Here is a 55578-nt window from a genome sequence, read left to right on the forward strand (position 1 = left end):
TCCGGTGGAGGGTGGTCTCGGGAGGGAAGAGGAGACCCTGTTCGACGAGGCCCTACCACGAGAGCGTGTAGGACCGGTCCGGGTTTCCCCCTTCGCCCCGGCGCTCGATGCCCGCGAAACCGCCCGTGCGCCGTACTTGGATACGCATGGGTCCTATCTGTAGTACGGAACTACAGCGTTCGCACCCCGACCTGTTCCCAGGCCTTCTGCACGGCCTGGAGTTCGCCGCCCGCGCCGTACCGTTCCCGTGCCGCCTTGACCGTCAGGGTGGCGAAGTCGGCGAACTGCGCCTCCTGTTCCAGCGCGCCGCCGGTGAGCACGTCGTACCAGATCTGGCCGGCCTTCTCCCACGCCTGGCCGCCAATGGCCGTGGCGACCAGGTAGAAGGCGTGGTTGGGGATGCCGGAGTTGATGTGCACCCCGCCGTTGTCGCTGCCGGTGTGGACGTAGTGCTCCATCGTCGCCGGCTGCGGGTCCTTGCCCAGGTTCGGGTCGTCGTACGCCGTGCCGGGGGCCTTCATCGAGCGCAGCGCCGTGCCGTGGACGCGCGGGGCGAGCAGCCCGGCGCCGATCAGCCAGTCGGCCTCGGTGGCGGTCTGACCGAGCGTGTACTGCTTGATCAGCGAGCCGAAGACGTCCGAGACGGACTCGTTGAGCGCGCCGCTCTGGCCGAAGTAGGCCAGGTTGGCGGTGTGCTGGGTGACGCCGTGGGTCAGTTCGTGGCCGATGACGTCGACCGGGATGGTGAAGTCGAGGAAGACCTCGTTGTCGCCGTCGCCGAACACCATCTGCTCGCCGTTCCAGAAGGCGTTGTCGTAGTTCTCGCCGAAGTGGACCGTGGCGTCCAGGGGCATCCCGTCGCCGTCGATGGAGTGGCGGCCGTACGCCTTCAGGTACAGCTCGAAGGTGGCGCCGAGGCCCGCGTAGGCGCGGTTGACCGTGGCGTCCGAGCCCGGGTCCGAGCCCTCCGCGCGGACCTTCCTGCCGGGCAGGTCCTGGGTGTGGTGGGCGTCGTAGATCGTGCGGTGCGGCTGGTCGGCCGCCGCGCCGGCGGGTGCGGCGACGGAGGGCGCGCCGATCACCGTGGTCAGGCGGCGCTTGGTGCGCTGGTAGGCGTCGTGCTCCAGGGACCGGCGGGCCGGGCCGGAGAGCGCCGGGTCCTCGGCTCGGGCGAGCTGGTCGAGGACGTGCGGCGGCACGATCGTGCAGAAGACGGGCTCAAAGCCCCCGTTGGTCGTCATGCCCCGCACCATCGCACTCAGTGATGTCGCTGTCACTAGCTGCCACCATGATTGGTGAAATACCGGGACACGAAGCGCCACGCTCCGTGACGGTGTGGTAGGGCGATGTGGCGCTGCGCACTTTTTGTCCCTTTTGCGGCCACGGTCCCGCATACTGATACGCGTCCCCCGAGTCCGGGGCGGCTCGGCTAGGCTGCGGAGCATCATGCGTTTCGGGCTGCTTCTTCTTAGCTGCCGCGGCGAGGGCCTGTAGTCGAGGCCGACCCCCTCCCCGCGGAGCTTGGCGTTGCGTCGTCGGCCGTCCACTCGGACATCCGGACACCCCTCAAGGAGCCCACGCAATCATGGCCAACCGCCAGCAGCCCAGTTCCATGCCGATCCACAAGTACGGCCGCTACGAGCAGGTGGACATCCCGGACCGCACCTGGCCCGACCGGCGGACCACCGTCGCCCCGCGCTGGCTCTCCACCGACCTGCGCGACGGCAACCAGGCCCTGATCGACCCGATGTCGCCCGAGCGCAAGCGCCGGATGTTCGACCAGCTGGTCAAGATGGGCTACAAGGAGATCGAGGTCGGCTTCCCCGCCTCCGGCCAGACCGACTTCGACTTCGTGCGCTCGATCATCGAGGAAGAGGGCGCGATCCCGGACGACGTCACGATCTCCGTACTGACCCAGGCCCGTGAGGACCTGATCGAGCGGACCGTGGAGTCCCTGAAGGGCGCCAAGCGGGCCACCGTCCACCTGTACAACGCGACCGCCCCGGTCTTCCGCCGGGTCGTCTTCCGCGGCTCCAAGGACGACATCAAGCAGATCGCCGTCGACGGCACCCGCCTGGTGATGGAGTACGCCGAGAAGCTGCTGGGCCCCGAGACCGAGTTCGGCTACCAGTACTCGCCGGAGATCTTCACCGACACCGAGCTGGACTTCGCGCTGGAGGTCTGCGAGGCGGTCATGGACGTCTGGCAGCCCGGACCGGGGCGCGAGATCATCCTCAACCTGCCCGCCACCGTGGAGCGTTCGACCCCGTCCACGCACGCGGACCGCTTCGAGTGGATGCACCGCAACCTGACCCGCCGCGAGTACGTCTGCCTGTCCGTCCACCCGCACAACGACCGCGGTACGGCCGTGGCGGCGGCCGAACTGGCCGTGATGGCCGGCGCCGACCGCGTCGAGGGCTGCCTGTTCGGACAGGGCGAGCGCACCGGCAACGTCGACCTGGTCACCCTGGGCATGAACCTGTTCTCGCAGGGCGTCGACCCGCAGATCGACTTCTCCGACATCGACGAGATCCGTCGTACGTGGGAGTACTGCAACCAGATGGAGGTCCACCCGCGCCACCCGTACGTGGGCGACCTGGTCTACACGTCCTTCTCCGGCTCCCACCAGGACGCCATCAAGAAGGGCTTCGACGCCATGGAGGCCGACGCCAGGGCCAAGGGCGTCACCGTCGACGACATCGAGTGGGCGGTGCCGTACCTGCCGATCGACCCGAAGGACGTCGGCCGCTCCTACGAGGCCGTCATCCGCGTCAACTCGCAGTCCGGCAAGGGCGGTATCTCCTACGTCCTGAAGAACGACCACAAGCTGGACCTGCCGCGCCGGATGCAGATCGAGTTCTCGAAGCTCATCCAGGCGAAGACCGACGCCGAGGGCGGCGAGATCACGCCGAACGAGATCTGGGTGGTCTTCCAGGACGAGTACCTGCCGAATCCGGACAATCCCTGGGGCCGCATCCAGGTCCGGACGGGCCAGTCGACCACGGACACCGACGGCGTCGACACCCTGACGGTCGAGGCGACCGTGGACGGCGAGGACACGGTCCTGACCGGCTCCGGCAACGGTCCGATCTCGGCCTTCTTCGACGCCCTGCAGTCCATCGGCATCGACGTGCGCCTGCTGGACTACCAGGAGCACACGATGAGCGAGGGCGCCTCCGCGCAGGCCGCCTCCTACATCGAATGCGCGATCGACGGCAAGGTCTTGTGGGGCATCGGCATCGACGCGAACACGACGCGTGCGTCGCTGAAGGCGGTCGTCTCGGCCGTCAACCGCGCGGCCCGCTGACCACTCCTGACCGGGAGTTTCGGCGCCCCGACCGCTGTATACGGCGGTCGGGGCGCCGTCGATTGTCGGCCATCGTGTTGCCCAGGTCACGGACAGGTCTCTTCCGGGGTACTGACTCAGCGTCCGTGATGTGGCTAACATCACGCCAGCGCGGCGATGTTGCCGTGCGGTTACGGAGGTGCGACGTGCTGCCAGTACGGGGACGAGACGGCCAGGCCCTGCGCTTCCTGGGCACCCGCACCGCGTGGACACCGATCGGGGACGGCGAGTTCTTCTGCCCCGGCTGCGGAGGCGACCGCAACTACCAGCGGCTCACCGGGCGCCGCCGGCTCACCCTGCTGGGGCTGCCGCTGCTCCCGCGCGGCACGGCCGGACCGGTCGTGGAGTGCGCCGCCTGCCGCCACCACTACGGCACCGACGTCCTCGACCACCCCACCACCCGCCGCTTCTCGGCGATGCTCCGCGACGCCGTGCACACCGCCGCCCTCGCCGTGCTCGCCGCGGGCGGCACCTCCTCCCGCACGGCCCTGGAGACGGCCGCGGGCGCCGTGCGCGCGGCCGGCTTCGACGGCTGCACCGAGGACCAGCTGGCCGCCCTGGTGGACGCCCTGGCGGCCGACACCGGCCGGGTCCTCGGCGGGCCGGGCGGCACGAGCCTGACCATAGAGCTGCACGAGGCCCTGGACCCGCTCGCCCCCCACCTCGCCCCGGCCGGTCGCGAGTCCCTGCTCCTCCAGGCCGCCCGCATCGCCCTCGCCGACGGCCCCTACACCCCCGCCGAACGCGACGCCCTCACGACCGTGGGCGCGGCCCTGACCATCTGCGCCGACGACGTGGCCCGCCTCCTGGCCGCCGCCCGCACACCGTCCTGACCCGACCGCGGCCGGCCTGGGGCCTGTCCGGCGGATCGGCCGACCGGGCGGTTCCGGCGGGCCGCCCGGCGACCGTCGCGGGTGACCTTCCGCGGCTGTCCTACCGCGCGTTCCGGGAGCCGTCCGGGGTGCGCGCGACGCCGAGACCGCCCATATGAGTGATCCTCAGGACGAATCAGGACCGATGGTTCCGGGGACCATGGGTGGGTGACACCGAAGAGCCGCACCCTGCTCACCGCCCTCGCGCTGCTCACCTCGCTCGCCGCCCGCCCTCCCGCCCACGCCGCCTCCGGCTGCGCGTCCTCAAAGCCGTACGTGTCGGGGAAGGGCGGCTACCACACCTACCGCATCCCGGCCGCGGTCAGGACCTGGGACGGCGCGGTCCTGGCCTTCGCCGAGGGACGGCACGACAGCGCGGGCGACAGCGGGGACATCGACGTCGTGCTGCGCCGCTCCACCGACGGCGGCTGCACCTGGGGCCCCCTGAAGGTGGTGGCCGCGGGCCACGGGGACACCCGGGGCAACCCGGCACCGGTCGTGGACCCCCGCACCGGCGCCGTCATCCTCGTGACCTGCGGCAACAGCGGTTCGGTGACGGAGCGGCAGATCATGCGGGGCGAGGTCCCGGACGAGCGGGGCCGCCGGGTGTTCGTGCAGCGCAGCAGGGACGACGGCCGCCACTTCACCGCCCCGGTGGACATCACCGCGCAGGTGAGGCGGCCCGGCTGGCGCTGGTACGCCACCGGACCCGGCCACGCGGTGGCCCTCACCCGGGGCCCGCACCCCGGCCGCCTGCTGGTCCCGGCCAACCACTCCGCCGCCCCGCCCGCGGGCTCCTCCGACACCGGCCAGGAGGCGAGGTACTACGGCGGTCACGCCCTCTACAGCGACGACGGCGGCCGCACCTGGCACCTGGGATTCGTGGACGCCGCCTACGACGGCGTGACCAACGCCAACGAGACCAGCGCCACCCAACTCCCCGACGGCCGCCTCTACTTCAGCGCCCGCGACCAGGGCGGCAGCGCGCCCGGCAACCGCCTCGACAGCTACTCCTCCGACGGCGGCGGCACCCTCGACCGTCCCTACGCCACCCAGCCCACGCTGGACGACGTCCCCGTGGTCCAGGGCAGCGTCCTCCAACTCCACGGCACCAGCGCCCCGCTGGTGTTCTCGGCGCCCTCCGTGCCCACCGCCCGCCGCGCCCTGGCCCTCTGGGCGAGCAGGGACGCCGGCCGCACCTTCACCCGGCTGCTCACCCTCTCCGACCGGCCGGCCGCCTACTCCGACCTCGTCCAGCTGGGCCACGGCACGGTCGGCGTCCTGTACGAGACGGGGACCATCCACGCCTACGACACCCTGGAGTTCCGCAGAGTGCCCCTCCCTTAGAGCAGCCCGGCCGCCGCCAGGAACTTCCCCACCCTCTCCACCTCCTCGCCGGACAACGGCACCTGCGGCTCGGCCGTCACCGCACAGTCGATGACCCCCCGCAGGTGCAGCGCGGCCTTGAACGCGCCCAGCGCCGCCGAACTGCCGCCCATCCGCGCCGGGTCCCCGGCCGAGACCATCCCGAACAGCGCGCACAGCCGCTCCTGCTCGGCCCGCGCCCCGTCCCAGTCGCCGGCCCGGCACATCCGGTACAGCCGGACGTACCCGTGCGGGTCGACGTTGGCCAGCCCCGGCACGGCCCCGTCGGCGCCCAGCGCCAGCGCGGAGTCCACGATCAGCTCCGAGCCGGTCAGCACGCTGAACCCGGTCGTGGCCCGGGAGCCGGTGACGACCTCACGGAACGCGCCCAGGTCCCCGCTGGAGTCCTTGATCCCGGCCAGCACCCCGTCGGCGGCAAGACCCAGCACCAGGTCGGCGGGCAGCTTGGTGTGCACGGCGGCGGGAATGTCGTAGGCGATGACCGGCACCTCGGAGGCGGCGGCGATCCGGCGGTAGTGGTGGACGATCTCGGAGCGGTGGGTGCGGGCGTAGAACGGGGCGGTCACGACGACGGCCTGCGCGCCGGCCGCCGTCACCGCCCTGACGTGGTCCAGGACGCGCGGGGTGGTCATGTCGATGGCGCCCGCGAGGACGGGCAGCCGTCCGCCCACATGGCCGGACACCGCCTCGACGACCTGCCGGCGCTGCCGGTCGGTCAGGAACGCGGCCTCGGACGTGGACCCCAGCAGGAACAGCCCGTGCACCCCGCCGTCCATCAGATGGTCGACCAGCCTGAGCAGCGAGGGGACGTCCACCTCGCGCCGCGGTGTCAGGGGCGTGCAGACGGGCGGGACGACACCGGTGAGCGGGGCGGGGAACGTCATTCAGGGCTCCTGGCGTGCTAGGTCGCGGGTCGGCTGGTCCTCCTCCACAGGATGGTGGCAGCGGTAGCGGTGCCCGGGCCGTGACGCGGCCGAGAAATCCGGCATCGCCTCGGCGCACAGCCCGTCCGCCTTCCAGCAGCGGGTGCGGAACGGGCAGCCGCTCGGGGGCCGGGTCGCCGAGGGCACCGGACCGGTCAGCGGGATCGGGTCGATCGGGTCCAGCAGGCCGGGCGTGGCCGAGAACAGGGCGCGCGTGTACGGGTGCCGGGCGGCGTCGGTGACCCGGTCGGCCGGGGTCTCCTCCACGATCCGGCCCAGGTACATGGTGACCACCCGGTCGCTCATCCGCCGTACCGTCTGGATGTCGTGCGAGACGAACACCAGGGCCAGACCGAGGCGTTCCCTCAGGTCCAGCAGGAGGTTCAGGATCTGCGCGCGCACCGACACGTCCAGCGCGCTGGTCGGCTCGTCGGCGACGACCAGCGCCGGGTCGAGGGCCAGCGCCCGGGCGATGGCGACGCGCTGCCGCTGGCCGCCGGAGAGCTGGCCGGGCAGGGCGTCGGCCAGCGCCCCGGGGAGGCCGACGAGTGCCATCAACTCCCTGACGCGTTCCTCCCGTTCGGCCCGGCTGCCGCGGTCGTGGACGTCCAGCGGGTCGCGCAGGATCCGGCGTACCGTCAGCCGCCGGTTCAGCGCGGTCGACGGGTCCTGGAAGACCATGCCGACACCCGCCCCGACGGCGGCCCGGCGCTCGGCGGGCGGCATCGTCCACAGGTCACGGGCCTGGAACGCCACCGTCCCCGAGGCCGGCCGCTGGACGCCCACCAGCACCCGCGCCAGGGTCGACTTCCCGCACCCGGACTCGCCGACCACGCCCACCGTCTCCCCGGCGGCCACGGTGAGGTCGGCACCGGTCAGGGCGTACACCCGGTCGCGCCGCAGCAGCCCGCCGCCGCGGGCCCGGTGCACCACATGGACGTCCCGCACCGCGACGACGGCGTTCACCGCACCACCTCGTTCTCCACCGGTACCGCCGGGTGATGGCAGGCGGCCGCGTGGCCGGCCGTACCGGCGAGGTGCGGCGCGCTCGTGTGGCACACCTCGGTCGCCAGCGGGCAGCGGTCGGCGAAGCGGCAGCCCGCCGGGAAGTCGGCCGGGGCCGGCACGACCCCCTTGATCTGCGTCATCCGTTCCTCGGCCGACTCCAGCGACAGCACGCTGCCGAGCAGGCCGCGCGTGTAGTGGTGGGCCGGTGCCGCCACCAGGTCGGCGGTCACCCCGCTCTCCACGATCTGACCGCCGTACATCACCACCACCCGGTCGGTGACGTCGGCGACCAGCGCCAGATCGTGCGAGACCAGGAGCAGTGCGAAGCCGAGCTCCCCGCGCAGCCGCAGCAGCAGCTCCATCACCTGGGCCTGCACGGTGACGTCCAGGGCGGTCGTCGGCTCGTCGGCGACGATCAGCCGGGGTTCGCGGGACAGGGCCATGGCGATGAGCACGCGCTGGCGCTGCCCGCCGGACAGTTCGTGCGGATAGCTGCGCAGGGTGCGGTCGGGGTCCAGGCCGACCAGCTCCATGAGTTCGCGCGGACTGCGCCGGCCGCCGCGCCGCACGAGCTGCTTCAGCTGGGCGCGGACGGTCATCGCCGGGTTCAGCGCGGACAGGGCGTCCTGGTGGACCATCGCCATCTCGTGCCCGAGCAGCCGCCGCCGTACCCGCATCGGCTCGGTGAGCAGGTCCCGCTGCCAAAACCGCACCTGGCCGCCGACGCGCGCGCCCCTCGGCTGCAGCCCCATGACCGTGAGCGCGGTGAGCGACTTCCCGCAGCCCGACTCGCCCACCAGGCCGAGCACCTCACCCGGGTACACCTCGAAGCTGACCCCGGCCACGACGTCCACGCCCCGGTGCCGGTCCGGGAAGCCGATGGTGAGGTTCTCCACCGCGAGCACCGGCTGCCCGCCGCGGTCGGGCAGCGGCCGGGCGCGGGCCCGCAGCCGCCGGGCGGCCTCCGCCAGCCCGGGCAGCTCCAGCACCTGACCGCTGCCGGGCTCCGGCGCCTGCAGCCGGTCCTTCGGTGCCTCCACCTCCCTGGGCGCCGGTGCCGCCCAGGCGTCGGACACACCCTCGGAGAGGATGTTCAGCGACAGCACGGTCAGCAGGATCAGCAGCCCGGGAAAGACGGTCGCCCACCAGCCGCCGGTCAGCACCATGTTCCTGCCGTCGGCGATGACACTGCCCCAGGACGGGTCCGGTGGCCGCACTCCGGCGCCGATGAAGGACAGCGACGCCTCGAACACGATCGCCTCGGCCACCTGGACCGTGCAGAAGACGAGCACGGGGGCGGCGCAGTTCACGGCCACGTGCCGCAGCACGATGTGCGGGGTACGGGCGCCGATCACCCGTTCCGCCGTGACGTAGTCCTCGCCGTACTGGTCGAGGACGTTGGCCCGGACGACCCGGGCGACGGGCGGTGTGAACAGGAAGGCGAGGGCACAGATCAGCACGCCGATCCCGCCGCCGAACACGGCGACCAGCACGGCCGCGAGCGCGATCCCCGGGAACGCCATCACCACGTCCAGGCAGCGCATCAGCGTCTCGTCGACCGCCTTGCGGGAGGTGGCGGCCAGCGCTCCGACGACGGCGCCCACGAGCAGGGCGAGCCCGGTCGCGCCCAGCCCGATCGCCAGCGACCAGCGGGCCCCGTACATCAGCCGGCTCAGGACGTCCCGGCCGAGGCTGTCCTGTCCCAGCCAGTGCGCGGCGGACGGATGCCCGCTGCCGCCGACCGGGTCCTGCTGGTCGAGCGGATCGTCCGGGGCGAGGAGGGGGGCGAGTACGGCGACGAGGCAGACGAGGGCCAGAAAACAGACGGCGGCCTTCGACGACAGCGGCAGCCGGCGCAGGCCGCGCAGCCGGACGCCGGGCCGCAGGAGCCGCTGGGTGAGGCTCGCACGCGTGACCATCAGGCCGCCCTCAGTCGTGGGTTGACGAGCAGGTGGAGGATGTCGATGACGAGGTTGACGACGACGAACCCGGTGGCGGTGGTGAGCACGACGCCCTGCACCACCGCCGGGTCGCCGTTCTGCACGGCGTCGATCATCAGCTTGCCCATGCCGGGCAGCGAGAAGATCGTCTCGATGACGACCGCGCCGCCGAGGAGGTAGCCGACCCGCAGCCCGAGCACCGTCAGCGGATTGACCAGGGCGTTCCTGAGGACGTTCCGGCCGACCACGACCCGGGGCGGCAGCCCGTTGCCGATCGCGGTGCGTACGTAGTCCTTGTCCAGCTCCTCCACCACTGAGGTCCGCACGATCCGGGTGAGCTGGGCGGCCACCGGCAGGGAGAGGGCGAACGCGGGCAGCGCCATGGTCCGCAGCCAGCCGGTGAGGGAGTCGGCCGGGTTGATGTAGCCGCCGGTCGGGAACCAGCCGCGGTCCACCGCCAGGTACTGGATCATCAGCAGCGCCAGCCAGAAGCCGGGCGCCGCCACCCCGACCAGTGACAGGACCCGGATGACCTGGTCCGGCACCCGGTCCCGGTGGACGGCCGCCGTGACCCCGCCGGCCAGCGCCAGCACCACCGCGATCGCGAGGCCGAGGAACGTCAGCTGGAGGGTGAGCGGCAGCGCGGTGGTGACCTGGTCGACGACCGGAGCCCGGGTCAGGGCGCTGGTGCCGAGGTCGCCGTGGAGGAGGTCGCCGACGAAGTGGACGTAGCGCACGGGGAGCGGATCCAGCAGGCCGTTGCGCTCCCGGAAGTCGTGCAGCTGCCGCGGGGTCGGGTTCGCCCCCTGGAAGAACGCGGACGCCGGGTCGACGTCCGAGAACCGCATGACCAGGAACACGAACAGCACGATCCCGAGCAGCAGCGGCACGAGCAGTGCGATGCGGCGGAGCAGGATCCGCACGACGGCCGTCATGCCGTCAGATCCACTTGGCCTGGAGCAGGTTGATCCCCGGGTACGGCTGTGCCCTTATGCCGCTGAGGTCGCGTGGGTCCCAGGCCGTCATCAGTTCGTTGTGGACCACCGGGTACAGCACGGCCTGCTCGGCGACGACGTCGATGTAGTCCTGGATCATCGTCTTCTTCTTCGCCGGGTCCGGCTCCCGGGTCGCTCGGTCCATGGCCGTGAAGAGCTGCCTGGCGACGGGGTTGTCGGCCCAGCGGGTGTACCCCATCCACAGGTTCTGCGGCCCGTGGTTGTAGTGCATGATCAGGTCGGCGTCGAGCCCGAACTGGTTGGGGTTCGAGGCGGCGGCGACCACCTGGTAGTCCTGCTTCTGGTCCATCTTCGTGAAGACGGCGGTGGTCTCCTGCGGCGCGAGGGTGGTCTCCACGCCGATCGCGTCCCACGAGGACTTGATGGTCGGCAGACAGTCCACGATCCAGCTGACGTCGACCGCGAGGACGTCGACCTTCAGCCGGGTGACCCCGGCTGCCTTGAGGAGCGCTTTCGCCCGGCCGGGGTCGTGGTCGTAGACGGTCCTGGCCCGCCGGTAGCCCGGGTTGCCCTCGTTGAGGAAGGACGACGCGGGCTTCCCGTGCCCCTTCAAGGCCACCTGCACCATCTTCTCGGTGTCGATGGCGTAGTGGAGGGCCTGCCGCACCCGGACGTCGTCGAATGGCTTGTGCCGGGTGTTGAACATCAGGAAGAGGTTGTTCATCCCGGCGCCGCCCGCGACCTTCAGGCCGCCCTGCTCCAGCCGGGAGATGTTGGCGTACGGGATGTTGTCCGCGATCTGCGCCCCCGCGCCGGTCCCGGAGATCTTCGCGACGCGGGAGGCGGCGTCCACGATGGTCAGCCAGTTCATGCGCCTGAATGCGGGCGGGCGGGGGCCGTTGTAGGCACCGAAGGCCTCGAAGGTGGTGTTCGACTTCGGGTGGTGCGCGGTCTGCCGGTACGGCCCCGAGCCGACGGCCAGCCCCTTGACGGCGTCGTCCCAGGCACCGGGCGCGGAGAAGACGTGCTTCGGCATGATCTTGGCCAGGGTGAGCCGGGACAGGCCGTCGGGGAAGGGGAACCTGAGGGCGAGCTCGACCGTGTGCGGGTCGACCTTCCGCACGCCCTTCAGCCAGCTCTCGAAGAAGCCCTTGGCGAGGGTGGGGGTGCGGGGGTCGAGGATCCGGTCGAAGACGAACACGACGTCGTCGGCGGTGACGGGCCTGCCGTCGTGGAAGGTGGCGCCGGAGCGGAGCGTGAAGCGCCACGTGGTGGCGTTCGCGTCCTTCGGGACCTCGGTGGCGAGCGCCGGATACGGCACCCGGCTGATCGGGTCGGTGTCCAGCAGCCCCTCGTAGATGTGGTTGTTGGCGGCCATCGCGAACGCCGACGCCGTCTGGGTCGGGTCCCAGCTGCCGTCGTTGCCGTAGCCGATCACGGCGGTCAGGGTCCGGTCTTTGCCGCTCCCGCCGCTCCCGGTGTCGTTCGTGGACTCCGGGCCGGCGGAGCAGCCGGCCAGCGCGGGCGGCAGGACGGCGGTCAGGCCGAGCGCGCCGAGGCCCTTCAGAAAGGTCCGCCGATACGGGGCCGGCATGCCGCGGGTCACGTCGTCACGCACGGGTCCTCCAGCGAGGTCGGGGAAGGGGAGGAGAGGAGGTACGACGTCCTATGTCCGGTTGGTCAGCGACCATAGGAGGGCCCCAAGGGGTGGTCAAGAGCACGCACACGAATGGCGTAGCCACCACAGGTCGCACCAATGGCGGCCGGGGGAGAGGTCCGGTTCCGGTACGCCCGGATTCGCCGAGTGGCACGGCACACATCATCGACGAGGAACTGACCCGCGCGCTGCCCGCGCCGGCTCCCGCACCCCCGCCGCGGCGGCCCGCTCGGCCAAGTGGACGGTGTGCCTCAGGATTCCAGGGCGCCGATGAACTCCGTCCACGCGGACGCCCCGATCACGAGCACCGCACCACCCGGCACCTTGCTGTCCCGGACGGGCACGACACCGGGGACTCCGTCGGCGACCTCGACGCAGTCGCCGCCCTCGCCGTTGCTGTACGTGCTCTTGCGCCAGCGGGCGGCGCCGGGGAAGTCGTACGCTACCTCGACGCAGTCGCCGCCGTTGCCGTCGCTGTGGCTGCTCTTGCGCCAGTGCGCGTTGCTCAGGTCGTACTCGCGCATCGTGTGAAGTCCTCCGCCGTCGACTCGATCAGGGCCCGGGACGCCTCCGGCGACAGCGCGGCGGCCCTGAGCAGATCGTATGACGCGCCCGCACGCTTCACCACAGCCGGATTGTCCAGCAGGGTTCCCGAATACACGGCTTCTGTATAGGCCGTTGGCGGAGCCTCCTCGAACTCCATGAGCTTCAGCATCCCGTTCATGAGCGAGTAGGGCCCGGCTGCGTACGGCAGCACCTGCACCAGCGCCGTCCGTCCCCGCGCGAGCGCTGAGACGTGTTCCAGTTGCTCCGCCATGACGGCAGGGCCGCCGACCGGAATACGCAGTACGTTCTCGTGCAGAACCACCCAGTACACGGGGCGTGTTGCGTCCTTGAGGATGTGCTGGCGCTCCAGTCGGCCCTGCACCTTGTCCTCGATGTACACGTCTGACGCGAACGGGTTCATCGCCAGAGTGACCGCTCGCGCGTACCCCGCTGTCTGCAACAGGCCCGGCACCAGCGCGGGCGCGAACTCACAGATCCGCGTAGCCACCCGCTCCAGCTCCACGACCTCCGCGAAGTACTCCGCGTACCGCCGGTCGTCGATCAGCTTCCGGCACAGCCGCTCGAAAATACCGTCGGTTTGCAGGACCTCGTCGATCCGCTGGGCGATATCCAGCTGAGGTTTTCGAATGGCCTGCTCGAACTGTCCGATGTAAGCGCCGGAGACGAAGACGCGTGCCGCCAGCTCCACCTGGGTGAATCCGGCGTCTTCCCGGCGCCTTTTCAGCTCCGTGCCGAAGAACTCCCATACCGCCTGCCGCGAACCGCTGGCCATGGCCAACCCCCTTGGTCTGCCTCGTGCTTGTAGGGCGCAGACTCCTGGCGAGTGTAGTGGCGGAGAGTCACTCTGGGTGTGCGAAGCGTGAAACTGCAAAAGGAAGGGGAGCACGGTGAGGGCGCGACGGACCACACACTCGGCTTTGTGTGTCGAAGAGGCGGAGGACACCTTGGAGGAATTGCGGTCGGCTTTCGGGAAGGCCGGGATCGTGCTGCCGTCACTCGGCCTGGACCCGGTGAGTCTCGCGCGGGAGGCGCCCTGTCCGCTGGTCGAACTGGGCCGGTGTTCCGTGGACACCGCACGGCGGCTCGCGGCCGTCCTGACGGGGATGGCGCGGTGAAGCCGCCCGTCGGTAGCCACGTGATGGACACCCGTACCGGCAGGGTCGGCATCGTCATGGGGCACGAGGGGCCGTACGTGCAGTTGAGACCGTACGGCGGCGGGCGGGAGTGGGACGCGGAGCCGGGCGCGCTGCGCACCGCCACCCCCGCCGAGCGGCTGAGCGCGGCGACCGCGCACGCCAACGCCCGGAGCCGCGGCGAGCTGCTCTAGCCATCTCCCCAGATATCAGGACATGCGTGGTGGGCACGCCCTACATTGAGCCGGGCCGCTCGGGGGAGCGGCCGGGGGTATGCGGAGGGGGCTCACGCATGGAGATACGAGTCAGGGTCGCGCGCGTCCGTCCGTCCGGCGACGGCGTGACCGGTGAGCGGAGTGACACCGAGGGGTGGACGGAGTCGTTCGCCGAAGGAGGAGGTCGACGCCCGCATCGAGGAGGAGCGCCCGCGATGGCGGATCTGCGCGGGCGCCACCCGGAGTGGTTCAGAATGGTCTCATGAGTCTGTTCCGCGACGACGGCATCGTGCTGCGCACCCAGAAGCTGGGTGAGGCGGACCGGATCATCACGCTGCTCACGCGCGGTCACGGGCGGGTGCGGGCCGTGGCCCGGGGCGTGCGGCGGACCAAGTCGAAGTTCGGGGCCCGGCTGGAGCCCTTCTCGCACGTCGACGTGCAGTTCTTCGCGCGGGGGAGCGAACTGGTCGGGCGCGGGCTCCCGCTGTGCACACAGAGCGAGACCATCGCGCCGTACGGCGGCGGGATCGTGACCGACTACGCCCGGTACACCGCCGGGACGGCCATGCTGGAGACGGCCGAGCGGTTCACCGACCACGAGGGGGAGCCGGCGGTGCAGCAGTACCTGCTGCTGGTCGGCGCACTGCGGACGCTGGCACGCGGGGAGCACGCGCCCCACCTCGTCCTCGACGCCTTCCTGCTGCGCTCCCTCGCCGTCAACGGATACGCCCCGAGCTTCGGCGACTGCGCGAAGTGCGGGATGCCCGGGCCGAACCGGTTCTTCTCGGTGGCCTCCGGCGGGTCCGTCTGCGCCGACTGCCGGGTGCCCGGGAGTGTCGTACCGTCGCCGCAGACCCTGGTGCTGCTCGGGGCGCTGCTTACGGGAGACTGGGAGACGGCGGACGCGTGCGAGGCCCGGTACGTCCGCGAGGGCAGCGGGCTCGTGTCCGCCTACCTGCACTGGCATCTGGAGCGCGGGCTGCGTTCGCTCAGGTACGTCGAGAAGTAAGAGGGAGACGAGAAGCACATGGTCGTACGCGGGATCCTGGGGCGCCAGCGGCGCGAGTACAAGGCGCCGGAGCCGCATCCGTCCGGTGCGCGTGCGCCCAAGCTCCCGGGTGAGCTGGTGCCGAACCACGTGGCGATCGTCATGGACGGCAACGGCCGGTGGGCCAAGGAGCGGGGCCTGCCGCGCACGGAGGGGCACAAGGTGGGGGCCGAGCGGGTGCTCGACGTCCTCCAGGGGTCCATCGAGATCGGTGTGCGCAACATCTCCCTGTACGCCTTCTCCACCGAGAACTGGAAGCGGTCGCCCGACGAGGTCCGCTTCCTGATGAACTTCAACCGGGACTTCATCCGCAAGACCCGCGACCAGCTCGACGGGCTCGGCATCCGGGTGCGCTGGGTGGGGCGCATGCCCAGGCTGTGGAAGTCGGTCGCCAAGGAGCTGCAGGTCGCCCAGGAGCAGACCAAGGACAACGACCTGCTCACGCTGTACTTCTGCATGAACTACGGCGGCCGGGCCGAGCTCGCCGACGCGGCGAAGGCGCTGGCCGAGGACGTGAAGGCGGGACGGCTGGACCCGGCGAAGGTCAGCGAGAAGACCATCCAGAAGTACCTGTACTACCCGGACATGCCGGACGTGGACCTGTTCCTGCGTCCGAGCGGCGAGCAGCGCACCTCCAACTACCTGCTCTGGCAGAGCGCGTACGCCGAGATGGTCTTCCAGGACGTGCTGTGGCCCGACTTCGACCGCCGTGACCTGTGGCGGGCCTGCATGGAATTCGCCTCCCGGGACCGGCGGTTCGGCGGGGCCGTCCCGAACGAGGAACTCCTGGTCATGGAGGCCGCCATGAAGGGTGATTCCACCTCGTAGCAACCGCCGGTTCATCCGGGCCGCCGAGGATGCGGGACTCATGAGACGTCTCATCCCTGCCCTCGCCCTCGGCGCCCTGCTGCTCACCGCGCTGCCCGCGCACGCCGCCGACGGCCCCGCGCACCGCGAGAGTTACGGCACCAAGGCCCCCTACGAGCCCGAGCAGAGCGCGCACACCTATGAGCGGCCCCCGGCCGGGTACACGGCCGTCTTCACCGAGAACGTCTCCCGGCACGGCTCGCGTGCGGCGACCGGCAGCGAGGACGGCGACCTGATCCTCCCGCTCTGGGACAAGGCGCAGGAACAGGAGCAACTCACCGACGGAGGTGAGGAGTTCGGCCCAGTCGTGCGGGCCCTCTTGGCCGCCATGGACAAGGTCGGGTACGGCAACCTCAGCGGGCGCGGGCGGCAGGAGATGCGGGACACGGCGACGCGCACGGAGCACCGCCTGCCCACCCTGTTCGCGCGGATCGCCGACGAGGGCGAGAAGATCGACGTGGTCAGCTCCGGGCAGGGGCGGGCCGTGGACAGCGCGGGCGAGTACACGGGCGCGCTCGCCGCGGCCGACCCGGCGCTGGCGCCGCTGATCGGCGGGACCCGCACCGACAAGGACCTGCTGTACTTCCACAAGGCGGCGGGCGGTGCGGCCTACCGCGACTACATCGCGCACGACCAGCGGCTCAGGGACACCCTGAACTCGATCACCGGCCAGCCCAGGACGCACGAGGCCGCGCGCGGTGTCCTGCGGCGGATCTTCAAGGAGCCGTTCGTCGAGCAGATCACCGACCAGGTCGGCGCCGCGCAGGCCGTCTACGACCTGTACGCCATCGCGCCGGCGATGATCCAGGAGAGCCCCGGCGGCGAGGGCTGGGGCATGGACCGCTTCGTCTCCCGCTCGGACGCGGCCTGGTTCGGCTACCTCTCCGACGCCGAGGACTTCTACGAGAAGGGCCCCGGCTTCCTCGACAGCGACATCACCTACAAGATGGCCGGCGTCCTCCTCGACGACTTCTTCCGGCAGGCCGAGGCCAAGCGGGCCGGCACCAGCGATCTCGGCGCCGAGCTGCGCTTCACCCACGCCGAGGAGATCATTCCGCTGGCCGCGCTCATGGGGCTGCCGGGCAGCACGAAGCCGGCGGCGCCGGGCGAGCCGTACACCTACGCCGGCAACCCCTGGCGGGGCGCCTCCGTCGCTCCCCTCGGCGCGAACATCCAGTGGGACGTCTTCCAGAAGGGCGACCGGTACCTGGTCCGCATGCTCTACAACGAGAAGGAGACGGCGTTCAGGGCGGGTTGCCGCCCGATCGCCGAAGGCAGCGCGTTCTACGACCTGGACGAACTGGAGCGCTGCTTCGGACGGGCCTGACCACGGCGCCGGCCGGCTTCTGTACGATCCCGCCTCATGGTCATGGACATGGAGAAGGGGCGGGATCCTGTGCAGGACGTCGTGGAACTGAGATACAGACCGGAGGTCGAGGACTTCACCTCGGCGCTACGGGCACGCTCGCGGGTGAGCCGGACCGGATGGATCCAGCGGTGGCTGCCCTTCGTGCTGGGCTTCGGTGTCCTCGTGGAGGTCGTGCCGCTCGTCACCGGGTCCGGCCACGTCTCGCCCGGCATGCTGACGACGATGGCCGTGACCCTCACGCTGTTGCTGCTCATGCCGTGGCTGCAGGCCCGCACGGTCAAGCGGCTCGCCGAACGGCAGGGGGAGTTCCGGGTGACGGTGTCGGACGCCGGTGTCACGGTGATCAACGACAACGTCACGGCGTCCGTCCGCTGGGCCGCGCAGCCCCGTTACCGGGAGACCTCGCGGGTGTTCGTCCTCCTCAGCGACGACAGGTACGCGACGGGATTCACCACGCTCCCCAAGCGGGGACTCGCCGACCCGGCCGACGCGGACCGCCTGCGCAGCCTCCTGGACCGGCACCTCACCCGCGTCTAGGCCTACGGTGCCGACCCCTGCGCACAGTCGGCACAGGTGCCGAAGATCTCCACCGTGTGCGCCACGTTCACATACCCGTGCTCCGCCGCGATCGCCTCGGCCCACTTCTCCACGGCCGGGCCCTCCACCTCCACCGCCTTGCCGCAGGCGCGGCAGACCAGGTGGTGGTGGTGCTCCCCGGAGGCGCAGCGCCGGTAGACGGACTCGCCGTCGGACGTGCGCAGGACGTCGACCTCGCCGGCGTCGGCGAGGGACTGCAGGGTGCGGTACACCGTCGTGAGCCCGACCGAGTCGCCCTTGTGCTTGAGCATGTCGTGCAGTTCCTGCGCGCTGCGGAACTCCTCGACCTCGTCCAGGGCCGCCGCCACGGCTGCACGCTGGCGGGTCGCGCGGCCCTTCACGGGCGGTCCAGCGGTCGTCACCGTTGTCTCCTCACGTCTCGCTACTGCCCGGGCGGCCATTGTGCCAGCCCGGACTGTCAGCGGTCAGACGCCGACCTCGTCCCCGGCGCCTCTCGTGGCCGGAATCGTGCACTCCGCCGGATCCCCGGCGGGGCGCGCGGCGGCCGCCGCGCGGGCGCGTCGGCGGGCCAGCGGGGTGGCCAGGGCGGTGAGCGCGACGAACGCGGCGATGGTCAGCAGGACGATCGTCGCGCCCGGCGGGACGTCCTGGTAGTACGAGGTGATCGTGCCGCTGATCGCCACGCCGACGCCGATGGCGACGGCGATCGCGAAGGTCACCGCGAAGCTGCGGCTGAGCTGCTGTGCGGCGGCGACCGGCACCACCATGAGCGCGGACACCAGGATCAGGCCGACCACCCGCATGGCGACGGTGACCGTGACGGCCGCGGTGATCGCGGTGAGCAGGTTCAGGGCGCGCACCGGCAGCCCGGTGACCCGCGCGAACTCCTCGTCCTGGCTGACCGCGAACAGCTGGCGGCGCAGCCCGAGGGTGACCGCGACGACGAACGCGGCGAGCACGGTGATCGCGGTGACGTCCGACGGGGAGACGGTCGACAACGAGCCGAACAGGTACGAGGTCAGGTTGGCGTTGGAACCGCCCGGCGCGAGGTTGACGAACATCACACCGCCGGCCATGCCGCCGTAGAAGAGCATCGCGAGGGCGATGTCGCCGCGTGTCCTGCCGTACCAGCGGATCAGCTCCATCAGGACCGAGCCGAGCGCGGAGACGGCCGTGGCCATCCACACCGGTGAGGCGTGCAGCAGGAAGCCGAGGCCGACGCCGGTCATCGCCACGTGCCCGATGCCGTCGCCCATCAGGGGCTGGCGGCGCTGGACGAGGTAGATGCCGATCGCGGGCGCGGTGATGCCGACCAGGACGGCCGCGATGAGCGCCCGCTGCATGAAGGCGTAGTTCAGGAAGTCCATCAGCTCAGCAGTCCCGTGCGGATCGGTTCGGCGCCCGCGGGTGCGTGCGGGTGTACGTGGTCGTGACCGGGCAGGGCGTGCTGGCCGAGCGCCCGCGGCGGCGGGCCGTCGTGCAGCACGCAGCCGTCGCGCAGGACGACCGCCCGGTCGATCAGTGGCTCCAGCGGCCCGAGTTCGTGCAGGACCAGCAGCACCGTCGTACCGGCGGACACCTGCTCGCGCAGGGTCCGGGCGAGTACCTCCTGGCTGGCCAGGTCCACGCCCGCCATCGGCTCGTCCATGATCAGCAGTTCCGGCTCGGCGACGAGCGCGCGGGCGATCAGCACCCGCTGGTGCTGGCCGCCCGAGAGGGCGTCGACCGAGTCCCGGGCGCGGTCCGCCATGCCGACCAGTTCCAGGGCCCGGCGCACGGCCTGCCGGTCGGCCCTGCGGAAGAAGCCGAAGCGGGTGCGGGAGAGCCGCCCGGACGACACGATCTCGGTCACCGTCGCGGGGACCCCGCCCGCGGCCGTCGTCCGCTGCGGTACGTAGCCCACGCGCGCCCAGTCGCCGAAGGAGCGGCGCGGGGTGCCGAACAGCTCGACCGTGCCGCCGCTGACCGGCACCTGGCCGGTGATCGTGCGGATCGCCGTGGACTTGCCGGAGCCGTTGGCGCCGAGCAGCGCGACGACCTCGCCGCGGCCGACGGTGAGGTCGATGCCGCGCAGCACGGGACGCGCGCCGAGTTCGGCGGTGACCCCGCGCAGGGCTATGACGGGCTCGCTGGTCATGTCGTCCCCTGTCATTTCGTGCCGAGCGCCTGCTGCAGCGCCTTGAGGTTGGCCTGCTGGACGGAGAAGTAGTCCCTGCCGCGGGACTTGCCGGTGACGATGCCCTCGATCGGGTCCAGGACGTCCGTCCGCAGGCCGGCGTCGTGCGCGATGGTCTTCGCGGTCTTGTCACTGACGAGGGTCTCGTAGAAGACGGTGGAGACGCCGTCGGCCCTGGCCATCTTCTCCAGGTCCCGCACGCGGGCGGCGCTGGGCTCCGACGCGGGGTCGAGGCCGCTGACGGCCTCCTCGGTCAGGCCGTAGCGCTCGGCGAGGTAGCCGAAGGCGGCGTGGGTGGTGACGAAGACCCTGGTCCTGGTGTGCGCCAGGCCGTCCCTGAACTGCCGGTCCAGGCCGTCGAGCTGCTTGACGAGGGCCGCGGTGTTCTTCGCGTAGTCGGCCGCGTGCTTCGGGTCGGCCTTCTCGAAGGCCTTGCCGACACCCTCGGCGACCTGGGCGTAGCGCACCGGGTCGAGCCAGATGTGCGGGTCCTTGCCCGTCGACTCGTCGTTCTTGTGGGTGTCGTGCGCGGCCGCGTGCCCGCCGACCTCGTTGCCGTGGTCCTCCAGCGAGGTCAGGGAGGCCGCGTCGATCTTCGTCTTGACCGGGGACTGGGCCACCGCGTCGTCGACGGAGGGCTGGAGGTTCTTCAGGTACAGGACCGCGTCGGAGTCCTGGAGCCCAGCGATCTGCTGGGGGCTGATCTCCAGGTCGTGCGGTTCCTGGCCGGGGGTGGTCAGACTGGTGACGTGGACGTGGTCCCCGCCGATCCGCTCGGCGAGGAAGGCCATCGGGTAGAACGACGCGACGACGTCGAACCTGCCCGTGCCGGCCGCGGCCGCCGTGTCGCCGGAGCAGCCGGTGAGGGTGCCGAGACCGAGGACGGTCACGGCGGTGGCCGCGGCGGCGGGTATGAGGCGTCGTCGTACGTTCATGACAGTCATTTTCAACGAATGTGGAAACCGTTGTCAACAAGCTCCCGCCGGGGCCGCTGGCAGGGGGCCGATTTGGCCGTGGGGGAGCCTGCGCCGGTAACCTGAATCATTCGCTGGAAGCATCTCGCTTCAACGCCCGTCGTCGTAATGAAGAGAGCACCGTGGCCGCCGACAAGATCGACACCATCGTCAGCCTGAGCAAGCGCCGTGGCTTCGTTTTCCCGTGCAGTGAGATCTACGGCGGACAGCGTGCCGCCTGGGACTACGGACCGCTGGGTGTCGAGCTCAAGGAGAACATCAAGCGCCAGTGGTGGCGCTACATGGTGACGTCGCGCGAGGACGTGGTCGGTATCGACTCGTCCGTCATCCTGGCCTCCGAGGTCTGGGTCGCGTCCGGCCACGTCGCCACCTTCACGGACCCGCTGACCGAGTGCACCGCGTGCCACAAGCGGTTCCGCGCCGACCACCTCGAAGAGGCCTACGAGGAGAAGAAGGGCCACGCCCCGGCGAACGGCCTGGCCGACATCAACTGCCCGAACTGCGGCAACAAGGGCCAGTTCACCGAGCCCAAGCAGTTCTCCGGCCTGCTGTCGACGCACCTCGGCCCGACCCAGGACTCCGGCTCGGTCGCGTACCTCCGCCCCGAGACCGCCCAGGGCATCTTCACCAACTTCGCCCAGGTGCAGACCACCTCGCGCCGCAAGCCGCCGTTCGGCATCGCGCAGATGGGCAAGTCCTTCCGCAACGAGATCACGCCCGGCAACTTCATCTTCCGCACCCGTGAGTTCGAGCAGATGGAGATGGAGTTCTTCGTCAAGCCGGGCGAGGACGAGAAGTGGCAGGAGTACTGGATGCAGCAGCGCTGGAACTGGTACACCGGCCTGGGCCTGCGCGAGGAGAACATGCGCTGGTACGAGCACCCGAAGGAGAAGCTCTCCCACTACTCCAAGCGCACCGCCGACATCGAGTACCGCTTCCAGTTCGGCGGCAGCGAGTGGGGCGAGCTGGAGGGTGTCGCCAACCGCACCGACTACGACCTCGGCGCCCACTCCAAGGCCTCCGGCCAGGACCTCTCCTACTTCGACCAGGAGGCCGGCGAGCGCTGGACGCCGTACGTCATCGAGCCGGCGGCGGGTGTCGGCCGCACCATGCTGGCCTTCCTGCTCGACGCCTACGTCGAGGACGAGGCGCCGAACGCCAAGGGCAAGATGGAGAAGCGCACGGTGCTGCGGCTCGACCACCGGCTCGCCCCGGTGAAGGTCGCCGTCCTCCCGCTGTCCCGCAACCCCGAGCTGTCCCCGAAGGCCAAGGGGCTGGCCCAGGCGCTGCGCCAGAACTGGAACATCGAGTTCGACGACGCCGGTGCGATCGGCCGCCGTTACCGCCGCCAGGACGAGATCGGCACGCCGTACTGCGTGACCGTCGACTTCGACACGCTCGAGGACAACGCGGTCACGGTTCGTGAGCGGGACTCGATGAAGCAGGAGCGCGTGTCGCTGGACCAGATCGAGGGTTACCTCGCCCAGCGCCTCATCGGCGCCTAGTCACATCCCGGGGAGCCGGGCGGGCCGATCTCATCTCGGCCCGCCCGGCTTTCGCATGTCAGCGCCCCTGAAGCGCCTTGACGTTGTCGCCGAAGGTCCAGTTCCTCGCGCCGTCCCAGTTGACCGACCAGGTCATCAGGCCCTTCAGCGAGGTGCCGTAGTGCTTCCAGGCCTGGGAGACGAGGGACGGTGACAGGTAGCCGCCGCCCGCGCCGGACTGGGCGGGCAGGCCCGGGACCTGCTTGTCGTAGGGCACCCTGATCGTCGTGCCCTGGACCACCAGGCCCTTGTTCAGGCAGTCGGTCTGGGCGGTGAAGCCGGCGACCGTGCCGGCCTCGTAGGAGTCGCCGGAGCAGCCGTACATGCTGCCGTTGTAGTACTGCATGTTCAGCCACCACAGCCGGCCGTTGTCGGCGTACTTCTTGATGATCGGCAGGTACGCGCCCCAGATCGAGCCGTAGGTGATGCTGCCGCCGGTCACGTACGCCGTCTCGGGGGCCATCGTCAGGCCGAAGCCCGCCGGCATCCGGTCGAGGACGCCGTCGATGATGCGGATCAAGTTGGCCTGGGACGTGGACAGCTGGCCGATGTTGCCGCTGTTCGTCAGGCCCGTCTCGATGTCGATGTCGATGCCGTCGAAGTTGTACTTCCTCAGGATCGGCACGATCGTCGCCACGAAGCGGTCCGCGACCGCCGACGAGCTCAGGTCGATGCCGGCCGCCGCGCCGCCGATGGAGAGCAGGATCGTCCGGCCCGACGCCTTCGCCGCGCACATCTCCGCGGGCGTCGCCACCTTCACGCCCGTGTCCATGCCGTCCTCCCACAGCGCCGTGCCGTCGGAGCGGATGACCGGGAAGGCCGCGTTGATCACGTTGTAGCCGTGTGCGGGGATGCGGGAGTCGGTGATCGGGGTCCAGCCGAAGGGCGGGTGGACGCCGTTCGCGGAGCCGTCCCAGTTCTCCCAGTAGCCCTGGAGCACCTTGCCGGCCGGCCGGGACTTCACCGCACAGGTGTCGGCGGCGGAGGCGGTGGTGGCGGCCGGGAACTGGGTGAGACAGGCGGTCGCGAGCGCGGCGGCGAACAGGGACAGCGTGCGGCGGAGCATGCGGGCCTCCCGGTGGGGGTGCGGTGAGGTGTCGTAGGCGTGAGGTGTCGTAGGCATGACAGTGAGGTGGTCCAGACCTCTCGTCAATAGGTCTGGACCAAACTGACATCTATGGAATGACAGATATTGAAATCTGTCATCTGTCATGGCAAGGTGGGGGCATGACGATGCGAACCCGAACCCTCGGAACCACCGGCCCCCGGACCTCCGCCCTCGGCCTCGGCTGCATGGGCATGTCCGCGCTGTACGGCGACGCCGACCGCGCGGAGTCCGTCGCGACCGTCCACGCCGCCCTGGAGGCGGGCGTCACCCTGCTGGACACCGGCGACTTCTACGCCATGGGGCACAACGAGATGCTGATCGGCGAGGCCCTGCGCACCGCCCCGGCCGCCCGCCGCGAGCAGGCGCTGGTCAGCGTGAAGTTCGGCGCCCTGCGCGACCCGGAGGGCAACTGGACCGGCTACGACGGCCGCCCGGCCGCCGTGAAGAACTTCGCCGCCTACTCCCTGCAGCGCCTCGGCGTCGACCACATCGACGTCTACCGGATCGCCCGCCTCGACCCGGACGTGCCGATCGAGGAGACCGTCGGCGCGATCGCCGAACTGATCGAGAAGGGGTACGTCCGGCACGTCGGCCTGAGCGAGGTCGGCGCCGAGACCGTCCGGCGGGCCGCCGCCACCGCCCCCGTCGCCGACCTCCAGATCGAGTACTCGCTGATCAGCCGCGGCATCGAGCGGGACATCCTGCCCACCACCCGCGAGCTGGGCATCGGCATCACCGCGTACGGCGTACTCTCCCGCGGACTGATCTCCGGCCACTTCTCCCGCGACCGGCAGCTGGCCGCGAACGACTTCCGCGCCCACTCACCCCGCTTCCAGGGCGAGAACCTCCAGCACAACCTGAACCTCGTCGAGGCCCTGCGCAAGATCGCCGAGCAGAAGGACGTCACCGTCGCGCAGATCGCCATCGCCTGGGTGCTCGCCCGCGGCGAGGACATCGTGCCCCTCGTCGGCGCCCGCACCCGCGAGCGGCTGGACGAGTCGCTGGGCGCGCTGGACGTGACGCTGGACGCGGCCGACCTGGCGGCGATCGAGGAGGCCGTACCGGCGGACGCGGCGGCCGGCGACCGCTACCCGACCCCGCAGATGGCACACCTCGACAGTGAGCGCTGACCACGGCGACAGGTACGGTCTGAGGCATGGCACCGCCCACTGAGACCCTGACCGCCGAGCGCATCCTCGAAGCGACCGAGGAGGTGCTGCGCCGCCACGGCCCGGCCAAGGCCACCGTGGTCGACGTGGCCCGCGCGCTCGGCGTCAGCCACGGCAGTGTGTACCGGCACTTCCGCACCAAGGCGGCCCTGCGCGAGGCGGTCACCAAGCGGTGGCTGGACCGGACATCGGAGAAACTGGCCGGCATCGTCGCCGCCGGCGAAAGCCCCGAGCAGCGGCTGCGGGCCTGGCTCGCGGCCCTGTTCGAGGCCAAGCGGCACAAGGCGGGAGACGACCCCGAACTCTTCGCCACCTACACGGTGCTGACCGACGAGAACGGCACGGCGGTCGGCGAGCACATCGCCGACCTGACCGGCCAGTTGACCCGGATCATCGCGGACGGGGCCGGGTCGGGCGCCTTCACGGTGCCCGACCCGGCCGCCGCGGCCCGGGCCGTCTTCCAGGCCACCGGCCGTTTCCACGACCCCTGTCACGCCCGGGAATGGACCGCTGCCGGCGTCGACGAGGAGTTCACGGCCGTCGTGGACCTGCTGGTACGGGGGCTCAGCTCACCTTCACGGTGACGGTGGGCGAGTGGACCTTTCCGGACATCGTCGCGCTGGCGACGCGCAGTTTCTCCGTGCCCTTCGTGTTGAGCTTGGCGAAGAGGGCGTACGAACTGCCGGTCTTGACCTTGGCGGTCGCCTGCAGCGGGACCCACTTGCCGGACTTCTCGTGCTGCAGCACCAGCGGGGAACCGACCTTCAGGCCCTTGGTGCGACCGGTGAACTTCACCGTGTCACCGGCCTTCACCGAGGTCTTGTCGGCCTTGATGGTGATCGAGGCCATGGTGCTGGGGCTGGGGCTGGGCTTGCTGGTGGCGGCGAAGGCTCCGGACGTCCCGCCGGAGAGCAACGCCGCGGACAGGGCACAGGCGCCCAGCGCGCGGCCGTAGCGGTGGTGGCGGAGTACCGAGGTCATGTTCGTCTCCTGTCGCTCGATGAACCTTTCCCAGGCTGACCCCGGTCCGCCGGACCGGCCACTCGAGACGGCCCGGAGCGCGCCCCTCGGTCGGGTAAGAGCGCAGGTCAAGCAGGCTGTCGAGGGACAGAGTTCTTACCTTGAGGGCTGCCGGTCGGCCGCCGGGTCGACCGTCGCCTGATGGGCCTCGGCCAGATGTTCCTCCGCCTTCAGCCACGGCAGGAACTGCGCGCCCCGCCGCCAGCCACAGGTGTCGCATCTGATGGTGCGCTGCACACCCGTGCGCTGGACCCGCACGACGTGCTCCCGGCCGTGCTGGTCCCAGCGGCTGACCTTGCTCGTGCTGTTGCCCTGCGGCATGACGCCTCACGTCCCTCGAGTCCGGCACCCCCGACCGGAACGGAGTGTGCAGCAAGACGAACATCAACAGGGGGAGCTTCACCCGGAGTTGTCCAAGTCGTGCCCCCGGCTCAGCCCACCTCACGCGGCAGGCGCAGGCTCAGCAGGCCGGTCAGCGCGATCCCGGCCAGCTGCACCAGCAGCGTGGTGACCAGCGCGTCCCGCATGCCGAGGTGCGGTACGAGGGTGAGGAACAGGGTGCCGAGCGTGGCCACGCCGAGGGCGAGCGCGGACTGCTGGGTGGTGACCATCACACCGCTGCCGACACCGGCCCGGGCCGGCGGCACCTCGGACATCACGATCCGCAGGACGTTGGGCAGTTGGAGCGCCTGCCCGGCGCCGGCCACGGCCGCACCCGGCAGCAGCGAGCCGACGTCCAGGTGCGGCCAGTCCTGCCAGGCGGCCAGCACGATCAGCAGCACGCCCACGCCCTGGACGACGGATCCGGCGGCGACGACCCGGCTGCCGTAGCGGGCGACCAGCCGGGGTCCGGCGAGGGAGACGAACAGGAAGGCCACGGCCATCGGTGCGAGGGCGAGGCCGGCCGCCACGGGCCCGAGCCGGGCGCCCCGCTGCAGCGCCAGCGCGATCACGAACATGAACCCGCTGAAGCCGATGGAGAACGGCACCATCAGCACCAGACCGCGCCGCAGCGAGGCCAGCGCCAGCAGGCTCGGCGGCACCAGCGGGGTCCGTCCCGCCCGGTCGGCCCGCCGCTCCACGGCCCAGAACGCGCCGACGGCGAACGGGAACGCGGCCAGCGACAGCCACGTCCACAGCGGCCAGCCGGCCGCACGGCCCTCGGTGAGCGGCGCAAGCAGCGTCAGCAGGGACACCGCGAGCAGGACCGTGCCCAGGCCGTCGACCGGTTCCGGGCGCTGCGAGCGGGTCTCGGGCATGACGCGCACGGCGAGGACGAGGCCGGCCACGACCACGGGCACGTTGACGAGGAACACCGACCGCCACCCGGTCCCCGCGACATCGGCGGCGACGAGCACCCCGCCGAGTATCTGTCCCGCGACCATGGACAGGCCCGCCGTGGCGCCGTACAGGCTCATGGCCTTCGCGCGGCGCGCACCGCGCGTGGTCGCCTGAATGGTGGCCAGCACCTGCGGCAGCATCGCGGCGGCCGAGGCGCCCTGCGCGACCCGTGCCGCGACCAGGCTCCAGGCGTCGGGCGCCAGCCCGCAGGCCAGGGAGGTCAGTCCGAACGCGGCCATTCCGCCGAGGAACAGCCGGCGCCGCCCGAACAGGTCCCCGAGCCGGCCGCCGAGCACCAGCAGCACGGCGTAGGCGACCCCGTACCCGGCCACGACCAGCTCCAGCACGGCCTCGCCCGCGGCGAGGTCGGCGCCGATGGTCGGCAGGGCGACGTTGACGATGAAGAAGTCGACCAGCGGCAGCGCCGCGGCCAGCAGAACGGTGAACAGCCCGAGCCCGCCGAGCGCGGGCGGCGCGGCCGTTGTACGAACGGCCCGGGTGGTGACGGTTTCACTCATGCCCCCGAGCCTGCGTCACCGCCCAGACGGGTACCAGAGTGTTCTCATCCTGGTAGAAGAACTACCTGGCAACAGGATGAGGATGCGGGCATCCTGGAGCCATGACGACGACGGCCACCGCCCGGGAGAGCACCGCGCAGCCGCCCCGGGGCTCGGAGATCCGGCGGCACGAGCTGGCCGCGTTCCTGCGCAGCCGCCGCGAGCGCATCACCCCCGAGCAGGTGGGCCTGCCCCGCGGCGCCCGCCGCCGCACCCCGGGCCTGCGCCGGGAGGAGGTCGCCCAGCTCTCCGCGGTCGGCGTCACCTGGTACACCTGGCTGGAACAGGCCCGCGACATCCAGGTCTCCGTCCAGGTCCTGGACGCCCTGGCCCGCACCCTGGGGCTGGACGCCAGCGAGCGCGCCCACCTCTTCCAGCTGGCCGGCGCCACCGATCCGACCCCCGCGGCGAACTGCCCGAGCGTGACCCCGGCACTGCGCGAGGTGCTGCGCCGGCTGGAGCCGATCCCGGCCTGCATCCAGAACAGCCGGTACGACATCCTCGCCTACAACCGCACCTACGGCCGCCTCCTGTGCGACCTGGACGCGCTGCCGCCCGAGGACCGCAACTGCATGCTCCTCGTGCACACGAACAAGGACTGGCAGGCGTCGGTCGTGCACCTGGAGGAGGCCCAGCGCCTGATGGCCGCCCGGCTGCGCGCCTCCCTGGCCGGCCACCTCGGCGAGCCGGCCTGGAAGATGCTGCTGAAGCGGCTGGAAGCCGAGTCACCCGAGTTCCGGGCGAACTGGGAGCGTTACGAGGTGGTCGGCAGCCGCTCCAAGACCAAGGAGTTCCTCAACGCCCACGTCGGCCACCTCAAGCTGGAGCACACGGACCTGTGGCTGGGCCCCGAACTGGGTGCCCGGATGCTGACGTACACACCGGCCGACGAGGAGACCCGCGAGCGGCTGGAGAGGCTGTACGAGATCGCGTGCGCCACCGCGGCCCCGGCCTGAGAGGGCGGCGGATCACTCCATCCACTGGCGGTAGCCCGTGGCGTACGCCTGGTCCATCGTGTGGTTGTAGGAGACCTTCTCGCCGAAGAGCGCCTGTGTGCCGAGGCGCAGACCGAGCATGAGGTCGACGCGGTTGAGTTCCAGGCAGGGCGTCGTCCCGAAGGTCGGGAAGAAGCCGCAGCCGAGCGTCGTCCGCCGCTGCCTGTCCCTGGTGCTGGTCAGCGAGAGGACGTCGCCGTAGGCCGCTCTGATGTCCGCCGTGCGGACGAAGGGAAGCCCGCGTTCCTCGACCATCGCGGCGTCGGCGAAGAACCCGGTGGCGGGTACGGGGAAGTCACGGATGCTCCGGAGATACGCGTCGAGGCGGAACTCCGATTCCCTCATGCGGGCCGTGCACCAGGCGTGGAGCGCGGTGATGTCACCGGCGTTGGTGAACACCCGCCCGGCCGACTGCCGGGTCTCGAAGATCGTGAACAGGGCGTAGTTGTGGCGCTTCGTCGTCTCCGCGAGCTGTTCGGCGATGACTTCGGCACGGCACAGGGCATCGACCTCCCGCTCCGGAAGGCCGACCACCTCGTTGAGGGCGGCGGCCGACGGCTCGGGCCGGTAGAGACAGCGCATCAGCACGCGGGACACCCGGTGGAGATCCTCACCGAAGGAGTCCCGGGTGCGCAGGAAGCGGCTGATGACTTTGGTGTACTTGGCCGGCAGGGTCGACTGCAGGGACAGCCAGTGGTTGTATCCGCTTTCGCCGCGCCCGCGCTGCCGGAAGGCCTCGTGGAGGAAGGCGAGTTCGGTGACGACCGCGTTCGCCTCCAGCAGGTCGACCAGGGTGATCGTGAGCCCGATGCCGGGGATCCCGACGGGCTCGTACGCCGGGGCGTTGCGCTGCCGGAAGTCGGCCGCCGTCTCACGGTGCAGGTCGATGAGGCCCCGTTGCTTCTCACCGAGAGTCCTTCCCGGGTCCCGCTTGCCGTTCTCCGACAGGTCCGCCAGCACGGCGGCGGCCACCGAGTTGCGTTCGGCCTCCACCATGAAACGGTCGTAGAGCGGGGGACAGAGCAACGCGTCGTGGAAGTGGCGTATTTCGTGCAGGATCGTGGCCTCGGCCAGCAGGCGTTCCCTCTCCGGGTCCGCGGGCGGGCCGTCCTGCGCGGTCCAGATCTCCGGGCGGTGCCTGGCGAGCACGTCGGAGCGGATGAGGACCACCGGGACACCGATGACATGGGAGCCGATGCGGCCCGTGTGTGTCATGGTTCGAGCAGACGCCTGATCTGTTCGGGAGTCAGCTCGGCGATGTTGTAACGCGTGCCGTCGACCGTGACGTTGACCTCGACGGGGGCCGGGTCGGACCCGGCGCGCGCCCGGCGCTGCCTGATCCGTTCGACGAGTTGGGCCAGGGTCAGGGCCGCCTGGGCCGCGCCGACCACGACCGAACCGAGACTCAGCAAGGTGTCGAACTCGAAGTTCAACTCGCTGTCGACGGTCGGTGTTTCCTCGTTGCGCACGAGTCCCGAATCGGCGTGGAACAACGCGTCGAGGACGTCCTCGAGGGACATGGACGCGGGAACGCGGAAGGAGACGTCGGCCTTGACGGTCACTTTTCCCCCAGTCGGCTCGGTCGGCGGCCGGTGGTTCAGTATGGCACGGTGCGGAGTACTCCACCCGGAGTTCACTTGATAAGTATGCTTGTGTCCGTGCGATCCGAGAAGATCCCAGGGTACGCGGCCGCACGCCTCTACTACCCCGTCTCGCCGGACCGGGCCGGTGCCCCGGAGGCGCTCACACGGAGCAAGGCCGAGGCGCTGCGGGCACACGTCGGTGCCGACATCCAACTGCTGGTGGAGAACACGCCGTTCAGTCCGCACCTCTTCGGCACCCCCTCCAGCCACCCCTGCGCCGAGGCCACCCTGCGGCTCGTCGAGGCCGAGTGGTCGGACGACCTCATTCCGCAGGTGCGCGGCATGGACGGGTCGCTGTGCCTCAGGTTCCGCCTGGACGACAGAGCGTTCCTGCAGCAGCTCATCGACCACCGGGACCCCGACGAGGACCCTGAACTCGCCTTCCGGTACCGGATCCTGCACTGGGGCTGGCAGAACTGGGGCGGCCTGACCTGGACCCTGTCGGCGGGCGGCACCCACCTGTACTGCTGCGACGTCGACGTGTTCCTCCCGGAGGAGCCGGAGGAGGTCACCGAGGACCTGTACCTGTTCGTCATCTCCCTCGACCCAGTGGCGCGCGCGATGTCCGACACGGGTGCGGGCGGCGAGACCAGGGCGGACCGCGGGGAGTCACGGGAACACGGTGAACCCGACGCACCCGAGGGGCCCGATGAACACGTGGGACCCGGCCGGTCCGGCGAGCGCGCGGACGCACCCCGCGAGCCGGCCGACCAGGACTCGCACATCGGCAGGTGCACCGACTGCGGCACGCGGCTGCGGCTCATGTCCGCCCTGCTGACCATGGTCGAGGAGGCGGGGGGAACGGTCCTCCTGGGGTGCACCGGGTGCGGCAAGGGGCACATGGTCCGCATCGCGAGCGCGTCCGACCGCCGGACGGGCGCCGACCGCTTCGAGGTACTGAAGCCTCCCGACCCTTCGTCCATCCCGGAGGAGTACCTCCGCGAGGTGAGGCGCTACCTCGAGCAGGAGGACTAGGGCCTGTCCGGCCGGTCAGGGCGCCCCCACCGGCTGGCGGATCTCCGCCGACTCCAGCTGTTCGGCCGTGCGTTCCGCGGTGCGGCGGGCCCAGCGGCCGCTGGTGAGGAGGCCGAGGAGGAGGACCGCGAGGCCGCAGGCGGTGAGGATCCACCAGCCGGGGCGGGCCGCCGGGACGAACACGGACTTGTACGAGGACGAGCCGATCCCGGCGGCCAGGACCGCGCCGACCACCGCGACGCCGAGCGTCTGGCCCAGCTGCCGGCTCGTGGAGGCGACCGCGGCGGCGACCCCGGCCTGGGCGCGTGGCATGCCGGAGACGGCCGTGTTGGTGATCGGCGCGTTCACGAAGCCGAAGCCGACGCCGAACAGGACGTAGCCGATGAGGAGGGTGGCGTTCGAGGTCTCCGCCTCGAAGGCCGCGAAGAGGACACCGCTCGCCGTCATCGCCGTACCGGCCACCAGGAGGGGAAGACGGGGCCCGCGGTTGCCGACCAGGCGTCCGGACAGGGGTGCACACAGGAATGTCGGCGCGGCCATCGGCAGCATCCACAGGCCCGCGTGCAGGGCGTCGAGACCGCGGACGTTCTGCAGGTACAGCGTGGACAGGAAGAGGAAGCCGCCCAGTGCCGCGAAGGCACTGATCGCGATCACCGTGGCGCCGCTGAACGGAGCCGAGCGGAAGAAGCGCAGGTCGATGAGGGGTTCGTCGCGGCGGGGCTCGTACCAGAGCAGGCCGAGCAGGGCGGCGAGGGCGATCGCGGCGAAGGGGGACACCGCGGCCGGGCCCGAGTCCGGCGCCTCGATGATGGCGTACGTCAGCGAGCCGAACAGGGCGATGACCAGCAACTGGCCGACCGGGTCGGGGCGGCGGGCCTTGGGTGCGCGGGACTCGGGGACGAAGCGGAGGGTGAACAGGAGGGCGGCGAGGCCGACCGGGAGGTTGATCCAGAAGATCGCGCGCCAGCTCACCGACTGCACCAGCAGGCCGCCGACCAGCGGGCCGGCCGCCATGGATATGCCGACGACCGCGCCCCACACACCGATCGCGCGGGCCCGCTCGCGGGCGTCCGTGAAGGTGTTGGTGATGATCGACATGGCGACCGGGTTGAGCATGGAGCCGCCGATCGCCTGCACCATGCGGAACACGACCAGCAGCGACAGGTCGGGCGCCACGGAGCACAGCACGGATCCGATGGTGAACACCGTCAGGCCCGTCATGAAGACCTTCTTGCGGCCGATCCGGTCGGCGGTCGAGCCCGCGAGCATCAGCAGCGAGGCGAGTACCAGGGTGTAGGCGTCGATGGTCCACTGCAGGCCGGAGGTGGTGGCGTGCAGATCGCGCTGCATGGACGGCAGCGCCACGTTCAGCACGGTGTTGTCCAGGCTCACGATCAGCAGACTCATGCAGCAGATCGCGAGTACGAGCAGGCGGCGGCGGTGGCTCAACTCGGGCATGGCTCTCATCGTACGCCGATTTCAATAGTGCGTCTAACTAATGACTGATACATGGTCCTGACCCCCCGGTGGCCCGGCCTCCGGCTCACCCCAGTACCCGGGGCAGCCGCAGGCCAAGCAGGCCCAGCCCCACCAGTCCCGCCGCCTGCACCGCCAGCACCACCGCCAGCGCCTCCCGCATGCCCAGACCGGGGACGAGGGACAGGAACAGCGAGCCGAGCGCCGCCACCCCGATCGCCAGGCACGACTGCTGGAGCGTGGCCGCCAGCCCGCTGCCCGCGCCCGCCAGCCGCGCCGGGATCGCCGCCAGCAGGATCCGGTAGTACAGCGGCAGCTGAAGGCCCTGGCCGAGCCCGCACAGCACCAGACCGGGGGAGAGCGCGAGCGGGCTCAGATGCGGCCACGGGCCCAGCAGCGCGGTCGCCGTCACCGTCGCGAGCCCCGCGATGTGCACCAGCGCCGCCAGCGCCACCGCCCGCCCGCCGAACCGCCGCACGGCACGCGGCGCCAGCATCGACGCGGCGAACTGCGCCACCCCCATCGGCACCAGCGTCAGCCCCGCCCGCAACGCCCCGTAGCCGAGGCCCTGCTGCAGGGTCACCGCGCTCACGAACATCCACCCGGCGAAGCCCACGAACACCGGCAGACCCAGCAGCAGGCCCCGGCGGACCTCCGGCGCGATGAGCAGGGACGGCGGCAGCAACGGGCTGCCACCCGCCCGCTCCTCCCGACGCTCCACCGCGCAGAACGCTGCCGCGCACAGCGGTGCCGCGCACAGGAGCAGCGCCGACCACAGCGGCCAGCCCGCCGCCCGGCCCTCGGTCAGCGGCAGCAGCAGCGCGGTCAGGGCCGCCGCCAGCAGCGCCGTACCGGCGAGATCGCCGCGCGCGGGCCGCTCCGCCCGGCTGTCCGGCACCGCCCGCAGCGCGCACAGCAGGGCGGCCACGGCCACCGGCACGTTCACCAGGAACACCGCGCGCCAGCCGGTGCCCGCGAGATCCGCGGCGAGGAGCACCCCGCCCAGCACCTGCCCGAGCACGACGGACACCCCGCCGACCGAGCCGTACAGGGCGACCGCGCGGGCCCGCCGCTCGCCGGACGTCGTGGCGTGGATGGTGGCCAGCACCTGCGGCAGCAGCAGCGCCGACGCGGCACCCTGGGCGACCCGCGCCCCCACCAGCCACCGGGCGCCCGGCGCAAGACCGCAGGCCAGCGAGGTCAGCCCGAAGGCGGCCACGCCCCACAGGAACAGCCGCCGCCGGCCGAAACCGTCCCCGAGCCGGCCGCCGAGGACCAGCAGCACGGCGTACGCCACCGCGTATCCGGCCACCACCATCTCCAGGGTGGCCGGCGGGGCGTGCAGATCGTGCTCGATCGTGGGCAGAGCGACGTTGACGACGAAGAAGTCGATCATCGGCAGCGCCGTGCCCAGCAGGAGGGTGAGCAGCCCGAGCGGGGTGAGGGTGCGCGGCGGGGCCGGCGTCGCCGGGGGTGCGGTCGTCGTGATCATGTCCTCGACTGTGCGCCGTCGCCCAGCCGGGTACCAGGCGGTGCTCATCCGGGTACCGGCACCAACTGGAACCGGGGTGCGAGGGCGCGGCACCCTTGATCACATGACCGTCGCAGCGCCGGAACAGCACCGGGAACCGAGCCAGCACATCCGGCGCCGGGAACTCGCCGCCTTCCTGCGCAGCCGGCGGGAGCGGATCACCCCCGAGCAGGTCGGCCTGCCGCGCGGCCCGCGGCGCCGCACCCCGGGCCTGCGCCGCGAGGAGGTCGCCCAGCTCTCCGCGGTCGGCGTCACCTGGTACACCTGGATCGAGCAGGCCCGCGCCACCCATGTCTCCGCCCAGGTGCTGGACGCAGTCGCCCGCGCCCTGCTCATGGACCCCACCGAGCGCGCCCACCTCTTCGCCCTCGCCGGGACCGCCGACCCGCGCACCGAGGCCGAGTGCACGGTCGCCGCCAGATCGGCGATCAAGGTCGTCGAACGGCTCGCGCCCTACCCCGCCTCCCTGCAGAACGCCCGCTACGACGTCCTCGCCGCCAACCGCCCCTTTGCCCAGCTCTTCGGCGACCTCACCGAGCTGCCCCGGGCCGAGCGGAACTGCCTGTGGCTGCTGGCCACCAGCGAGCGCTGGAAGCGGGACTTCCTCGACCGGGACGAGATGCTGCGCGACCTGATCGCCAAGTACCGGGTGGCCATGGCGGAGCATGTGGCCGAGCCCGTGTGGAAGGAGCACCGGGACCGGCTGCTGGCGGCTTCCGAGGAGTTCCGCACGCTGTGGGAACGGCACGAGGTCGCGCCGATGTCCCCGCACGTCAAGCGGTACCGGCACCCGGTGGTCGGCCTGGTCCGCCTGGAGCACCGCACCATGTGGCTGGCCCCGCAGTCACCGGCCCACCGGGTGGTCGCGTACATCCCCGCCGACGAGGAGACCGAGGAGCGCCTCGAGCGGCTGGCAGAGCTCGCGGACGAGTGAGGGAGAATGGGGGCTCGCCCCTGTGCCGTAGATCCGTCCCGGAGCCCTGACGATGACCCACCCGCTCTCCATCGGCCCGCACGCCGTCGTACCGCCCGTCGTGCTCGCACCCATGGCGGGGATCACCAACGCGCCCTTCCGCACCCTGTGCAGGGAGTTCTCCGGCGGAAAGGGCCTGTTCGTCAGCGAGATGATCACGACCCGGGCGCTGGTCGAGCGCAACGAGAAGACCATGCAGCTGATCAGGTTCGACGCGAGCGAGCAGCCGCGCTCGATCCAGCTGTACGGCGTCGACCCGGCGACCGTCGGCAAGGCCGTCCGCATGATCGCGGAGGAGGACCTCGCCGACCACATCGACCTGAACTTCGGCTGCCCGGTCCCGAAGGTCACCAGGAAGGGCGGCGGGTCGGCCCTCCCGTACAAGCGGAACCTGCTGCGGGCGATCCTGCGCGAGGCGGTCAGCGGGGCCGGTGACCTTCCCGTCACGATGAAGATGCGCAAGGGCATCGACGACGATCACATCACCTACCTCGATGCCGGCCGCATCGCCGTCGAGGAGGGCGTCACGGCGATCGCCCTGCACGGCCGTACGGCCGCCCAGCACTACGGCGGCACCGCCGACTGGGAGGCCATCGCCCGGCTGAAGGAGCACGTCCCGGAGATCCCGGTGCTCGGCAACGGCGACATCTGGTCGGCCGCGGACGCGCTGCGTATGGTGCGGGAGACGGGCTGCGACGGGGTGGTCGTCGGGCGCGGCTGCCTGGGCCGGCCGTGGCTGTTCGCGGACCTGGTGGCGGCCTTCGAGGGGCGTGCCTCCTTCGCCCGCCCGACCCTGCGCGAGGTGGCCGACGTCATGGTCCGGCACGCCACCCTGCTCGGCGAGTGGATCGGCGACGAGTCCAAGGGCGTCGTCGACTTCCGCAAGCACGTCGCCTGGTACCTGAAGGGCTTCGCGGTCGGCTCCGAGATGCGGGGGCGGCTCGCGATCACCTCCTCGCTGGCCCAGCTGCGGGCGGGGCTGGACGAGCTGGACCTCGACCAGCCGTGGCCGTCCGGCGCGGACGGGCCCCGCGGCCGTACGTCCGGCAACAACCGGGTGGTGCTGCCGGACGGCTGGCTGAAGGACCCGTACGACTGCGCGGGGGTCGGCGAGGACGCGGAGCTGGACACCTCCGGCGGCTGATCAGCCCTTCTTCGGGTGCGGTGTCGAGCCGTACGCCGTCAGGAAGCGGTCCCGGAAGGCGCTCATCTTCCACACCGGGGCGTTGTGGGCCGGGCGCAGGCCGTCCGTCCACCCCCATCCGGCGATCTTGTCGAGGACCTTCGGGTCCTTGGCGACGATCGAGACCGGCACGTCACGGCTGGCGTGGTTGCCGCTGACCCGGGCGATGGGCTGGTGGTCGCCGAGGAAGACCAGGACGGTGTCCTTGCTGCCGTAGCGCGTCAGCCACTCGGTCAGCGCGGTCACCGAGTACTGGATCGACTTGCCGTACTCCTGGCGGGACTTGGTCGTGTCGGCGATGACGTCGGCCGGCTTGTTGCCCGCCGCCTCGATGCCCTTGAAGACCGAGCCGTCGCCGAGCTGGTCCCACCCGACCATCTTCGGGATCGGCGCCCAGGGCTGATGGCTGGAGGTGAGGATCAGCAGCGACATCCGCGCCTTGCCGTCCGCGGGCTTCTTGCTGTGCACCCGCTCCTGGTACTGCTGGAGCGCGTACTGGTCGGGCATGGTCGACCAGCTGAACTTCGGTCCCTTGTAGCCGAGTTCGAAGGCGTTGTAGACCTTGCCCAGGCCGTACCACTTCTGTTCGGGCCACGCCTTCTGCACGCCCGGCATGACGCCGACGGTGTCGAAGGCGCCGGTCTTCCTGAACGCCTCGGTGAGGCTGAGGTGGTCGCTGGCCATCACGGTCCGGTAGCGCTGCTGGTTGCTGATCCACAGGCCCGACATGGTGGTGGAGTGGCCGAGCCAGCTGCTGCCGCCGTAGGTCGCCGAGGTCAGCCAGCCGCTCTTGGCGTGGAAACCGGCCTTGGCCAGGGCCTTGGTGCGGACGTCGAGGGTCTGGTCGACACCGGGCGCCATGATCGGGTCCTCGATCGCGCTGCGGCCGTAGCTCTCGATGAACGTGAAGATCATGTCCTTGCCGCGCAGGTCCGGGACCAGCTGGCTGCCCGGGGTGTTGCCGAACGCGTCGACCCTGGCCACCTTCTGGAACTCCGCCTCGTCCTTGAGGGTGTCGGAGATCCGCCGGGCCTGGACCTTCAGGGCGGTGGCGGTGCTGTCGGCGGCGAGCGGCACGCCGGATATCTGCAGACCGAGGGAGGTGCAGGTGATCCAGACGACGCCCGCGATCAGCGTGCCCCGGGTCGCGACGCCGCTGTGCCGGGCGAGCAGATTGCTCAGCCGGACCATGGCCAGCGCCAGCAGCACGAAGAGGAGCAGGACGGCGACGATCACCCCGGCCACGGCCGCGAGGGTCTCCGTGCGGCCGAGGGAGTCCTCCAGGTACGACTCCGCGTCGGCGAACAGGCTCCAGTCGAGGACGACGTTGAAGGGCCGGCCCAGGTACTGGTTGAAGCCCATGTCGAGCGCGTTCAGCACGGTCATCGCGGCCAGCGCGGCCCCGGACACGGCGGCCAGCACCACGCGCGGCCGACGCGGCAGCGCGAGCAGCACGGCCGCCCCGATCACGGCTTCCGCCGGTATCCGCACGAACTTCGCGGGCCCCAGCCGCACCACGGAGTTCGGCATCACGAGCGCTGCGACGACGAGAACGGCCGCGAGCACGGTCACGGTGACGGAGAGGCCCTGAGCGGCCGTGGGATGCGCCTCCCGCCAGCGACGGGTGCGGGCCTTCCAGGCGGTCCAGGGCCGCGGGAGGGAGCGGCGCGGGCCGGGAGGGGGCGCGGCAGGGGCGTCGTCCTTTGGCGCTTCGGTTTCCAGCTGGCGCGTGCTCGTGTCCTGAGACACCCGAGGGTCCTTCCGTACGACGCCCGTGACGCCATCCCGTACGGCCACCCCGCAACGCCTGTTCAGGACGCTGTGCAAACACCGGGCAAATACCGGTCCCTACACCCCGCCCACCGCCGTGAGCAGCGCGAGCGGCGCCGCGGCCGACCGGGACTCGCGCACACACGCATGCGGATAGGGCACCGGCTCCGGATGCGTGTCACGCCCGTACCCCGCCAGCACCTCCGGCAACCGGTACCCCGCCACCACCGCCGCGTCCACCAGCGCATGCGCCACCGCACGGGCCTCGTCGTGCAGGCCGTACCGCGCGAGCCCCAGCGTGATCAGCGCGTTGTCATGGGGCCACACAGAACCCCGGTGGTACGACAGAGGGTGGTACGCCGCCTGCCCCGCGGCCAGCGTCCGCACCCCCCAGCCGGAGAAGAAGTCCGGCTCCAGCAGCCGTCGGCCCACCACCTCGCCGTACTCCTTGTCCAGCAGACCGGACCACAGCAGATGCCCGGCGTCGGAGGCCAGCGCGTCGATCTGGCGGCCCTCCCCGTCCAGCGCGAGCGCCGGGAAGGAGTGCTCCTCCATCCAGAAGTCCCGCTGGAAACGGTCCCGGAGATCGGCCGCCGCCTGTTCCAGCAGGGCCGCGTACGTCTCGTCGCCCCACACCGCGCGCGCCAGCCCCGCCGTGCGGCGCAGCGCGTCGTACGCGTAGCCCTGCGCGCCCGCCGCCATCACGGCGCCGGTGGGCCGGGTGCCGTCGGCGCAGCAGATCGCGCCGGGGGAGTCCTTCCAGTTCTGGTTGGCGAGACCGCCCTCGTCGGCGCGGTAGACGAGATAGCCCCGCGAGGTCAGGCCGCCGTGGTCCAGCATCCAGCCGATGGCGGCCCGGGCGTGCGGCTCCAGGCGGCGGGCCGGTCCGGTGTCCCCGGTCTGTTCGACGTACGCACCGAGCAGGACCAGGAAGAGGGGGGTCGCGTCGACCGAGCCGTAGTACCGCCCGAACGGCACCTGCCCGAAGTGCGCCAGCTCGCCGTGCCGTACCTCGTGCACGATCTTGCCGGGCTGGGCGACCGAGGACAGGCCGGTGCCGGCCGCCTGGGTCGCGGCGAGCGCGGGGAGCGTGGCGGCGGCCAGTCCCGGGCGGTACGGCAGCGAGAACAGGGAGGTGAGCAGGGCGTCCCGGCCCAGGAGGGTGAGGAACCAGGGGGCGCCGCCGGCCGGGACGCGCAGTTCCTCGCCGTCCGGTCCGGTGGCCGGTACCTGGAGCGCGGCCAGGTCGGCCAGGCCCCGCGCGCAGGCCTCCGCCAGTTCCGGCCAGCCGGTCGGGAAGGCCACGCCCTCCATGAACTCCCCCTCTGCCGAGATGAGTTCGGCGTTCACGGCGGCCGGGTCCCGCGGTACGCGCAGGGCGCGCTTCTCGCCGTGCGGGCGGGCGATCACGCGCAGCAGCAGCTCGGTCGTGCCGTGCGGCTCGAGGTCGAGGGCCCACACCAGGCGGCGGGCGCCGGTGCCGGTCTCCTCCACGGCGTCGGGGGCGGGGTCGGCCGTGATGGTCGTACAGGACCGCCATTCGGCACGGCGGTAGGTGAACTCGATGCCGTCGTCGAGGACCTCGCGGGAGCGTACGGCGCCGGCCTTGACGTAGGTGCGGTGGTCGGAGCGGAGCTCGAACTGGTCGGTGAAGTCGGCGTCCACGGTGAGGGCGAGGCGGATGGTCGTCGGTACCGGGCGGTTGCTGGACACCCGGAGCGACTCCACGAACGAACTGTCACCCACCGCCTGGTGGCGGAAGAGCGTGTGCGCCGGAGGCTCCTGGCGGCCGCCGCGCGGAACCAGCACACAGCGGGCCGCGTCGGCGTCGGCGACCGGGGTGAGCACCTCGGGCACGGCGCCGTCGACGGTGAGCTGCCAGCGGCTGAGGTGCCGGGCGTCCCGTACGAACAAGCCGTCCGGGGAACCGCTGCCCCGGACCCCGCTGATGTCGCCCCGGTCGCCCACGGCGGCGAACGTCGCCCCGTGCACAAGCAGATGATGCCGGTCCGTCATCCCCGGTCGCCTCCTTCGTCAATTCTGTCGAACGTGCCGGTGGCCGCCTTGGACACGCCCTCGCGGGCGCCCTTGACAAGCTCTTGGTGCAGCTCGTGGTGCAGGTCGAGGGCGAGCGCGGCGGTCCAGCCGAAGCCGGTCGCGCCGCAGGCCTCACCCGTGTGGGGGGCGACGTACTCCGCGAAACCGGTGGCTTCGGCGAGGTGCAGTACGGCAGCGCGCAGCGCGTCGGCCCGCTCCCGCTCGCCGTGCACGCGCAGGCCCCGCTCCAGCAGCCAGCTCGTGTTGAACCAGGCCGGGCCGCGCCAGTACCGGTGCGGGTCGAAGGCCTCGCCGAGCAGGTCGTAGCTGGGGACGAGCCGGGTGCGGTCGCCGAGCCCGAAGTGCGGCCCGTGCAGGGTGCGCACGAGCGCGGCGGCGACCTCGCGCGGCAGGCCCGGGAGGAGGAGCGGCACCAGGCCGGAGACGCCCCGCTCGCGGATCAGGCCGGAGCTGCCGGGTCCGGTGCCGTGTGCCGGCGGGTCCGGTCGGGGGTCGTGTGCCTGCGGGTCCGGTCCGGTGCCGTGTGCTCGCGGGTCCGGTCCGTGGCCGTCGCCCGAGCCGTTGCCTGCGCGGATCGGGCTGCCGCCCCGCGCAGCGGCCCGCAGGTCCCGGCACAGGAACATCCCGGCCGCAGGGTCCCACAGCCGCTCCACCAGCGTCGCCGTCAGCCGTTCGGCGCGCGCGTGCCGGGCGGTGCCGCCCGCGCCCAGCTCCTCGGCGATCCGGGCCAGCGCGTGCTCGGAGGCGATGAGCAGGGCGTTGAAGGCGGGGTCCTCGACCGCGAACTCCCCGCCCCCGTCCGCGTATCCGGCGTCCCGGTAGTCGGCGGCCAGCCGCACGTAGCGCCCGTAGTCCAGATCCGTGGGCCGGTCCTCGGGTGCGCCGTGGTCGAGGTCGGCGCGCCGGAAGGAGCGGGCCGGGGCGGGCCTGATCCGGGCGAGCGGGGCATCCCAGCAGGGGCTGTTGTCCATGCCCTGCTCCCAGGGGTGGACGACCGACACCAGCCCCGCGCCGCCCAGGTCCCGGCGGTGCAGCAGATAGCGGTGCCAGGCCGCGAGGTGCGGATGGACCCGGGCCAGGAAGCCGCGCGCCCGGGACAACGCGGGGTCGGCGCGGTGCACCAGCCAGGCCGCCAGCGCGTGCACCGGTGGCTGCACGATGCCCGACGTCTGTACGGTGCGCGGAGCGCCGGCCCCGCGACCGGCGGTGGCGGAGCGCCAGAAGTCGGGGCTGGGGAAGTAGGCGTCGAGCGGTACGGAGGGGTTGAAGACGATGTGCGGGACGCGCCCGTCGGCCCACTGGGCGGCCAGCAGCGTCTCCAGTTCGGTCTGGGCCCGCAGCGGGGAGATGTGCCGGAGCCCGATCGCGATGAACGCCGAGTCCCAGGACCACTGGTGCGGATACAGGTCCAGGGAGGGGACCGTCGAGCGGCCCGTCCAGTTCGCGTCGAGCACCCGGGCCGCCGCGAGCCGCAGCGACGTGCCCGGGGACGGAGGGCCGTATGCGTTCTCGTACTCCGTGGGACGGGCGGTGAGCTGCGTGCTGCGATCCACTCGGGGCTCCCCGAAGACGAAGACACCCGGCCGGCCCGGCCAGGTTTGGTTGCAACGACCGTAGAGTTACGTCTATTTAACACGCAAAACTCAATATGTAATGCAGGGTTGGGAAACACAAGGGGGTGCGCATGAACGGACGCCCGGGAAGGGCCGCCAGAGCCGGCGGCCAGGCCGGTGCCGGAGAGCTGCTCGAACTGGTCCGCAGCGGACGGGCCGTGACACGCGGTGCGCTCCAGCAGGCGACCGGACTGTCCCGCGCGACCGTCGGCCAGCGCCTGGACCGGCTGTTCCGGGCCGGCTGGCTGCGTGAGGGCGCCGGCGGCCCGGTCGACTCACCGCTCGGCGGCCGTCCCTCGATCACCCTGGAGTTCGACGGTTCGCACGCCGTCGTCCTCGCCGCCGACCTGGACACCCGGCACGCCCGCGCGGCCGTCCTCACCCTGACCGGCGAGACGCTCGCCGAGCACTCGGGGACCCTCGTCGTCGAGGACGGGCCGGAGGCCGTGCTCGGTGAACTCGGCCACTGGTTCGACCGGCTGCTGGACAAGGCCGGGCGCCCGGCGGCCGACGTCTGCGGCATCGGGCTCGCCGTACCCGGGCCGGTGGACAGCGGCACCGGCCGGGTGGTGCAGCCGCCGATGATGCCGGGCTGGGACGGCTACGACACGGCGGGCCGCCTCGCCCGCGCCTTCACCGAGCACACCGGCGCCGGCCCGGTCCCGGTCCTCGTGGACAACGACGCCAACCTGATGGCGTACGGCGAACAGCGCACCGGACATCCCGACTGCGCGGCCTTCGTGCTGGTCAAGGTGTCCACGGGCATCGGCGCCGGAGTGGTCGTGGACGGCGCGATCTACCGGGGGATCGACGGCGGCGCGGGCGACATCGGGCACATCCGGGTCGGCACGGACGCACTGTGCCGCTGCGGTTCGTACGGCTGTCTCGCCGCCGTCGCGAGCGGCGGTGCCGTGGCCCGGCGACTCGAGGAGAGCGGGGTGCCGGCCGCCTCCGGCGCGGACGTACGGGACCTGCTGGCCGCCGGGCACCCAAAGGCGGCGGCGGTGGCCCGGGAGGCCGGGCGGCGGGTGGGTGACGTACTGGCGACGGTGGTGACGCTGTTGAACCCCGGGGTGCTGATGATCGCGGGCGACCTGGCCGGAACGCCCTTCCTCACCGGTGTGCGGGAGCTCCTCTACCAGCGGGCGCTGCCGCGCTCCACGGCCCACCTCGACGTGGTGACCTCCCGGCTGGGGGAGCGGGCCGCGCTCATAGGAGCGGGGGCGCTGGTCGTGGAACACCTCTACGCGCCGGAGCGGGCCGAGGAGCGGCTGCTGGTGCTGGGCGTGTGACGTCGGCGTTTCTCGTCCCGTTCCGGCGTCCGCATGGTGAAATCCGGCTCGCTGTGGCAGCGTGATTCTCGCCACCCTTGATAAGGGTTGCGCTCAGATGAGCGGATCATGGGCGACTGCACTTCTCCAAGGGGTGGCACCGAGTGCCACCCCTTGATCGTTCATCGATCGAAATCAGACGTGCAGTACAGCCGCTCATCTGAGCGGAAATCGCGGCGTCGGGAGGTGTATGCGTTCAAGAAGTGAAAACATCCGCCTGTCCTGGCTTGCCAAGCTTTGACTTTCGATCCGCTGGCGGACGAGTGGTTACAGGCGCATGACGCGCAAGTGGACGTACCCATGCGCCTTCGATCTGGGTATGTTCCTCGCCGTCAGGGCAGCCACCGCGGCCTCAAGGAGTCGAGACCCGTGTCGGAAAACAAAGAACCCCACGTAGTGAAGTTCGTTTACGACTTCACCGAGGGCAACAAGGACCTCAAGGACCTCCTCGGCGGCAAGGGCGCCAACCTCGCCGAGATGACCAACCTCGGTCTGCCGGTCCCTCCCGGCTTCACCATCACCACCGAGGCCTGCAAGGTCTACCTGGAGAGCGGCGAGGAGCCGGCGGCACTGCGTGACGAGGTGAGTGCGCACCTCGACGCCCTCGAGTCCCGCATGGGCAAGAAGCTCGGCCAGCCCGACAACCCCCTGCTGGTCTCCGTCCGCTCCGGCGCGAAGTTCTCCATGCCCGGCATGATGGACACGGTCCTGAACATCGGCCTGTCGGACAAATCGGTGCAGGGCCTGGCCAAGCAGGCCGGCGACGACCGCTTCGCCTGGGACTCCTACCGCCGCCTGATCCAGATGTTCGGCAAGACCGTCCTCGGCGTCGACGGCGACCTCTTCGAGGAGGCCCTCGACAAGGCGAAGGAGGCCAAGAAGGTCACGGTCGACACCGACCTGGAGGCCGCCGACCTGAAGAAGCTGGTCACCACCTTCAAGAAGATCGTCAAGAAGGAGGCCGGCCGGGACTTCCCGCAGGACCCGCGCGAGCAGATGGACCTCGCCATCAAGGCGGTCTTCGACTCGTGGAACGGCGACCGCGCCAAGCTCTACCGCCGCCAGGAGCGCATCCCGCACGACCTCGGTACGGCCGTCAACGTCTGCTCGATGGTCTTCGGCAACCTGGGCCCCGACTCCGGCACGGGCGTCGCGTTCACCCGTGACCCCGCCTCCGGCCACCAGGGCGTCTACGGCGACTACCTGCAGAACGCCCAGGGCGAGGACGTGGTGGCGGGCATCCGCAACACGGTCCCCCTGGCCGAGCTGGAGTCGATCGACAAGAAGTCGTACGACCAGCTCATGCAGATCATGGAGACGCTGGAGAACCACTACAAGGACCTGTGCGACATCGAGTTCACGATCGAGCGCGGTCAGCTGTGGATGCTCCAGACCCGCGTGGGCAAGCGCACGGCGGGTGCGGCCTTCCGTATCGCCACCCAGCTGGTGGACCAGGGCCTGATCGACGAGACGGAAGCCCTGCAGCGGGTGACCGGCGCCCAGCTGGCCCAGCTGATGTTCCCGCGCTTCGACGAGCACGCGAAGATCGAGCAGGTCGCGCGAGGCATCGCGGCCTCGCCGGGCGCGGCGGTGGGCAAGGCGGTCTTCGACTCCTACACGGCGGTCAAGTGGTCCCGCTCCGGCGAGAAGGTCATCCTGGTCCGCCGTGAGACGAACCCGGACGACCTCGACGGCATGATCGCGGCCGAGGGCATCCTCACGTCGCGCGGCGGCAAGACGTCCCACGCGGCGGTGGTGGCCCGAGGCATGGGCAAGACCTGTGTCTGCGGCGCGGAGGAGCTCGAGGTCGACACCAAGCGCCGCCGTATGACGGTGCCGGGCGGTCACGTCGTGGAGGAAGGTGACCTGATCTCGATCGACGGCTCGTCGGGCAAGGTCTACCTGGGCGAGGTCCCGGTGGTCCCGTCGCCGGTCGTGGAGTACTTCGAGGGCCGGATGCACCCCGGCGCCGACGACGCGGACGAGCTGGTCGAGGCGGTCCACCGCATGATGGCCTTCGCCGACCGCAAGCGCCGGCTGCGGGTGCGCGCCAACGCGGACAACGCGGAGGACGCCCTGCGCGCCCGCCGCTTCGGCGCCCAGGGCATCGGCCTGTGCCGCACGGAGCACATGTTCCTCGGCGAGCGCCGCGAGATGGTCGAGAAGCTGATCCTCGCCGACACCGAGGAGGAGCGCGAGGCGGCCCTGCGGGAGCTGCTGCCGCTGCAGAAGAAGGACTTCGTCGAACTGTTCGAGGCGATGGACGGCCTCCCGGTGACGATCCGTCTCCTGGACCCGCCGCTGCACGAGTTCCTCCCCGACATCACGGAACTGTCGGTCCGCGTGGCCCTGGCCGAGTCCCGCCAGGAGCCGCACGAGAACGACCTGCGCCTGCTCCAGGCGGTCCACCGCCTGCACGAGCAGAACCCGATGCTGGGCCTGCGCGGCGTGCGCCTGGGCCTGGTCATCCCCGGCCTGTTCACCATGCAGGTCCGGGCGATCGCCGAAGCGGCCGCGTCCCGCAAGTCGGCGAAGGGCGACCCGCGCGCGGAGATCATGATCCCGCTCGTCGGCACGGTCCAGGAGCTGGAGATCGTCCGCGAGGAGGCCGACCAGGTCATCGCGGAGGTCGAGGCCGCGACCGGCACGCAGCTGAAGCTGGCGATCGGCACGATGATCGAGCTCCCGCGAGCCGCCCTCACGGCCGGTCAGATCGCCGAGGCGGCACAGTTCTTCAGCTTCGGCACGAACGACCTGACGCAGACGGTGTGGGGCTTCAGCCGCGACGACGTCGAGGCCTCCTTCTTCACGGCGTACCTGGAGAAGGGAATCTTCGGCGTCTCGCCCTTCGAGACGATCGACAAGGACGGCGTCGGCTCCCTGGTGAAGCTGGCGGCGGAGGCCGGCCGCCGCACCCGCCCCGACCTGAAGCTCGGCGTCTGCGGCGAGCACGGCGGTGACCCCGAGTCCGTCCACTTCTTCCACGAGGTCGGCCTGGACTACGTCTCCTGCTCCCCCTTCCGCATCCCCGTGGCCCGCCTCGAGGCGGGCCGCGCGGCGACGAACTCGGCGGGCAGCGACCACCGCTAGGCCCGCACGGGCCACCTGACCCCGGAGCCGCCGCTGGTCCCCGACCCTCACCGATCGGCGACGGCTCCGGCGCACGAAAGAGGAGAGGCGACACCCTGTGCGGGGGTGCCGCCTCTCCGGCGTTTGCGCTTTCAGGGGATCGTCGGGGCTCGCCTCCGTGATGTACAACTTTTCCGGCCCAGGGTGCATCCAACACAGTGACCCTTCATCCATCGATTCGCCCGATGGAGGCGGATGCGCCATGTTTCAGCATGTGTACCTTCCGAGGATCTTCCGGACATCCCCCGGGCGCGGAGCGGCCGCCGCGGTGACCGCTGTTCTTCTGGGGCTGACGGCCGGGGGAGCCGCGTGGAGTGCCGCACCGGCGGCGCCCCCGGCGGCACCGGCCCCGACCGCCGTACGTACCTGCGCCGTGAGCGATCTGTACCTCTCCATGGGACGCAAGGAGGGCGCGGCGGGGTCGCTGTACTGGACGATCCGGTTCACCGACACCGGCACGACCAGTTGTGCCCTGCGCGGCTATCCGGGCGTCAGTGCCCTGGACACCGCGCACCGGCAGATCGGTCCGGCCGCCACCCACAGCGGCCGCTCGTACCGCACCGTCACGCTCACCCCCGGCCACTCCGCCTCGGCGGTCGTGCGCACCACCAACGGACCGGTGGGCGGGCCCTGTCTGCGCACCGGCGCCTACCTGCGGGTCTATCCGCCGGCCTCGCGCACCGCGGCCCTGGTTCCGGCGCCCTGGACGACCTGCTCCGGCATCTTCCAGGTCGGCCCGGTGAACGTGCAGGGCGCCTTCTAGAGGGAGGCGCAGGAGACGCGGGGGCGGCGACCGGGACCGGGCGCCGCCCCCGCGCCATGGTTCAGGTGCCGAGGTCCGTGCGCTTCTCCAGGTGTGAGCCACGACGCCGGGTGATCGACATGAGGTCGCTGGGCGCGTCCAGTTCGAGGCGGTGCCGGCGGCCGCGGGGCACGATCACGGCCGTACCGGCGCCGAGCCGCACCATCTCCTCGGCGTCGCCCTCGACGGTGGGACGGAGGTACAGCCGCACGCCGCCGGCCAGGCAGCACACGGCCTCCTCCGCGTCGGGATGCACCTCCCAGTGGTCGGCGTGCACGTCGGCGTCGGTCTCCACGTGGAAGGCCGCGACCTGCCAGGCGCCGAGGCCGCCGTCCGTCATGCGCCGGGCGCCGGAGCGGACGCCGCCGTCGGGGAGGAAGTCCAGCATCGAGGAGAAGAGGTCGACGGGCGTGATCGTCATGACGGGGTTCCTTCCATTCGCTTGTTCGCGGGGGATGCGGGGGCCGAGTGGCGGGAGGTGGCGCCACCGCGGCGAGGGTGGGGCAGCACGCAGAGCGCCACGACCGCCGCGAGCACGCAGAGGACGGCGGTGACGGACAGGCCGAGGGCGTAGCCGTCGTTGAGCGCGCCGGGACCGGTCGCCGTGCCCGTGCGGTGCGCGGCGACCGTGGCCAGGGTGGCCAGGCCGATGCAACCGCCGAGCTGCCGCGCCCTGTTGAGCAGGCCGGAGGCCATGCCGGCCTCGCCGGGCCGGACGCCGGTCGTCGCGGCGGCGGCCACCGGCGCGAACACCAGCCCGACACCGACGCTGGTGAGCAGGGACGGTCCGAGCACATCGGTGAGAAAGCTGCCGTGCGGGCTGATCCGCGAGAACCAGGCCGCCCCCGCGGCGGCGAGCAGCGCGCCGGGCACCAGGGCGGAGCGGGGTGAGCGGGCCGCGGTGATGCGGGTCGCGACGACGGTGGCCGCCACCGCACCCGCGGTGAACGGCAGGAACGCGGCCCCGGTCGCGGCGGCTCCCAGGCCCAGGACCTGCTGGAGGTACAGGGAGACGAAATAGAACGCGCTGAACTGCCCGGCCGCGGCGAGGAACACCAGCAGGTCGGCACCGGCGACCCAGCGGCTGCGCAGCAGTCCCAGCCGCAACAGCGGGGCGGACGACCGGGATTCGACGAGGAGGAACGCGGCCAGCAGGACGGCCGCGCCACCCAGCGTCCCCAGGGTCGCCAGGGATGCCCACCCGTGGACATCGGTCCGTACGACACCGAACACCAGCAGCCCGGTACCACCGGTCCCCAGCAGCGCTCCGAGCACATCCGGCCGCTCACGCCGGGCCGGCCCCGGTGCGGACGGTACGGCCGCCCGGACGAGCGCCAGCGCCAGCGCCACGATGGGCAGGTTGACCAGCATCACCCAGCGCCAGCCCGCGTACTCGGTCAGGACTCCGCCCGCCAGCACGCCCGACGCGCCACCCACGGCGTTCATCCCGCTCCACACGCCGAGGGCGCGCACGCGCCGGGCGCCGTCCGTGAAGGTGGTGGTCAGCAACGCGAGCGTGGCGGGCGCGGTGGCGGCCGCGCCCACGCCCTGCCCGGCGCGGGCGGCGACCAACTGCCAGGGCTCCTGGGCCAGTCCGCCGGCCAGCGAGCAGACACCGAAGACGACCAGCCCCGAGACGAAGAGCCGGCGTGGGCCGTACAGGTCGCAGGCCCGGCCACCGAGCAGCAGAAACCCCCCGAAGGTGAGCGCGTACACGTGCACCACCCAGGACAGGCCGAGCGGGGCGAAGCCGAGCGCGCCGCGGATCGAGGGGAGCGCCACGTTCACCACGGCCATGTCGAGAGCGACGACGAACTGGGCTACGGCGGAGGCGGCGAGCACGGCCGCAGGACTGCCTCGTAAGTTTTTGTACATGTAAGAAAACTAGCGTGCCCGCCCCCCGTTGTCGACGCCCGTGGGCGCAAGTCGTCCCGGTCCACGGGATGATGGGGGCATGCCGCGACCGACCGCCCCTCGGAAGACCCCTGGCCGACCTGCCCGTATCTCCCGCGAGGAGATCATCCGCACGGCACGCCGGATCGTGACGGAGGAGGGCGTGGCACGGCTGACCATGCGCCGGCTCGCCTCGGAGATCGGCAGCACGCCCATGGCGCTGTACCACCACGTCCGCGACAAGGAGGAACTGCTCGTCCTCCTGCTGGACGACTACGCGCAGCACACCCTGCGCCGTCCGCCGCGGGCGCCCGTGGACCCGCGCGAACGCGTCATCGCCGCCGCGACCGCGATCCACGAGGTGCTGGCCGCCTGCCCCTGGGTCGTGGAGGTGCTGACGGCGGACGACCTGCTGTCCACCGCCGCCCTGTGGTTCGTGGAGCAGATCGTGGGCGGCCTGGCGGACTGCGGCCTGTCCCTGGACCAGGCGGTGCACGGCTACCGGACGATCTGGTACTACACCGCAGGGGAGATCGTGATCCGCGCGACGGCGGCCCGCCGGCGCGCGACCGACGACCGCCCGACCTACCGCGACCGGGTCTTCGCCGACCTGGACCCGGCCGAACTCCCCCGCCTGGCGGAGGTGGCGGAGCGCTGGGCCCCCCTGACGGCCGAGGACACCTACATGTCCGGCCTCCACTCCCTGGTCGACGGCCTCCTGGCGCGGACGGGCGCGGGGCCCCGCTGACACGCGGCCGCAACCCCCCTTTCGTAATCCGCATGCATGGTTGATCGTTGGGCCGTGCATCGATGACGGAGACGACCGACGTCAGGGGGCGCAGACGATGACGATCAGCCGCAGGGCACTGCTGGCCGCGGGAGCCGGGGCGGCGGGTGCCGGGTTACTCGCCGGGTGCGGGTCCAACACCGGGCGCGGCGGCGGGGGTTCGGGAACGCAGCTGTCGCAGTGGTACCACCAGTACGGGGAAGCCGGCACCGAGCAGGCCGTCGAGCGGTACGCCGCCGCCTACAGGAAGGCGCGGGTCGCGGTGCAGTGGCGGCCCGGGAACTACGACCAGCAGACCGCCGCCGCCCTGCTCACGGACTCCGGGCCGGACGTCTTCGAGGTCAACGGGCCGACGCTGGACCAGATCCAGGGCGGTCAGGTCGTCGACCTCACCGATCTGCTCGAGGGCGTCCGGGACGATTTCAATCCGGCCGTACTCACGCCGAAGACGTACGACGGGAGGGTCTGGGGCATTCCGCAGGTCATCGACATGCAGATGCTCTACTACCGCAGGAGCCTGCTCAAGGACGCCGGGGTCGAGCCGCCCACCACGCTCGACGCGCTCGTGGACGCGGCGGGGAAACTCACCACCGGCAAGGTCAAGGGGCTGTTCCTGGGCAACGACGGGGGAGCGGGTGTGCTCGGCGGCACACCCCTGTACGCCGCCGGGCTCCAGCTGGTCACCGAGGACGGCAGGGTCGGCTTCGACGACCCCGCCGCCGCCCGCACCCTCGGCAAGCTGCACCAGCTCTACGCCGGCAAGTCCCTCCTCCTCGGCGCGCCCGCCGACTGGTCCGACCCCTCCGCCTTCGTCCAGGGGCTGACCGCGATGCAGTGGTCCGGGCTGTGGGCGTTGCCGCAGGTCAAGAAGGAGCTGGGGGACGATTTCGGAGTCCTGCCGTTCCCGGGGGACGGCAGCCAGGGCAAGCCCTCCGTTCCCGTCGGGGCGTACGGGGCCGCCGTCAGCGCACGCGGCAGGCACAAGGAGGCCGCCAAGGAGTTCGTGAAGTGGCTGTGGGTGGAGAGGACCGACTACCAGGAGGACTTCGCGCTCTCGTACGGTTTCCACATCCCGGCCCGGATCTCCCTCGCCAGGAAGGCAGCCAAGCTGCGGTCGGGCGCCGCCGCCGACGCCGTCCGCTTCACCACCGACCACGGCTACGCCCAGCCCCTGCTGTGGACGCCGGCCTCCCAGACCGCCTACCAGGACGCCCTCAGCCGGATCATCACGAGCGGGGCCGGTCCGGAGAGCGAGCTGCGGGCGGTCGTACGGAAGGTGGCGGACGAACTGGACCGGGTGAAGAACGTGAAGAAGCCCTCGTGAGGCGCCGCAGGACCCTCTGGTTCTGGGTCTTCGTGGGGCCGTTCGCCCTCGGACTCGCGCTGTTCACCTACGTTCCGCTGCTGTGGAGCGTGGGCCTCAGCTTCTTCGACGCGCACAACACCGTCACGCCCACGCACTTCGTCGGGCTGGACAACTACACGGCGATGCTGGGGGACGCCGCGTTCGTCGGCAGTCTGAAGACCTTTCTCGTCTTCACCGCCTTCATCGTGCCGGTCACGTACGTCTTCTCGCTCTCCCTCGCCCTCATGGTCAACCGGCTGAAGCGCGCTCGCGCGTTCTTCCGGTCGGTCTTCTTCCTTCCGGCGGCGTGCAGTTACGTCGTCGCCGCGCTGGTGTGGAAGATGTCGGTCTTCAACGGGGTGCGGTTCGGGCTGGCCAACACCGTGCTGGGCTGGTTCGGGGGTGATCCCGTCGCCTGGCTGGCCGGCACCGATCCGCCCTGGTACTGGCTGGTGATCGTGACCGTGCGGCTGTGGCTGCAGGCCGGGTTCTACATGATCCTGTTTCTGGCCGGGCTGCAGCGGATCGATCCGGTGCTGTACGAGGCGGCCGCCGTGGACGGGGCCCGGCCGGGGTGGACCGTGCTGCGGCACATCACCCTGCCCCAGCTGCGGGCCACCTCGGTCGCGGTGGTGCTGCTGCTCGTCATCAACGCCTTCCAGGCCTTCGACGAGTTCTACAACCTGCTGTCCGACGCGAGGGGCTATCCGCCCTACGCCCGGCCCCCGCTCGTCTACCTCTACTACACCGCCCTGGGACAAGGGCAGAACCTGGGTCTCGGCAGCGCGGGCGCGGTGATCCTCGCGCTGGTCGTCGCGGTGGTCACGGTGGGGCAGGCGCGGTGGCTGCGGCTGGGGAGGACGGACGCCGATGGATGACGCCCTGGTGCGGGCCGGGCGGGCGCTGCGGCTGGTGCTGCTCGTCGCGCTCGCGCTGATCTTCCTGATCCCGTTCTACCTGCTGGTGCGCAACGGGCTGTCGAGCGAGCAGGACATCACCTCGCCCGAATGGACCTTCTTCCCGGGCGAGTTGAGGTGGGGGAACGTCCGGGAGCTGTTCGGCGATCCCGCCGTTCCCTTCGCGCGCTCCCTGCTCAACTCCGCACTGATCGCCGTCGCCACGACCCTGGGCACGCTGCTCCTCGCCTCCCTCGCGGGCTACGGCCTCGCCCGCATCCCGTACCGGCACGCGAACAAGGTCTTCTACGGCGTCCTCGGCACCCTGCTGGTCCCGGCCGCCGTCACCTTTGTGCCGAGCTTCGTGCTCGTGTCGTCGCTGGGCTGGATCTCCACCCTGCGCGGGCTGATCGTCCCCACGCTGTTCTCCGCGTTCGCCTGCTTCGTCTTCCGCCAGTACTTCCTGGGGTTCCCACGGGAACTGGAGGACGCCGCGCAGGTCGACGGGCTCGGCTACTGGCGGACGTACTGGCTCGTCGTCGTGCCGAACGCACGGCCCGTGTTCGCCGCCGTCGGAACGATCGTGTTCCTCGGCGCGTGGAACTCCTTCCTGTGGCCGCTGGTCATCGGGCAGGACCGGAGCGCCTGGACGGTCCAGGTGGCACTGTCGTCGTTCACGACGTCCCAGGTGATCCGGCTGCACGAGCTGTTCGTCGCGGCCGTCGTGTCGATCCTTCCGCTGCTGGTGGTGTTCCTGTGCTTCCAGCGGTGGATCGTGGCGGGGGTGGAGCGGTCGGGGATCGACTGAACCGGGTCAGGCCGTCGAACCGCCGTCCACCACCAGGTCGGTGCCGACGACCGAGGCCGCGTCGTCCGAGGCCAGGTAGAGCACGGCGGCGGCCACCTCCTCGACGGTGCAGACCCGGCCGAGCGGGACGTCGGTGCTCATCCGGGCGGCCCGGTCGGCCTCCGTCTCGCCGGGCTTGAAGGACATGTCCGTGGCGGTGGGGCCGGGGCTGACGGCGTTGATGCGCACCCCGTCGGCGATGTGGTCCAGGGCGGCGCCGCGGCTGAGCACCGACACGGCCGCCTTGGTGACGGCGTAGCCGGTGGTGCCGCGCACCCGGCTGTGCACGCCGATCCGGGAGGCGATGTTCACGATGGCCCCGCCGTTCGGCTGGGTCCGCATCTGGGCGACCTCGGCCCGGAGGGCGAGGAGCACACCGGTGACGTTGGTGTCGAGCATCGTCCGCCAGTCGTCCTCGGCCAGGTCCGCCGTGAGCCGCCCGCGCCCGGTCATGACCCCCGCGTTGTTCACCGCCACGTCGAGCGAGCCGAACCGGTCCACGGCGGCGGACACCAGGGCCCGCAGTTCGTCGGCGCTGGTGACGTCCGCGGTGACGGCCAGCGCCTTGCCGCCCGCCCGCTCGACGATCTCCGCCGTCTCCCGCAGCGGCTGCTCGCGGCGCCCGGCGACGACCACGTGCGCGCCCTCGCGGGCGAAGGCGAGCGCGATGCCCCGCCCGATGCCGCTGCCGGCACCGGTGACGAGGGCGGTGCGGCCGGTGAAGCGATGTGTCATGGTGGGCCCCCTGTTTTTTGACCGATCAGTTCAGTATGAGGTGCGAAAGAAGGCGCTGCCGACCGTGGGTTCTCAGTCGAGCAGCGCCAGTGCCTGCTCCGCTGCGTCCCGCACCCTGGCCGGGTCGGTGGCGGCCTTGCCGACCACCCGCAGGCCCTGGAGCAGGACGAGCAGCATGCGGGCGAGGGCGAGCGGGTCGCGTCCCCCGGGCAGCTCGCCCTGGGCGCGGGCGCGGACCAGCGCGGAGTGCAGCAGCGTCTCCAGGCCGTCCCAGCTCTGCTGTACGCGGCGGGCGGCGGCCGGGTCGTGCGGGGCCAGTTCGACGGCCGTGTTGGTGACCAGGCAGCCCTGCTCCCGGGTGGCCTCCGCCGCGGCCTCGGCGGCGAACCGCCGGACCAGCCCGCGGACGGCCGGCAGTACCGGGCCGGGCGGGGACAGCTCCCGGGTCAGTAGCGGGTTCTGGGCCTGTCCGTACCGGTCCAGCGCCCTCAGGTACAGCTCGTGCTTGCTGCCGAACGTCGCGTACAGGCTCGCCCTGCCGATCCCCAGATGGGTGACCAGGTCGGCCATCGAGGTCGCCTCGTAGCCGCGCCGCCAGAACAGCTCCAGGGCTGACTGCAGCGCGGCGTCCGGGTCGAATTCCTTGGTCCTGGCCACGTGACGCAGCCTAGGTCTTTCTGAAACGGTCGGTCAAGATCAGACGTTATGCCGCCCGTACCTCGTAGGCGGCCACCCGGACCGCCTCGTCGTCCAGGCACTCCCCGCTGATCAGGTCGAAGCGCTGCTTCAGCAGGGGCGAGGCCACGAACGGACGGTCCCGGTGGGTGCCGGTCAGGCCGCGGGAGAGCACGGCCGCGCCGGTGAAGGGGTCGCGGTTGTCGACGGCGTACAGGCGGTCGGCGCGGTCCCGGAAGAGGGCCACCTGGCGGCCGTCCGGCAGCAGGGCGGCCACCCCGCGGCCGGGGGTGAGCGCGCTCAGGTCGCAGGCCGTGAACCAGCCGTCGGCCAGCCGGAGTTGGACCTTCACATCGGTGGTCTCGAAAGCCAGGGTCATCGCTGGGCGCTTCCTTCCAGGACGTCGTCGGCGGGCCGCAGGCCGATGGACAGCAGCGGCAGGTCGGGCTTGATCTGGTCGCGCTCGGGGACGAAGGCGACGACCGGGTCCGGGGTGTCCGGGGCGTTCACGAAGGACACGAACCGGGCGAGCTTCTCGGGGTCGTTGACGGTCTCGGCCCACTCGTCGCGGTAGTGGGCGACGTGCGCCCGCATCAGCCGCTCCAGCTCGTCGCAGATGCCGAGCGAGTCGTGCACCACCACGTCCCGCACATGGTCCAGGCCGCCGGGGATCCGCTCCAGCCAGGTGCTCGTGCGCTCCAGGCGCTCGGCGGTGCGGATGTAGAACATCAGGAACCGGTCGATGAGGCGGACGAGTTCGGCGTCGGACAGGTCCTGCGCGAGCAGGTCCGCGTGGCGCGGGGTGGCGCCCCCGTTGCCGCCGACGTACAGGTTCCAGCCGTTGGACGTCGCGATGACCCCGAAGTCCTTCGACTGGGCCTCGGCGCACTCGCGGGCGCACCCGGAGACGGCGGACTTGAGCTTGTGCGGCGACCTGAGGCCCCGGTAGCGCAGCTCCAGGTCGATCGCCATCCGGACCGAGTCCTGGACCCCGTACCGGCACCAGGTGGAGCCCACGCAGGACTTCACCGTGCGCAGCGCCTTGCCGTAGGCGTGTCCCGACTCGAAGCCGGCGTCCACCAGCCGGGCCCAGATCAGCGGCAGCTGCTCGACCCGGGCGCCGAACATGTCGATCCGCTGGCCGCCGGTGATCTTCGTGTAGAGCCCGAAGTCCCGCGCGATCTCGC

At 71.4% G+C, this 55578-nt stretch carries 52 protein-coding genes (1 of these 52 only partly in view); 23 read left to right on the top strand and 29 right to left on the bottom strand.

What is annotated here, in order from left to right:
* Nucleotides 1–170: 170 nt before the first annotated feature.
* Nucleotides 171–1241 (bottom strand): M4 family metallopeptidase, encoded by a 1071-nt coding sequence (locus ACZ7HQ_RS01860; RefSeq protein ID WP_470983347.1) that lies wholly within the window; start codon nucleotides 1239–1241, stop codon nucleotides 171–173.
* A 344-nt stretch (nucleotides 1242–1585) separates the two neighbouring features.
* Here ACZ7HQ_RS01860 and leuA point away from each other — a divergent pair, with 344 nt between their 5' ends.
* From leuA to ACZ7HQ_RS01875, 3 genes are all read left to right on the top strand, one after another.
* A complete protein-coding gene (leuA, locus tag ACZ7HQ_RS01865; protein WP_470983350.1) occupies nucleotides 1586–3307 on the top strand; it encodes a 2-isopropylmalate synthase in 1722 nt (573 codons plus the stop codon).
* A gap of 185 nt (nucleotides 3308–3492) precedes the next feature.
* The gene (locus tag ACZ7HQ_RS01870) at nucleotides 3493–4179 is read left to right on the top strand and encodes a TerB family tellurite resistance protein (RefSeq protein WP_470983352.1); all 687 of its coding nucleotides are present in this window, start codon (nucleotides 3493–3495) and stop codon (nucleotides 4177–4179) included.
* Between the two features lie 207 nt (nucleotides 4180–4386).
* Nucleotides 4387–5565 carry a sialidase family protein gene (locus ACZ7HQ_RS01875; RefSeq protein WP_470983356.1) on the top strand — a complete coding sequence of 393 codons (1179 nt, stop codon included), beginning with the start codon at nucleotides 4387–4389 and terminating at the stop codon, nucleotides 5563–5565.
* On the opposite strand, the gene ACZ7HQ_RS01880 is transcribed toward ACZ7HQ_RS01875, so the two are convergent.
* From ACZ7HQ_RS01880 to ACZ7HQ_RS01910, 7 genes are all read right to left on the bottom strand, one after another.
* Nucleotides 5562–6488 (bottom strand): dihydrodipicolinate synthase family protein, encoded by a 927-nt coding sequence (locus tag ACZ7HQ_RS01880; RefSeq protein WP_470983359.1) that lies wholly within the window; start codon nucleotides 6486–6488, stop codon nucleotides 5562–5564. The genes ACZ7HQ_RS01875 and ACZ7HQ_RS01880 overlap by 4 nt on opposite strands.
* Complete coding sequence (locus ACZ7HQ_RS01885) at nucleotides 6489–7493, bottom strand: oligopeptide/dipeptide ABC transporter ATP-binding protein (protein WP_470983362.1); 1005 nt, start codon at nucleotides 7491–7493, stop codon at nucleotides 6489–6491.
* Nucleotides 7490–9454 (bottom strand): dipeptide/oligopeptide/nickel ABC transporter permease/ATP-binding protein, encoded by a 1965-nt coding sequence (locus tag ACZ7HQ_RS01890; RefSeq protein WP_470983365.1) that lies wholly within the window; start codon nucleotides 9452–9454, stop codon nucleotides 7490–7492. The genes ACZ7HQ_RS01885 and ACZ7HQ_RS01890 overlap by 4 nt, the downstream gene beginning before the upstream one ends.
* Nucleotides 9454–10410, bottom strand: coding sequence for an ABC transporter permease (locus ACZ7HQ_RS01895; RefSeq protein ID WP_470983367.1), 957 nt, complete (start codon nucleotides 10408–10410; stop codon nucleotides 9454–9456). Before ACZ7HQ_RS01895 ends, ACZ7HQ_RS01890 begins: the two co-directional genes overlap by 1 nt.
* A gap of 4 nt (nucleotides 10411–10414) precedes the next feature.
* Entirely contained in the window at nucleotides 10415–12025 is a 1611-nt protein-coding gene (locus ACZ7HQ_RS01900; RefSeq protein ID WP_470985161.1) for an ABC transporter substrate-binding protein, read from the bottom strand.
* A gap of 314 nt (nucleotides 12026–12339) precedes the next feature.
* Nucleotides 12340–12612 carry a DUF397 domain-containing protein gene (locus ACZ7HQ_RS01905; protein WP_470983370.1) on the bottom strand — a complete coding sequence of 91 codons (273 nt, stop codon included), beginning with the start codon at nucleotides 12610–12612 and terminating at the stop codon, nucleotides 12340–12342.
* Complete coding sequence (locus tag ACZ7HQ_RS01910; RefSeq protein WP_470983373.1) at nucleotides 12594–13427, bottom strand: helix-turn-helix domain-containing protein; 834 nt, start codon at nucleotides 13425–13427, stop codon at nucleotides 12594–12596. Before ACZ7HQ_RS01910 ends, ACZ7HQ_RS01905 begins: the two co-directional genes overlap by 19 nt.
* Nucleotides 13428–13599: 172 nt before the next feature.
* Here ACZ7HQ_RS01910 and ACZ7HQ_RS01915 point away from each other — a divergent pair, with 172 nt between their 5' ends.
* From ACZ7HQ_RS01915 to ACZ7HQ_RS01940, 6 genes are all read left to right on the top strand, one after another.
* Nucleotides 13600–13770: a hypothetical protein gene (locus ACZ7HQ_RS01915; protein WP_470983376.1), complete on the top strand. Its 171-nt coding sequence runs from the start codon at nucleotides 13600–13602 to the stop codon at nucleotides 13768–13770.
* Nucleotides 13767–13982 (top strand): hypothetical protein, encoded by a 216-nt coding sequence (locus tag ACZ7HQ_RS01920; RefSeq protein WP_470983378.1) that lies wholly within the window; start codon nucleotides 13767–13769, stop codon nucleotides 13980–13982. The genes ACZ7HQ_RS01915 and ACZ7HQ_RS01920 overlap by 4 nt, the downstream gene beginning before the upstream one ends.
* A 283-nt stretch (nucleotides 13983–14265) precedes the next feature.
* A complete protein-coding gene (gene recO / locus ACZ7HQ_RS01925) occupies nucleotides 14266–15012 on the top strand; it encodes a DNA repair protein RecO (RefSeq protein WP_132783564.1) in 747 nt (248 codons plus the stop codon).
* Between the two features lie 18 nt (nucleotides 15013–15030).
* Nucleotides 15031–15879, top strand: coding sequence for an isoprenyl transferase (locus ACZ7HQ_RS01930; RefSeq protein ID WP_470983381.1), 849 nt, complete (start codon nucleotides 15031–15033; stop codon nucleotides 15877–15879).
* Between the two features lie 40 nt (nucleotides 15880–15919).
* On the top strand, nucleotides 15920–17245 hold the full coding sequence (locus tag ACZ7HQ_RS01935) for a histidine-type phosphatase (RefSeq protein WP_470983384.1): 1326 nt from the start codon (nucleotides 15920–15922) through the stop codon (nucleotides 17243–17245).
* 36 nt (nucleotides 17246–17281) lie between these two features.
* A complete protein-coding gene (locus ACZ7HQ_RS01940; RefSeq protein ID WP_470983387.1) occupies nucleotides 17282–17824 on the top strand; it encodes a YcxB family protein in 543 nt (180 codons plus the stop codon).
* A gap of 2 nt (nucleotides 17825–17826) precedes the next feature.
* On the opposite strand, the gene ACZ7HQ_RS01945 is transcribed toward ACZ7HQ_RS01940, so the two are convergent.
* The 4 genes from ACZ7HQ_RS01945 to ACZ7HQ_RS01960 all read right to left on the bottom strand — a co-directional run bounded on the left by ACZ7HQ_RS01945 (nucleotide 17827) and on the right by ACZ7HQ_RS01960 (nucleotide 20956).
* The gene (locus tag ACZ7HQ_RS01945; RefSeq protein WP_470983390.1) at nucleotides 17827–18246 is read right to left on the bottom strand and encodes a Fur family transcriptional regulator; all 420 of its coding nucleotides are present in this window, start codon (nucleotides 18244–18246) and stop codon (nucleotides 17827–17829) included.
* A gap of 63 nt (nucleotides 18247–18309) precedes the next feature.
* Nucleotides 18310–19212 (bottom strand): metal ABC transporter permease, encoded by a 903-nt coding sequence (locus ACZ7HQ_RS01950; protein ID WP_470983393.1) that lies wholly within the window; start codon nucleotides 19210–19212, stop codon nucleotides 18310–18312.
* The gene (locus ACZ7HQ_RS01955) at nucleotides 19212–19982 is read right to left on the bottom strand and encodes a metal ABC transporter ATP-binding protein (protein ID WP_470983395.1); all 771 of its coding nucleotides are present in this window, start codon (nucleotides 19980–19982) and stop codon (nucleotides 19212–19214) included. Before ACZ7HQ_RS01955 ends, ACZ7HQ_RS01950 begins: the two co-directional genes overlap by 1 nt.
* Before the next feature lie 11 nt (nucleotides 19983–19993).
* Nucleotides 19994–20956, bottom strand: coding sequence for a metal ABC transporter substrate-binding protein (locus ACZ7HQ_RS01960; protein WP_470983398.1), 963 nt, complete (start codon nucleotides 20954–20956; stop codon nucleotides 19994–19996).
* A 161-nt stretch (nucleotides 20957–21117) separates the two neighbouring features.
* Between ACZ7HQ_RS01960 and ACZ7HQ_RS01965 the strand changes: the two genes are divergently transcribed.
* On the top strand, nucleotides 21118–22500 hold the full coding sequence (locus ACZ7HQ_RS01965; RefSeq protein ID WP_470983401.1) for a glycine--tRNA ligase: 1383 nt from the start codon (nucleotides 21118–21120) through the stop codon (nucleotides 22498–22500).
* Between the two features lie 58 nt (nucleotides 22501–22558).
* Here the strand turns inward: ACZ7HQ_RS01965 and ACZ7HQ_RS01970 are convergent, their stop codons facing one another.
* Nucleotides 22559–23605 (bottom strand): chitinase, encoded by a 1047-nt coding sequence (locus tag ACZ7HQ_RS01970; protein ID WP_470985163.1) that lies wholly within the window; start codon nucleotides 23603–23605, stop codon nucleotides 22559–22561.
* 161 nt (nucleotides 23606–23766) lie between these two features.
* Here ACZ7HQ_RS01970 and ACZ7HQ_RS01975 point away from each other — a divergent pair, with 161 nt between their 5' ends.
* Nucleotides 23767–24777: an aldo/keto reductase gene (locus ACZ7HQ_RS01975; protein ID WP_470983404.1), complete on the top strand. Its 1011-nt coding sequence runs from the start codon at nucleotides 23767–23769 to the stop codon at nucleotides 24775–24777.
* 26 nt (nucleotides 24778–24803) lie between these two features.
* Nucleotides 24804–25400, top strand: a complete 597-nt coding sequence (locus ACZ7HQ_RS01980; RefSeq protein ID WP_470983406.1) for a TetR/AcrR family transcriptional regulator — start codon at nucleotides 24804–24806, stop codon at nucleotides 25398–25400.
* Here the strand turns inward: ACZ7HQ_RS01980 and ACZ7HQ_RS01985 are convergent.
* From ACZ7HQ_RS01985 to ACZ7HQ_RS01995, 3 genes are all read right to left on the bottom strand, one after another.
* Nucleotides 25381–25797, bottom strand: a complete 417-nt coding sequence (locus ACZ7HQ_RS01985; protein ID WP_470983409.1) for a hypothetical protein — start codon at nucleotides 25795–25797, stop codon at nucleotides 25381–25383. The genes ACZ7HQ_RS01980 and ACZ7HQ_RS01985 overlap by 20 nt on opposite strands.
* 135 nt (nucleotides 25798–25932) lie before the next feature.
* The gene (locus ACZ7HQ_RS01990) at nucleotides 25933–26157 is read right to left on the bottom strand and encodes a hypothetical protein (RefSeq protein ID WP_228620312.1); all 225 of its coding nucleotides are present in this window, start codon (nucleotides 26155–26157) and stop codon (nucleotides 25933–25935) included.
* 110 nt (nucleotides 26158–26267) lie between these two features.
* Nucleotides 26268–27695, bottom strand: a complete 1428-nt coding sequence (locus ACZ7HQ_RS01995; RefSeq protein WP_470983412.1) for an MFS transporter — start codon at nucleotides 27693–27695, stop codon at nucleotides 26268–26270.
* A 101-nt stretch (nucleotides 27696–27796) separates the two neighbouring features.
* Here ACZ7HQ_RS01995 and ACZ7HQ_RS02000 point away from each other — a divergent pair, with 101 nt between their 5' ends.
* Nucleotides 27797–28690, top strand: coding sequence for a helix-turn-helix transcriptional regulator (locus ACZ7HQ_RS02000; RefSeq protein ID WP_470983415.1), 894 nt, complete (start codon nucleotides 27797–27799; stop codon nucleotides 28688–28690).
* 12 nt (nucleotides 28691–28702) lie between these two features.
* Here the strand turns inward: ACZ7HQ_RS02000 and ACZ7HQ_RS02005 are convergent, their stop codons facing one another.
* Together ACZ7HQ_RS02005 and ACZ7HQ_RS02010 are read right to left on the bottom strand one after the other, a co-directional pair.
* Nucleotides 28703–29944: a hypothetical protein gene (locus tag ACZ7HQ_RS02005; RefSeq protein ID WP_470983418.1), complete on the bottom strand. Its 1242-nt coding sequence runs from the start codon at nucleotides 29942–29944 to the stop codon at nucleotides 28703–28705.
* On the bottom strand, nucleotides 29941–30291 hold the full coding sequence (locus ACZ7HQ_RS02010; RefSeq protein WP_470983420.1) for a hypothetical protein: 351 nt from the start codon (nucleotides 30289–30291) through the stop codon (nucleotides 29941–29943). Before ACZ7HQ_RS02010 ends, ACZ7HQ_RS02005 begins: the two co-directional genes overlap by 4 nt.
* Before the next feature lie 96 nt (nucleotides 30292–30387).
* Here ACZ7HQ_RS02010 and ACZ7HQ_RS02015 point away from each other — a divergent pair, with 96 nt between their 5' ends.
* A complete protein-coding gene (locus tag ACZ7HQ_RS02015) occupies nucleotides 30388–31347 on the top strand; it encodes a hypothetical protein (protein WP_470983423.1) in 960 nt (319 codons plus the stop codon).
* Between the two features lie 15 nt (nucleotides 31348–31362).
* Here the strand turns inward: ACZ7HQ_RS02015 and ACZ7HQ_RS02020 are convergent, their stop codons facing one another.
* Together ACZ7HQ_RS02020 and ACZ7HQ_RS02025 are read right to left on the bottom strand one after the other, a co-directional pair.
* Complete coding sequence (locus tag ACZ7HQ_RS02020; RefSeq protein ID WP_470983426.1) at nucleotides 31363–32805, bottom strand: MFS transporter; 1443 nt, start codon at nucleotides 32803–32805, stop codon at nucleotides 31363–31365.
* Between the two features lie 85 nt (nucleotides 32806–32890).
* Nucleotides 32891–34315: an MFS transporter gene (locus tag ACZ7HQ_RS02025; protein ID WP_470983429.1), complete on the bottom strand. Its 1425-nt coding sequence runs from the start codon at nucleotides 34313–34315 to the stop codon at nucleotides 32891–32893.
* Between the two features lie 103 nt (nucleotides 34316–34418).
* On the opposite strand from ACZ7HQ_RS02025, the gene ACZ7HQ_RS02030 reads away from it, so the two are divergent.
* Entirely contained in the window at nucleotides 34419–35288 is an 870-nt protein-coding gene (locus tag ACZ7HQ_RS02030) for a helix-turn-helix transcriptional regulator (protein ID WP_470983433.1), read from the top strand.
* A 52-nt stretch (nucleotides 35289–35340) separates the two neighbouring features.
* On the top strand, nucleotides 35341–36471 hold the full coding sequence (gene dusB, locus ACZ7HQ_RS02035; RefSeq protein WP_470983438.1) for a tRNA dihydrouridine synthase DusB: 1131 nt from the start codon (nucleotides 35341–35343) through the stop codon (nucleotides 36469–36471).
* On the opposite strand, the gene ACZ7HQ_RS02040 is transcribed toward dusB, so the two are convergent.
* The 3 genes from ACZ7HQ_RS02040 to ACZ7HQ_RS02050 form a co-directional block, all read right to left on the bottom strand.
* Nucleotides 36472–38040: an alkaline phosphatase family protein gene (locus ACZ7HQ_RS02040; protein WP_470985165.1), complete on the bottom strand. Its 1569-nt coding sequence runs from the start codon at nucleotides 38038–38040 to the stop codon at nucleotides 36472–36474.
* Nucleotides 38041–38358: 318 nt separating this feature from the next.
* Entirely contained in the window at nucleotides 38359–40296 is a 1938-nt protein-coding gene (locus ACZ7HQ_RS02045; protein WP_470983441.1) for an amylo-alpha-1,6-glucosidase, read from the bottom strand.
* Nucleotides 40293–41891 (bottom strand): MGH1-like glycoside hydrolase domain-containing protein, encoded by a 1599-nt coding sequence (locus tag ACZ7HQ_RS02050; protein WP_470983444.1) that lies wholly within the window; start codon nucleotides 41889–41891, stop codon nucleotides 40293–40295. The genes ACZ7HQ_RS02045 and ACZ7HQ_RS02050 overlap by 4 nt, the downstream gene beginning before the upstream one ends.
* 131 nt (nucleotides 41892–42022) lie before the next feature.
* On the opposite strand from ACZ7HQ_RS02050, the gene ACZ7HQ_RS02055 reads away from it, so the two are divergent.
* The 3 genes from ACZ7HQ_RS02055 (at nucleotide 42023) to ACZ7HQ_RS02065 (ending at nucleotide 47174) form a co-directional block, all read left to right on the top strand.
* Entirely contained in the window at nucleotides 42023–43243 is a 1221-nt protein-coding gene (locus ACZ7HQ_RS02055; RefSeq protein ID WP_470983447.1) for an ROK family protein, read from the top strand.
* 408 nt (nucleotides 43244–43651) lie between these two features.
* Entirely contained in the window at nucleotides 43652–46372 is a 2721-nt protein-coding gene (ppdK, locus tag ACZ7HQ_RS02060) for a pyruvate, phosphate dikinase (RefSeq protein ID WP_470983449.1), read from the top strand.
* A 307-nt stretch (nucleotides 46373–46679) separates the two neighbouring features.
* Nucleotides 46680–47174 (top strand): DUF4232 domain-containing protein, encoded by a 495-nt coding sequence (locus ACZ7HQ_RS02065; RefSeq protein ID WP_470983452.1) that lies wholly within the window; start codon nucleotides 46680–46682, stop codon nucleotides 47172–47174.
* A gap of 61 nt (nucleotides 47175–47235) precedes the next feature.
* Here ACZ7HQ_RS02065 and ACZ7HQ_RS02070 read toward each other — a convergent pair whose 3' ends face one another.
* A complete protein-coding gene (locus tag ACZ7HQ_RS02070; RefSeq protein ID WP_470983455.1) occupies nucleotides 47236–47634 on the bottom strand; it encodes a cupin domain-containing protein in 399 nt (132 codons plus the stop codon).
* A complete protein-coding gene (locus ACZ7HQ_RS02075; protein ID WP_470983458.1) occupies nucleotides 47631–49088 on the bottom strand; it encodes an MFS transporter in 1458 nt (485 codons plus the stop codon). The genes ACZ7HQ_RS02070 and ACZ7HQ_RS02075 overlap by 4 nt, the downstream gene beginning before the upstream one ends.
* A 79-nt stretch (nucleotides 49089–49167) precedes the next feature.
* On the opposite strand from ACZ7HQ_RS02075, the gene ACZ7HQ_RS02080 reads away from it, so the two are divergent.
* The 4 genes from ACZ7HQ_RS02080 (at nucleotide 49168) to ACZ7HQ_RS02095 (ending at nucleotide 52942) form a co-directional block, all read left to right on the top strand.
* Nucleotides 49168–49854 carry a TetR/AcrR family transcriptional regulator gene (locus ACZ7HQ_RS02080; RefSeq protein WP_470983461.1) on the top strand — a complete coding sequence of 229 codons (687 nt, stop codon included), beginning with the start codon at nucleotides 49168–49170 and terminating at the stop codon, nucleotides 49852–49854.
* A 97-nt stretch (nucleotides 49855–49951) separates the two neighbouring features.
* Nucleotides 49952–51217 (top strand): ABC transporter substrate-binding protein, encoded by a 1266-nt coding sequence (locus ACZ7HQ_RS02085; protein ID WP_470983464.1) that lies wholly within the window; start codon nucleotides 49952–49954, stop codon nucleotides 51215–51217.
* Entirely contained in the window at nucleotides 51214–52116 is a 903-nt protein-coding gene (locus ACZ7HQ_RS02090) for a carbohydrate ABC transporter permease (protein ID WP_470983467.1), read from the top strand. The genes ACZ7HQ_RS02085 and ACZ7HQ_RS02090 overlap by 4 nt, the downstream gene beginning before the upstream one ends.
* Complete coding sequence (locus ACZ7HQ_RS02095; protein ID WP_470983470.1) at nucleotides 52109–52942, top strand: carbohydrate ABC transporter permease; 834 nt, start codon at nucleotides 52109–52111, stop codon at nucleotides 52940–52942. Before ACZ7HQ_RS02090 ends, ACZ7HQ_RS02095 begins: the two co-directional genes overlap by 8 nt.
* 6 nt (nucleotides 52943–52948) lie before the next feature.
* Here the strand turns inward: ACZ7HQ_RS02095 and ACZ7HQ_RS02100 are convergent, their stop codons facing one another.
* From ACZ7HQ_RS02100 to nirB, 4 genes are all read right to left on the bottom strand, one after another.
* The gene (locus ACZ7HQ_RS02100) at nucleotides 52949–53716 is read right to left on the bottom strand and encodes an SDR family NAD(P)-dependent oxidoreductase (protein ID WP_470983472.1); all 768 of its coding nucleotides are present in this window, start codon (nucleotides 53714–53716) and stop codon (nucleotides 52949–52951) included.
* Nucleotides 53717–53788: 72 nt separating this feature from the next.
* Nucleotides 53789–54373: a TetR/AcrR family transcriptional regulator gene (locus ACZ7HQ_RS02105; protein ID WP_470983475.1), complete on the bottom strand. Its 585-nt coding sequence runs from the start codon at nucleotides 54371–54373 to the stop codon at nucleotides 53789–53791.
* A 46-nt stretch (nucleotides 54374–54419) separates the two neighbouring features.
* Entirely contained in the window at nucleotides 54420–54770 is a 351-nt protein-coding gene (gene nirD, locus ACZ7HQ_RS02110) for a nitrite reductase small subunit NirD (protein ID WP_470983477.1), read from the bottom strand.
* Nucleotides 54767–55578, bottom strand: the final stretch of a protein-coding gene (gene nirB / locus ACZ7HQ_RS02115; RefSeq protein ID WP_470983480.1) for a nitrite reductase large subunit NirB. It continues 1798 nt past the right edge of the window; only the last 812 of its 2610 coding nucleotides appear in the window; its start codon lies beyond the right edge, outside the window — the gene reads right to left on this strand; its stop codon occupies nucleotides 54767–54769. The genes nirD and nirB overlap by 4 nt, the downstream gene beginning before the upstream one ends.

Source organism: Streptomyces sp. NPDC037290, assembly GCF_055603245.1.

Excerpts from the sequence above, each read along its gene's own strand:
- ACZ7HQ_RS02025 (WP_470983429.1), bottom strand. The coding sequence starts at position 34,315 with ATGATCACGACGACCGCACCCCCGGCGACGCCGGCCCCGCCGCGCACC.
- ACZ7HQ_RS01930 (WP_470983381.1), top strand. The coding sequence starts at position 15,031 with ATGGTCGTACGCGGGATCCTGGGGCGCCAGCGGCGCGAGTACAAGGCG.
- ACZ7HQ_RS02005 (WP_470983418.1), bottom strand. The coding sequence starts at position 29,944 with ATGACACACACGGGCCGCATCGGCTCCCATGTCATCGGTGTCCCGGTG.
- dusB (WP_470983438.1), top strand. The coding sequence starts at position 35,341 with ATGACCCACCCGCTCTCCATCGGCCCGCACGCCGTCGTACCGCCCGTC.
- ACZ7HQ_RS01985 (WP_470983409.1), bottom strand. The coding sequence starts at position 25,797 with ATGACCTCGGTACTCCGCCACCACCGCTACGGCCGCGCGCTGGGCGCC.
- ACZ7HQ_RS02080 (WP_470983461.1), top strand. The coding sequence starts at position 49,168 with ATGCCGCGACCGACCGCCCCTCGGAAGACCCCTGGCCGACCTGCCCGT.
- ACZ7HQ_RS02045 (WP_470983441.1), bottom strand. The coding sequence starts at position 40,296 with ATGACGGACCGGCATCATCTGCTTGTGCACGGGGCGACGTTCGCCGCC.
- ACZ7HQ_RS01880 (WP_470983359.1), bottom strand. The coding sequence starts at position 6,488 with ATGACGTTCCCCGCCCCGCTCACCGGTGTCGTCCCGCCCGTCTGCACG.
- ACZ7HQ_RS01990 (WP_228620312.1), bottom strand. The coding sequence starts at position 26,157 with ATGCCGCAGGGCAACAGCACGAGCAAGGTCAGCCGCTGGGACCAGCAC.
- nirD (WP_470983477.1), bottom strand. The coding sequence starts at position 54,770 with ATGACCCTGGCTTTCGAGACCACCGATGTGAAGGTCCAACTCCGGCTG.
- recO (WP_132783564.1), top strand. The coding sequence starts at position 14,266 with ATGAGTCTGTTCCGCGACGACGGCATCGTGCTGCGCACCCAGAAGCTG.
- ACZ7HQ_RS02075 (WP_470983458.1), bottom strand. The coding sequence starts at position 49,088 with ATGTACAAAAACTTACGAGGCAGTCCTGCGGCCGTGCTCGCCGCCTCC.
- ACZ7HQ_RS02000 (WP_470983415.1), top strand. The coding sequence starts at position 27,797 with ATGACGACGACGGCCACCGCCCGGGAGAGCACCGCGCAGCCGCCCCGG.
- ACZ7HQ_RS02070 (WP_470983455.1), bottom strand. The coding sequence starts at position 47,634 with ATGACGATCACGCCCGTCGACCTCTTCTCCTCGATGCTGGACTTCCTC.
- ACZ7HQ_RS01975 (WP_470983404.1), top strand. The coding sequence starts at position 23,767 with ATGACGATGCGAACCCGAACCCTCGGAACCACCGGCCCCCGGACCTCC.
- ACZ7HQ_RS01980 (WP_470983406.1), top strand. The coding sequence starts at position 24,804 with ATGGCACCGCCCACTGAGACCCTGACCGCCGAGCGCATCCTCGAAGCG.
- ACZ7HQ_RS01935 (WP_470983384.1), top strand. The coding sequence starts at position 15,920 with ATGAGACGTCTCATCCCTGCCCTCGCCCTCGGCGCCCTGCTGCTCACC.
- ACZ7HQ_RS01900 (WP_470985161.1), bottom strand. The coding sequence starts at position 12,025 with ATGCCGGCCCCGTATCGGCGGACCTTTCTGAAGGGCCTCGGCGCGCTC.
- ACZ7HQ_RS02030 (WP_470983433.1), top strand. The coding sequence starts at position 34,419 with ATGACCGTCGCAGCGCCGGAACAGCACCGGGAACCGAGCCAGCACATC.
- ACZ7HQ_RS01860 (WP_470983347.1), bottom strand. The coding sequence starts at position 1,241 with ATGACGACCAACGGGGGCTTTGAGCCCGTCTTCTGCACGATCGTGCCG.
- ACZ7HQ_RS01910 (WP_470983373.1), bottom strand. The coding sequence starts at position 13,427 with ATGGCCAGCGGTTCGCGGCAGGCGGTATGGGAGTTCTTCGGCACGGAG.
- ACZ7HQ_RS01905 (WP_470983370.1), bottom strand. The coding sequence starts at position 12,612 with ATGCGCGAGTACGACCTGAGCAACGCGCACTGGCGCAAGAGCAGCCAC.
- ACZ7HQ_RS02100 (WP_470983472.1), bottom strand. The coding sequence starts at position 53,716 with ATGACACATCGCTTCACCGGCCGCACCGCCCTCGTCACCGGTGCCGGC.
- ACZ7HQ_RS01960 (WP_470983398.1), bottom strand. The coding sequence starts at position 20,956 with ATGAACGTACGACGACGCCTCATACCCGCCGCCGCGGCCACCGCCGTG.
- ACZ7HQ_RS01955 (WP_470983395.1), bottom strand. The coding sequence starts at position 19,982 with ATGACCAGCGAGCCCGTCATAGCCCTGCGCGGGGTCACCGCCGAACTC.
- ACZ7HQ_RS01950 (WP_470983393.1), bottom strand. The coding sequence starts at position 19,212 with ATGGACTTCCTGAACTACGCCTTCATGCAGCGGGCGCTCATCGCGGCC.
- ACZ7HQ_RS01895 (WP_470983367.1), bottom strand. The coding sequence starts at position 10,410 with ATGACGGCCGTCGTGCGGATCCTGCTCCGCCGCATCGCACTGCTCGTG.
- leuA (WP_470983350.1), top strand. The coding sequence starts at position 1,586 with ATGGCCAACCGCCAGCAGCCCAGTTCCATGCCGATCCACAAGTACGGC.
- ACZ7HQ_RS01970 (WP_470985163.1), bottom strand. The coding sequence starts at position 23,605 with ATGCTCCGCCGCACGCTGTCCCTGTTCGCCGCCGCGCTCGCGACCGCC.
- ACZ7HQ_RS01940 (WP_470983387.1), top strand. The coding sequence starts at position 17,282 with ATGGTCATGGACATGGAGAAGGGGCGGGATCCTGTGCAGGACGTCGTG.
- ACZ7HQ_RS01995 (WP_470983412.1), bottom strand. The coding sequence starts at position 27,695 with ATGAGTGAAACCGTCACCACCCGGGCCGTTCGTACAACGGCCGCGCCG.
- ACZ7HQ_RS02040 (WP_470985165.1), bottom strand. The coding sequence starts at position 38,040 with ATGCCGAACTCCGTGGTGCGGCTGGGGCCCGCGAAGTTCGTGCGGATA.
- ACZ7HQ_RS02085 (WP_470983464.1), top strand. The coding sequence starts at position 49,952 with ATGACGATCAGCCGCAGGGCACTGCTGGCCGCGGGAGCCGGGGCGGCG.
- ACZ7HQ_RS01890 (WP_470983365.1), bottom strand. The coding sequence starts at position 9,454 with ATGGTCACGCGTGCGAGCCTCACCCAGCGGCTCCTGCGGCCCGGCGTC.
- ACZ7HQ_RS02095 (WP_470983470.1), top strand. The coding sequence starts at position 52,109 with ATGGATGACGCCCTGGTGCGGGCCGGGCGGGCGCTGCGGCTGGTGCTG.
- ACZ7HQ_RS02020 (WP_470983426.1), bottom strand. The coding sequence starts at position 32,805 with ATGCCCGAGTTGAGCCACCGCCGCCGCCTGCTCGTACTCGCGATCTGC.
- ACZ7HQ_RS02055 (WP_470983447.1), top strand. The coding sequence starts at position 42,023 with ATGAACGGACGCCCGGGAAGGGCCGCCAGAGCCGGCGGCCAGGCCGGT.